General features: G+C 41.3%; 53 protein-coding genes (1 of these 53 running past the window's edge). 2 read left to right on the top strand and 51 right to left on the bottom strand.

Features of this window, described 5'->3' with window-relative positions; genetic code table 11:
• The 28 genes from purD to dapF form a co-directional block, all read right to left on the bottom strand.
• Positions 1-314: the beginning of a phosphoribosylamine--glycine ligase gene (gene purD, locus GT508_RS08040; protein WP_117598438.1), read on the bottom strand. Its footprint begins 961 nt before the window's first position; the window shows 314 of its 1,275 coding nt (coding positions 1-314); its start codon is at positions 312-314; its stop codon lies beyond the left edge, outside the window.
• Between the two features lie 21 nt (positions 315-335).
• Positions 336-962 (bottom strand): phosphoribosylglycinamide formyltransferase, encoded by a 627-nt coding sequence (purN, locus tag GT508_RS08035; protein ID WP_161143980.1) that lies wholly within the window; start codon positions 960-962, stop codon positions 336-338.
• Positions 956-1,981: a phosphoribosylformylglycinamidine cyclo-ligase gene (gene purM, locus GT508_RS08030; protein WP_117598437.1), complete on the bottom strand. Its 1,026-nt coding sequence runs from the start codon at positions 1,979-1,981 to the stop codon at positions 956-958. The genes purN and purM overlap by 7 nt, the downstream gene beginning before the upstream one ends.
• A gap of 50 nt (positions 1,982-2,031) precedes the next feature.
• Positions 2,032-2,544: a 5-(carboxyamino)imidazole ribonucleotide mutase gene (gene purE / locus GT508_RS08025; RefSeq protein ID WP_028086920.1), complete on the bottom strand. Its 513-nt coding sequence runs from the start codon at positions 2,542-2,544 to the stop codon at positions 2,032-2,034.
• A gap of 42 nt (positions 2,545-2,586) precedes the next feature.
• Positions 2,587-4,629 carry an aminopeptidase gene (locus tag GT508_RS08020; protein WP_161143979.1) on the bottom strand — a complete coding sequence of 681 codons (2,043 nt, stop codon included), beginning with the start codon at positions 4,627-4,629 and terminating at the stop codon, positions 2,587-2,589.
• A 1-nt stretch (position 4,630) separates the two neighbouring features.
• On the bottom strand, positions 4,631-5,023 hold the full coding sequence (locus GT508_RS08015; protein ID WP_055284675.1) for a DUF6142 family protein: 393 nt from the start codon (positions 5,021-5,023) through the stop codon (positions 4,631-4,633).
• Positions 4,992-5,471 (bottom strand): VanZ family protein, encoded by a 480-nt coding sequence (locus GT508_RS08010; RefSeq protein WP_028086917.1) that lies wholly within the window; start codon positions 5,469-5,471, stop codon positions 4,992-4,994. The genes GT508_RS08015 and GT508_RS08010 overlap by 32 nt, the downstream gene beginning before the upstream one ends.
• Positions 5,472-5,501: 30 nt before the next feature.
• Complete coding sequence (locus GT508_RS14430) at positions 5,502-5,654, bottom strand: hypothetical protein (RefSeq protein ID WP_006427999.1); 153 nt, start codon at positions 5,652-5,654, stop codon at positions 5,502-5,504.
• A gap of 18 nt (positions 5,655-5,672) precedes the next feature.
• Entirely contained in the window at positions 5,673-6,353 is a 681-nt protein-coding gene (pyrE, locus tag GT508_RS08005; protein ID WP_028086915.1) for an orotate phosphoribosyltransferase, read from the bottom strand.
• Positions 6,354-6,484: 131 nt separating this feature from the next.
• Positions 6,485-8,680, bottom strand: coding sequence for a YhgE/Pip domain-containing protein (locus tag GT508_RS08000; protein WP_161143978.1), 2,196 nt, complete (start codon positions 8,678-8,680; stop codon positions 6,485-6,487).
• Positions 8,677-11,229 carry a YhgE/Pip domain-containing protein gene (locus GT508_RS07995; RefSeq protein ID WP_161143977.1) on the bottom strand — a complete coding sequence of 851 codons (2,553 nt, stop codon included), beginning with the start codon at positions 11,227-11,229 and terminating at the stop codon, positions 8,677-8,679. The genes GT508_RS08000 and GT508_RS07995 overlap by 4 nt, the downstream gene beginning before the upstream one ends.
• Before the next feature lie 211 nt (positions 11,230-11,440).
• Positions 11,441-12,343: a dihydroorotate dehydrogenase gene (locus GT508_RS07990; RefSeq protein WP_028086912.1), complete on the bottom strand. Its 903-nt coding sequence runs from the start codon at positions 12,341-12,343 to the stop codon at positions 11,441-11,443.
• The gene (locus GT508_RS07985) at positions 12,343-13,125 is read right to left on the bottom strand and encodes a dihydroorotate dehydrogenase electron transfer subunit (RefSeq protein ID WP_118378430.1); all 783 of its coding nucleotides are present in this window, start codon (positions 13,123-13,125) and stop codon (positions 12,343-12,345) included. Before GT508_RS07985 ends, GT508_RS07990 begins: the two co-directional genes overlap by 1 nt.
• A gap of 69 nt (positions 13,126-13,194) precedes the next feature.
• Entirely contained in the window at positions 13,195-14,121 is a 927-nt protein-coding gene (pyrF, locus tag GT508_RS07980; protein WP_161143976.1) for an orotidine-5'-phosphate decarboxylase, read from the bottom strand.
• Positions 14,122-14,257: 136 nt separating this feature from the next.
• Positions 14,258-15,433, bottom strand: coding sequence for a S41 family peptidase (locus GT508_RS07975; RefSeq protein WP_117598430.1), 1,176 nt, complete (start codon positions 15,431-15,433; stop codon positions 14,258-14,260).
• Positions 15,434-15,464: 31 nt separating this feature from the next.
• Positions 15,465-16,625, bottom strand: coding sequence for a murein hydrolase activator EnvC family protein (locus tag GT508_RS07970; protein WP_161143975.1), 1,161 nt, complete (start codon positions 16,623-16,625; stop codon positions 15,465-15,467).
• 27 nt (positions 16,626-16,652) lie between these two features.
• Positions 16,653-17,561 (bottom strand): permease-like cell division protein FtsX, encoded by a 909-nt coding sequence (gene ftsX / locus GT508_RS07965; RefSeq protein ID WP_161143974.1) that lies wholly within the window; start codon positions 17,559-17,561, stop codon positions 16,653-16,655.
• Complete coding sequence (gene ftsE / locus GT508_RS07960; RefSeq protein WP_028086906.1) at positions 17,551-18,237, bottom strand: cell division ATP-binding protein FtsE; 687 nt, start codon at positions 18,235-18,237, stop codon at positions 17,551-17,553. The genes ftsX and ftsE overlap by 11 nt, the downstream gene beginning before the upstream one ends.
• Positions 18,238-18,253: 16 nt before the next feature.
• A complete protein-coding gene (locus tag GT508_RS07955) occupies positions 18,254-19,342 on the bottom strand; it encodes a PucR family transcriptional regulator (RefSeq protein ID WP_055284660.1) in 1,089 nt (362 codons plus the stop codon).
• 213 nt (positions 19,343-19,555) lie between these two features.
• Positions 19,556-20,230, bottom strand: a complete 675-nt coding sequence (locus GT508_RS07950) for a WecB/TagA/CpsF family glycosyltransferase (RefSeq protein ID WP_138375901.1) — start codon at positions 20,228-20,230, stop codon at positions 19,556-19,558.
• A gap of 85 nt (positions 20,231-20,315) precedes the next feature.
• Complete coding sequence (locus GT508_RS07945; RefSeq protein ID WP_330420094.1) at positions 20,316-20,573, bottom strand: small, acid-soluble spore protein, alpha/beta type; 258 nt, start codon at positions 20,571-20,573, stop codon at positions 20,316-20,318.
• Positions 20,574-20,611: 38 nt separating this feature from the next.
• Complete coding sequence (locus GT508_RS07940; RefSeq protein WP_028086903.1) at positions 20,612-20,800, bottom strand: PspC domain-containing protein; 189 nt, start codon at positions 20,798-20,800, stop codon at positions 20,612-20,614.
• 28 nt (positions 20,801-20,828) lie between these two features.
• Entirely contained in the window at positions 20,829-21,797 is a 969-nt protein-coding gene (locus tag GT508_RS07935; protein ID WP_161143973.1) for a DUF4097 family beta strand repeat-containing protein, read from the bottom strand.
• 3 nt (positions 21,798-21,800) lie between these two features.
• Positions 21,801-22,421: a DUF1700 domain-containing protein gene (locus GT508_RS07930; protein WP_161143972.1), complete on the bottom strand. Its 621-nt coding sequence runs from the start codon at positions 22,419-22,421 to the stop codon at positions 21,801-21,803.
• Positions 22,418-22,741: a PadR family transcriptional regulator gene (locus tag GT508_RS07925; RefSeq protein ID WP_118224519.1), complete on the bottom strand. Its 324-nt coding sequence runs from the start codon at positions 22,739-22,741 to the stop codon at positions 22,418-22,420. Before GT508_RS07925 ends, GT508_RS07930 begins: the two co-directional genes overlap by 4 nt.
• Before the next feature lie 175 nt (positions 22,742-22,916).
• Positions 22,917-26,549, bottom strand: coding sequence for a helicase-exonuclease AddAB subunit AddA (addA, locus tag GT508_RS07920; RefSeq protein WP_161143971.1), 3,633 nt, complete (start codon positions 26,547-26,549; stop codon positions 22,917-22,919).
• Positions 26,540-29,911 (bottom strand): PD-(D/E)XK nuclease family protein, encoded by a 3,372-nt coding sequence (locus GT508_RS07915; protein WP_161143970.1) that lies wholly within the window; start codon positions 29,909-29,911, stop codon positions 26,540-26,542. Before GT508_RS07915 ends, addA begins: the two co-directional genes overlap by 10 nt.
• Positions 29,912-30,022: 111 nt before the next feature.
• On the bottom strand, positions 30,023-30,880 hold the full coding sequence (gene dapF / locus GT508_RS07910; RefSeq protein WP_028086897.1) for a diaminopimelate epimerase: 858 nt from the start codon (positions 30,878-30,880) through the stop codon (positions 30,023-30,025).
• A gap of 312 nt (positions 30,881-31,192) precedes the next feature.
• Between dapF and GT508_RS07905 the strand changes: the two genes are divergently transcribed.
• Positions 31,193-32,032, top strand: a complete 840-nt coding sequence (locus GT508_RS07905; protein WP_161143969.1) for an AraC family transcriptional regulator — start codon at positions 31,193-31,195, stop codon at positions 32,030-32,032.
• Here the strand turns inward: GT508_RS07905 and hflX are convergent.
• The 17 genes from hflX to GT508_RS07820 all read right to left on the bottom strand — a co-directional run bounded on the left by hflX (position 31,984) and on the right by GT508_RS07820 (position 53,492).
• Positions 31,984-33,252 carry a GTPase HflX gene (gene hflX / locus GT508_RS07900; RefSeq protein WP_161143968.1) on the bottom strand — a complete coding sequence of 423 codons (1,269 nt, stop codon included), beginning with the start codon at positions 33,250-33,252 and terminating at the stop codon, positions 31,984-31,986. The two genes, GT508_RS07905 and hflX, sit on opposite strands and share 49 nt — an antisense overlap.
• A gap of 6 nt (positions 33,253-33,258) precedes the next feature.
• A complete protein-coding gene (locus GT508_RS07895; protein ID WP_118309541.1) occupies positions 33,259-33,780 on the bottom strand; it encodes a tetratricopeptide repeat protein in 522 nt (173 codons plus the stop codon).
• A gap of 22 nt (positions 33,781-33,802) precedes the next feature.
• The gene (locus tag GT508_RS07890) at positions 33,803-34,471 is read right to left on the bottom strand and encodes a uracil-DNA glycosylase (RefSeq protein WP_028086893.1); all 669 of its coding nucleotides are present in this window, start codon (positions 34,469-34,471) and stop codon (positions 33,803-33,805) included.
• 56 nt (positions 34,472-34,527) lie between these two features.
• On the bottom strand, positions 34,528-35,289 hold the full coding sequence (gene hisF / locus GT508_RS07885; RefSeq protein ID WP_118224526.1) for an imidazole glycerol phosphate synthase subunit HisF: 762 nt from the start codon (positions 35,287-35,289) through the stop codon (positions 34,528-34,530).
• Positions 35,290-35,301: 12 nt separating this feature from the next.
• Positions 35,302-35,907, bottom strand: coding sequence for an imidazole glycerol phosphate synthase subunit HisH (gene hisH, locus GT508_RS07880; protein WP_118378439.1), 606 nt, complete (start codon positions 35,905-35,907; stop codon positions 35,302-35,304).
• 66 nt (positions 35,908-35,973) lie between these two features.
• Positions 35,974-37,479: a sensor histidine kinase gene (locus tag GT508_RS07875; protein ID WP_161143967.1), complete on the bottom strand. Its 1,506-nt coding sequence runs from the start codon at positions 37,477-37,479 to the stop codon at positions 35,974-35,976.
• A complete protein-coding gene (locus GT508_RS07870; protein WP_161143966.1) occupies positions 37,476-38,159 on the bottom strand; it encodes a response regulator transcription factor in 684 nt (227 codons plus the stop codon). The genes GT508_RS07875 and GT508_RS07870 overlap by 4 nt, the downstream gene beginning before the upstream one ends.
• Positions 38,160-38,363: 204 nt before the next feature.
• A complete protein-coding gene (locus GT508_RS07865) occupies positions 38,364-43,433 on the bottom strand; it encodes a penicillin-binding Tp47 domain C-containing protein (protein ID WP_161143965.1) in 5,070 nt (1,689 codons plus the stop codon).
• A 118-nt stretch (positions 43,434-43,551) separates the two neighbouring features.
• Positions 43,552-44,400, bottom strand: a complete 849-nt coding sequence (locus GT508_RS07860; RefSeq protein ID WP_161143964.1) for a 4Fe-4S binding protein — start codon at positions 44,398-44,400, stop codon at positions 43,552-43,554.
• On the bottom strand, positions 44,401-44,835 hold the full coding sequence (locus GT508_RS07855) for an FMN-binding protein (protein ID WP_161143963.1): 435 nt from the start codon (positions 44,833-44,835) through the stop codon (positions 44,401-44,403).
• Between the two features lie 28 nt (positions 44,836-44,863).
• A complete protein-coding gene (locus tag GT508_RS07850; RefSeq protein ID WP_161143962.1) occupies positions 44,864-46,615 on the bottom strand; it encodes an FMN-binding protein in 1,752 nt (583 codons plus the stop codon).
• A gap of 11 nt (positions 46,616-46,626) precedes the next feature.
• Positions 46,627-47,709 carry an FAD:protein FMN transferase gene (locus GT508_RS07845; RefSeq protein WP_161143961.1) on the bottom strand — a complete coding sequence of 361 codons (1,083 nt, stop codon included), beginning with the start codon at positions 47,707-47,709 and terminating at the stop codon, positions 46,627-46,629.
• A 360-nt stretch (positions 47,710-48,069) separates the two neighbouring features.
• Positions 48,070-48,279, bottom strand: a complete 210-nt coding sequence (locus GT508_RS07840) for a type II toxin-antitoxin system mRNA interferase toxin, RelE/StbE family (RefSeq protein WP_161143982.1) — start codon at positions 48,277-48,279, stop codon at positions 48,070-48,072.
• Positions 48,269-50,713 (bottom strand): ABC transporter permease, encoded by a 2,445-nt coding sequence (locus tag GT508_RS07835; protein WP_161143960.1) that lies wholly within the window; start codon positions 50,711-50,713, stop codon positions 48,269-48,271. The genes GT508_RS07840 and GT508_RS07835 overlap by 11 nt, the downstream gene beginning before the upstream one ends.
• The gene (locus tag GT508_RS07830) at positions 50,710-51,384 is read right to left on the bottom strand and encodes an ABC transporter ATP-binding protein (protein ID WP_005340169.1); all 675 of its coding nucleotides are present in this window, start codon (positions 51,382-51,384) and stop codon (positions 50,710-50,712) included. The genes GT508_RS07835 and GT508_RS07830 overlap by 4 nt, the downstream gene beginning before the upstream one ends.
• A gap of 177 nt (positions 51,385-51,561) precedes the next feature.
• On the bottom strand, positions 51,562-52,827 hold the full coding sequence (locus GT508_RS07825) for a sensor histidine kinase (protein ID WP_055213724.1): 1,266 nt from the start codon (positions 52,825-52,827) through the stop codon (positions 51,562-51,564).
• A complete protein-coding gene (locus tag GT508_RS07820) occupies positions 52,803-53,492 on the bottom strand; it encodes a response regulator transcription factor (protein WP_161143959.1) in 690 nt (229 codons plus the stop codon). Before GT508_RS07820 ends, GT508_RS07825 begins: the two co-directional genes overlap by 25 nt.
• Before the next feature lie 151 nt (positions 53,493-53,643).
• On the opposite strand from GT508_RS07820, the gene GT508_RS07815 reads away from it, so the two are divergent.
• Entirely contained in the window at positions 53,644-54,099 is a 456-nt protein-coding gene (locus GT508_RS07815) for a GNAT family N-acetyltransferase (RefSeq protein WP_161143958.1), read from the top strand.
• 142 nt (positions 54,100-54,241) lie between these two features.
• On the opposite strand, the gene GT508_RS07810 is transcribed toward GT508_RS07815, so the two are convergent.
• The 6 genes from GT508_RS07810 to GT508_RS07785 all read right to left on the bottom strand — a co-directional run bounded on the left by GT508_RS07810 (position 54,242) and on the right by GT508_RS07785 (position 57,414).
• Entirely contained in the window at positions 54,242-54,574 is a 333-nt protein-coding gene (locus tag GT508_RS07810; protein WP_028087922.1) for a DUF3784 domain-containing protein, read from the bottom strand.
• Positions 54,575-54,662: 88 nt separating this feature from the next.
• A complete protein-coding gene (locus GT508_RS07805) occupies positions 54,663-55,124 on the bottom strand; it encodes a helix-turn-helix transcriptional regulator (protein WP_007887521.1) in 462 nt (153 codons plus the stop codon).
• A gap of 16 nt (positions 55,125-55,140) precedes the next feature.
• Complete coding sequence (locus tag GT508_RS07800; RefSeq protein WP_007887522.1) at positions 55,141-55,422, bottom strand: hypothetical protein; 282 nt, start codon at positions 55,420-55,422, stop codon at positions 55,141-55,143.
• Positions 55,423-55,586: 164 nt separating this feature from the next.
• The gene (locus GT508_RS07795; RefSeq protein ID WP_055247379.1) at positions 55,587-56,219 is read right to left on the bottom strand and encodes a GyrI-like domain-containing protein; all 633 of its coding nucleotides are present in this window, start codon (positions 56,217-56,219) and stop codon (positions 55,587-55,589) included.
• Between the two features lie 63 nt (positions 56,220-56,282).
• Entirely contained in the window at positions 56,283-56,912 is a 630-nt protein-coding gene (locus GT508_RS07790; protein ID WP_005608570.1) for a YczE/YyaS/YitT family protein, read from the bottom strand.
• 34 nt (positions 56,913-56,946) lie between these two features.
• Positions 56,947-57,414, bottom strand: coding sequence for a hypothetical protein (locus tag GT508_RS07785; RefSeq protein ID WP_161143957.1), 468 nt, complete (start codon positions 57,412-57,414; stop codon positions 56,947-56,949).
• Between the last annotated feature and the right edge of the window lie 257 nt (positions 57,415-57,671).

Below are 57,671 nucleotides of genomic sequence, written 5' to 3'. Positions count from 1 at the left end.
AATGCTTTTGATCCCTCAAGGATCGCTGCATTCTTTTTAGGTCCGAAAGTACGGATACCTGCGGCTTCCAGTTCATCCACCAGACCGCCAACCAGTGGATCATCCATTCCAACAATAACCAGATCAATCTCTTTTTCTTTTGCAAATGCTACGATCTTGTCAAATTCCATGGCTCCGATCGGTTCACACTCTGCAAATTCTGCAATTCCCGCATTTCCCGGAGTACAGTAAATCTTGTCTACTTTATCGCTTTTTGCAACGCTGTATGCGATTGCATGTTCTCTTCCGCCACTTCCAACGATTAATACTTTCATCTTACACTGCTCCTTTATCCTCTATGACTCGATCGTCACACGATGTCCTTCTACTTTAACTTTACCGTTTGCGATCAGATCAATGGCTCTTGGCAGAATTCTCCATTCTGCCTGCTCCATTACACGTCTCTGCAGAACTTCCGGGGTATCTTCCTGTTCCACTTCAACTGCTTTCTGCAAAATGATCGGACCGGTATCGGTTCCTTCATCTACAAAATGTACCGTTGCACCAACCACCTTCACTCCGCGTTCCAGTGCTTTTTCATGCACCTTCAATCCATAAAATCCTGTTCCGCAAAATGCCGGGATCAGGGACGGATGAATGTTGATCATACGGTTTCTGTATTTTGCGATCATCTCTGCCGGAATCACTACCAGAAATCCGGCCAGAACGATCAGATCTGGCTGCATGACATCCACAGCCTTCATAAATTCCTGATTGAAAATCTCACGGCTTTCATAATCTTTTGGAGATATACACTGATTCGGAATCCCATGTTTTTCAGCACGCTCCAGTGCATATGCATTCTTATTATTACTGATGACGCCGGCAATCTTTGTGTTTGTAATCTCGCCGGAATCTACTGCATCTATGATTGCCTGCAGATTTGTTCCGCCACCGGATACCAGAACTACGACATTTAACATAATGTCACTCCTTTTTCACCGTCTTCGATATGACCGATCACATATGGAGTATCTCCGGTCGCTTTGATTGCTTCTATTGTCTTATCTACATCAGCAGGATCAACCGCAACGATCATACCAATACCCATATTATAAGTATTGTACATTGCATGCTCGTCTACATTTCCCTCTTTTGCAAGCTTTGTGAAAATTGGCGGAACCGGATAACTGTCTTTTTCTACAACGGCTTTTACTCCGTCTTTTAACATTCTTGGAATGTTCTCATAGAATCCGCCTCCTGTGATATGGCTGCAGGCTTTCACTTTCACTCCTGCGTTCTTTATGCTCTTTAATGCTTTGACATAGATTCTTGTCGGAGCAAGCAGTGCTTCTCCGAGTGTAGTTCCCAGATCATCATAATATGTATCCAACGATTCTTTTGTCATCTCGAATACTTTACGTACCAGTGAGAATCCATTGCTGTGCACACCTGAAGATGCCATACCGATCAGTACATCTCCTGCTTTTAAGTCTTCTCCTGTAATCATATCTTTTTTATCACATACACCAACTGCAAATCCTGCAAGATCGTATTCATCTTCCGGCATAAGTCCCGGATGTTCTGCTGTCTCTCCGCCGATCAGGGCTGCTTCTGACTGCAGGCATCCTTCTGCCACACCTTTTACGATAGACGCGATCTTCTCCGGATAATTTTTTCCACATGCAATATAGTCTAAGAAGAATAACGGCTCGCCGCCTGCACATGCAATATCATTCACACACATAGCTACTGCATCGATTCCAATGGTATCGTGCTTATCCATGATCATGGCAAGTTTGACCTTTGTTCCACATCCGTCTGTTCCTGATAACAGCACCGGTTCTTCCATTTCTTTGATCTTCGCAAGAGAAAATGCTCCCGAGAATCCTCCGAGTCCTCCAAGAACTTCCGGACGCAAGGTCTTCTTTACATGCTCTTTCATAAGTTCTACTGACTTGTAACCCGCTTCAATATCCACACCAGCTTTTTTGTAATCCATAATCCGATCTCCTTTTGTACCTGTTATTTATTTTTGTACTTTTATATCTATTATTTTGATGCCAGATATGCCTCATATCCGATAGAATCAAGCTTTGCTGCTTTGGCTTTGACTGCCTCTTTCTGTTCTTCTGTATAAGCTTTCAGTTTCTTCAGAAGTTCTTCATCTGAAGCCGCAAGAATCTTTGCTGCAAGAATTGCTGCATTCTTTGCGCCATCGATCGCAACGGTTGCAACCGGAACTCCCGGCGGCATCTGCATGATTGAAAACACTGCATCCATTCCATCCAGATTCTTTCCTGAAAGAGGTACACCAATAACCGGAAGGGCAAATAATGCTGCACACATTCCCGGAAGGGCTGCTGCCATTCCTGCACCGGCGATCATAACCTTTATTCCGCGGCTTTCTGCTCCTCTGGTCCATTCAATCAGTTCATCTGGTTCACGATGTGCTGAGATGATCGTCATCTCATACTCGATTCCTAACTCTTCCAGCATTACTGCAGCCTTACTCATAACTTTAAGATCTGAGTCACTGCCCATGATAATTCCTACTTTTGGCATAATTTTCATCCTTTCTTATAAGTTTGACAAATAAATCATACCCTATTTATTAGAATTTTTCAATGGTTCATTTAAAATCTCTGTACCGGGAAGTACAAATTTTCCATTTTCCAGTAACACAATCTCTTTTTTATCCTTTGTAACAACCGTAATACTTCCAAGTTCTTCATATGGAATGGTAATATCTGTATGGCAGTGGAAATATGCTTTTGATACATCTTCTTTTCTGCGGATCGATACCGAATTGTCTCTTGCAATAATCTCTTTTCCGTTCGGATTATAGACTTTGATATCCTCGCACCAACTGTAACATGTATCTCCCACCGCAAAATGCGGTCCCATCTTCTCTGCGATCAGGATCGGCATCTTATCCTCGATTCCATACTTCCTGGCAGTTATATATGCAGTTGTATTCGTTCCGATCGCAAATTCACCAAGCGGCAGCGTCGGATGTTTGTATAATACATTATCGTGAATATACGCTTTATTTTCCAGATCGCGATCAAAGTTCGCACAGTTATACTCTGATACCATGCCATTTGAGAATGTGATCTCCAGATCACGATACTGCAGTTCATTCAGATACACTTTGCTGACATGTAAGACTCCGTTCGTTCCTTCCAGAACAGGAGAAGTAAAGACTTCCCCGACCGGAATATTCACATCTGCCACACAGTTCTCAAAGATTGTTTCTTTTGCCGGGTCATTCAACGGATGTAACTGCACATTCAGATCTGTACGATTCCCATTCGTCCCGAGAATATGCACGTATTCTCCCTGATCCAATGCATCAATCAGTGTCTGCTGTACTTTTTCATATACTTTTGCATCCAGTGTGTTTATACGGATAATCTCATCGAAAATCTCTTCATACTTCTCTCCGATCTCCGGCACCGGATAGGCAATGATCGTAAAGCTGCGCTCTTCTCCTTTGATATACCTGTTCACCATCTGGCTCTGACGGCTGTCATACTGCAGGATCATCTCTTCCTGACTCTCCGAAAGCTTTGCCACAGTCTCTTTTGCCACCGGTTCGAATGGTTCTTCACCAAACATGTCAATGCATGCCGGTCCTGCAACCCCGGCTGCCTCTTTCTTATAATGTTCATATGTTGTCTGCATCACTTCCAGTTTGCGCTCCAGGTACTTCTTATCCATGAAGATTGCCTGATCATCTTTATGATCGTATTCATACTGCTTATTTGCCACTGCTCCGCAGTATCCGATCTTGTAATGTTGTCTCTTTGTCAACACACTGACCGCTGCACGATAGATGACCGGTTTTAATCCCATTTTTTCAAAGTTCTCTATCGCTTTCTTTACTACACGTTCAAATCCAAGAATATAACGGATATTCACTACCGATTTCTTCGAAAGATCTTTTCCGGTATTTACGAATCCGATACGGTATCCTTCCGAATAGACATCTGCCATCTTCTGGATAGTCTCTTCCGGGAGACGGTTCAGATGCTCTGCTGTCTTCCATTCGTTTTCGCTGATATACTCTCCAAACTGATACAGATATCTGAGATCTTTAAGATCACTGTTCATGATCAGATCTGTTGCGAAGGATTCTTCCGGCAGGATCTGTTCTCTGATACGATCCGCAAGGAATACATCACAATAATCACTTGCATACCAGTAAAAAATATCACGGGCTGTTTTTGCATCCGGTGTATCCTCGAACTGGTTATATATTTCAATCAATAATTCATACAAAATTGCCAGATATTCCGTCTTTCCCTCAAAAACATAAACGACTGCCCCACGAAGTTCCGCATATAACATTCCAAGAATCTGTCCTGATTCTTTTCCAAACATCTTACACGCATAATCCGGATTCGCATAACTTTCTTTATACTGCTCCGGCAAAACATCCTGATACAGCCGTCTGTTCCATGTTCTTAATTCTTCCAGCGTAAGTTTCTGATACCTTCCGTCCAGAAGTTCATCTCTCAGTTCGTCCAGCATAAGCACGAACTCTGCCATCTTCTTAAAATAATCTCTGTAAGGCTCTTTCACCGTATCTTCTGTCTGCATCAGACGGATACGGTCAAGTGCCAGTTCATATCTTTCTTCTATCATTCTACATAAGCCCCCTGACGAATAATCCAACCATAACGGCGAGAAATACCGCATTTACTGTGATTCCCACCTTGCATGTTGTATAAATCTTTTCGCGTTCTCTGAATCCTTTCATGCCAAGCCAGATTCCAATCACTGCCATCGCACAGGTTCCCAGTCCGAAAAATCCGATCAATATATTGACATTTCCTTTGTTTAAAAATGAAAAAAGAATCATCACGATCACCAGAAATGCAATCACCACTGCATAAGTACAGGAATAGACACCCCTTTTGGAGTGTCTGACTGCTTTCTGTCCATATTTCGTTTTGATCATCTTTTTCCGCTTTTTTTTACGGGCTTTCGCTACCGCTTTAATTCTATCATCTTCTGTTCTTAGTTTTTTTCCCAGCATGTCTTCTCCTTATTGCCGCACATATTGCAAATAATATATATCCGCAAATTCCACCGATGGTATTCAGTAACAGATCATCTACATCAAAGCTCCCCACCTTTGTAATAAGCTGGAAGACTTCCACGCACAGGCTCAGTACAAAGCTGTAATATGCCGTTGCAATAAAACTTCTTTGTCTGCTTCCCATCGGGAGGAAAAATCCAAACGGAATAAATATAATCACATTTCCAAATAAATTGGTGAACATTGCAAAGAATCCCACCTGCTCACGATACTGCCAGAATCTTTTGATTTCTTTAAACAGTACCAGATTATAATGGTATTCCCTCATCTCACCTGTACGTCCATACCAATCAGAGAACAGCAGGAAATATACAATAAATATTACATATAATATAAATAATATCTTTCCCAGTATCCGGATTCGTTTTCTTTTCCCTGAATCCAACGTCCTACAACCTCCTGTGTCTCTTCGGTATTAGAATAAGATTCCTTTCTTTTCTTTCAGTAAACGGGCACCGCTTATAATGGAGATCACACCTGCGGCGATTCCTACTACCGTAACTACAATTCCTACCGCAATCCCTGCTGCACCGGCTAGCCCCATTGCTTTATATGCTTTTTCATTCATATCCTGATCCCCCGTTTTCTATTTTGCTCCGTACTGTTCATAATATGCATCGATTGCTTCTTTTAATGTATCATCGATCACAACTTTCCCGTCACATTCTTTGTTATACAGGCACTCTACAACTTCTTCCATTGTTACGATCGCAGCTGTATCGAATCCATACAGATCTTTGATCTCATCCAATGCACATTTCTCGCCGCCTTTTCCTACTTCCATACGGTTCAGGGATACCATCAGACCTACGATTGTTACATCTGCGGCACCTTTTACTTTTGGTACGGTCTCTTCCATAGACTTTCCTGATGTTGTCACATCTTCGATCATGATCACACGGTCTCCGTCTTTTAACTTGCTTCCGAGAAAGCTTCCTTTATCGGCACCATGATCTTTTTCTTCTTTACGGTCAGAACAATAGCGTACTTCTTTTCCGTAAAGATCACTGTAAGCAATTGCCGTGACCACTCCAAGCGGGATTCCCTTGTATGCAGGTCCGAACAACACATCGAAATCATCTCCATAGGTATCATGGATTGCCTTCGCATAATACTGACCTAATTTTTTCAGCTGTGATCCTGTTACATAAGCTCCGGCATTCATAAAGAACGGTGATTTTCTTCCGCTCTTTAATGTAAATTCTCCAAACTTGAGCACATCGCTCTCTACCATAAATTCAATAAACTCCTGTTTATAACTTTCCATTTTGATTCCCTCCATATATTTCAGACTCTGTGCGTCTTATTTATTGCATAATAATTCCATTTAATTCTATCATAAGAAAATCAGTTTTTCAATTCACGTCAGAAAAAAAGAACAGTATATACACGTAATCATTACATAATCTTTGTCTCTTCCAGCTTTTCTGCAAATGCCTCGTTCATCCGGATTACCGGTTTGCGCAGAAGCAGTCCTAGAATCAATGACAAAAGCAGGAAGATTCCCAGCTTCCCAAGTTCCGTCCAGTATGTCATACCATACATTCCGCCAATCGTCTCCCTGAATGCCGCCATACTATGAACAAATGGCAGTAACGGATATACTGCTTTGAAAAACGCCGGTGCCACTTCAATCGGGAATGTTCCTCCGGAACCTGCCACCTGCATGACCAGAAGTACAACACTGACTGCTTTTCCGATATCTCCGAATGACACCGTCAGTGTATAAATGATATTCACATATACGATGCTCGAGAACCATCCTGCCAGCATAAACAAGAACGGATGCTTACACTGGATGCCCAGATATAACAGATCTCCCAGACAGATCAGAGTGCTCTGCAGCAGACCGACGATCATGAAGAGAAGATAACGGCCCAGGTATTCCTGATGTGGTTTTACTTTCTTCAGACCTTCGGTACATTTTGTCGAAACACCTGTCTTTAACATGGCAACCAGTACGATTCCGCCGATCCAGATCGACAAGGTGGAATAGAACGGTGCCATCGAAGAACCATAATTTTCAATCTTATAGACCTGATTCGTCTTCAGACTTACCGGTGCTGCCAGGAACTCTCCGATCACACTGGAATCCCCGGAGATCAGTTCTTCCAATTGAGAAAAGTCTCCGCCCGACTGCATCTGACGGATCTTTCCTGTTGTCTCACTGATCTTTCCGGATGCTTTATCCAACAGCTTGCAGGAATGATCCAGTGCCTTATTGATCTGTGTCAGATCTGCGGAAGCCGAAGATGACAGATCATAGACTCCGTCCACACTTGCATCCAGCTGATCCATCAGACTGCCCAGACTGCTGCTGGTATCTCCCATGGATTTGGAAAGCTTATCCAAACTGTTTTTTACATTCTTTTCATAGTCGGATTTCACATTTGCAAGACTGTCCGCACTTTCTTTTACCAGTTTATCCAGCTCTGCTTTATTCTGGATTGCTGTGCCGGATGCATCTGTCAGAGAGGATGCCGTGCTCTGTAACTGATTCTTAAGCTCTGTCTGTGTTGCGATTGTCTCACCGAGCTTCCCTGAAATGTTGCCGAGCAATGCATTCAGTTTCGTATTGCCAATTCCGCTCACTTTATCTGCCATATCATCTACCGAATTCTGCAGTGACTGATAGGCGGCTGTTACCTTTTCCACGCTGGATGCCAGAGTGTTCAATGTCGCCGCTACATCTGCCGCACTCTGTGAATTGGATGCAAATGCGGAATCAATGATCCCGGACATCTGTGAATAAAATTCCTTCCCGGAATTCAGTGCCTCATTTACGCCATCCGTTGCACCGCTGATCGTTCCTTCAATCCCATTGAATGATTTCTTCGTTGTCTTCAAGGCATCTGTTGTCTTATCCGAACGGTTCTGTGTCTCTTTCAGAAATGTGCCTGTCGTATCCAGAAGCTGCTGTGCAGATGTCGTCATTCCCGCAAAAGAACTTAATGTCGCAGATGCCACATTCAGGTCCGAACCGATCTGGTCCAGATTATTTGCCAGATTCCCTGCAATGGATTCTACTCCATTCTGATCTGCCACATTGGTAACTGCTTTGAAAGAAGTAATAACCGTATCACTGATCGTTTCAATAAATACTTCATTGACCTGTCTCTGGATCGCGCTTGCTCCTTTATCTGTAACCTTCGGTGCGATCGCATTTTCTTTTGCATTCGAATAGTATGTGATACTTGGTTTACTGATATTTTCAGAGAACAGACTCATCATATCTGTACTGAAGTTTTCCGGTATCACGATCGCCGCATAGTATTTTCCGGATTTTACTCCGGATACTGCTTTTTTCTTGCTGGTAAATACCCAGTCAAGCTGCGAATTACTGCGAAGCGATGTCAGCACCTGATCTCCCATATTCAGTTCGAGCGGAATCAGACTGCCTTCATACCCCTTATCCACGCTTGCCACCGCAACTTTTAAGTTTCCTGTATTTTTATATGGATCCCAGCTTGCTGCAATATTAAACCAGGCATAAAGGCAGGGAACAACGGTGATCCCCATAATGACGATCATAGCGATCACATTATTTTTAATCCGTTTTATATCCCTCCGGAAAATTTCCCATATATTTCTCATACGCCTTTTTCCTCCTTTATTCCCCGTATCAGATCTTCTGTTGTCATTCCTGTGGCAGCAAGCTGTTTTAACATCTTATCGTGTATATATTCTACACAGATCAGATACAGTGCAAGCGCGATCAGCGATACGATCCATAACACCAGAAATACCAGTTTGGATTCCAGGCTGAACATCAGTATCAGGAAAATGAGCGGGATAATGATCATTCCAAGGAATCCAAAGCGGATCATCTTCGGATAACGCTTCTCGAATTTTTCTGATCTTTCCAGGAATTCCTGTTTCCACTCATCATCTTCCATTAACGTCTTCATCATCATGGTCAGTTCCGGCCGTTTCCGCTCTGCTGTTTCCGTCTCTCCCAGCATCAGTTCTGTCTCTGACAGCCGCTTATCGAACAAATGATTCAGATTCATAAGCAGCGGACGAAGTACCAGACCGATGAAAATCGATATCGGGAAGAAGATTGCCAGTATTCCCAGATATTTCCAGATATTCGCTCCATACATACCGGCAATGCATTCACGCATTGCACTGATTCCATATGTGAAAGGAAGCAGCGGATGAAGTTTCTGGAAAAATGCAGGTGTCATCTCGATCGGATATGTTCCTGCCGATCCCGGGATCTGTAAAATAACCAGTACAACTCCCAGTGCTTTTCCAATATGCTTGAATGTAAGCGCCAGCGCATAGATCAGATTTACATAGATAAAGGAACAGAAGATGCCTACACATACGAATGCGACCGGGTGTACGCATTGTACTTTCAGAAGTACAATATCGCCCAGACACACGATCAGACCCTGTACCAGGCCTACCGCCATGAATAACATCCATCTGCCAAAATAAGCCTGTGATGCCGTAAATCTGTGAATCTTCCCGTCTCTATCCACTTCCTGTTTCAGAATGGATACCAGGATCAGTCCGCCTACCCACAATGCCAGATTGGTATAAAACGGTGTCATACCGGATCCATAATTTTCCACATCATACAATACTTTCGACTGAACACTTACCGGCGAAGACATAAAACCGGCAATGGAATCCGCATCAATCCCCTCCAGAGAGGTCAGTTTCTGATACATCTGTGAACTTTGCAGTGCTCCCAGATCGTCCTGAACCGAAGCCAGTGATTCATCTACCCGCTTCAGCACCTCTTTTGTCTGTCCCAGTGCCGAGGCACTGTCTTTCAAGCTGCTGTTGAGCTGATTCAGGATACTCTTCATCTGTTCAACCGTTGGTTCTACACCATCCAGTGTTGAGGCCAGGCTTCCGCTTAATGAAGCCAGACTGTCCAGTGACTGGTTCAATTGCGGCATTAATGTCTGTGCAAAATTACTGCGGTAATCCTGCAGACTTTCCTTGCTGTCTTTTGCAAGCTTTTCCAGAGATGTCCGCGTACTCTGCACTGTTGTCACTGCATTCTGAATTCCTTTATTGCCATTCTTCAATGAAGCCACCAGCCCCTGAAGGGACGCATTCTGGCTCTCCAATTCGGAAATCTTTTGTGCGATCAATGCCGAAAACTGCTGTGATAATTCTGTATTTCCCTGAATCTGTTCATTCAGCGCTTTTAACTGACTCAGTAATTCCTGATTCCTGGTAAGGAGAGTGGATGCTGTTGTCAGGCTTCCGTCTACTGCTGTCAGAGCTTGTCCTGCCTTCGTCTCGAATATGCCCAGTTTTGCCGATGCAGACACATAGGTATTATTCAGAAGCGTCTCGCCGTTCGACATACTATCCGAGAACTGTGTCGAAAATATTCCTACTGCTGTTCTTGTGTCTGAAAGTACCGTTCCGCTATCTGAAAGTGTCTGCACTCCCGATTTTGCCGATGCATTGACCTGATCCAGTGTTTTCACCGCATTCTGGATCACTTCATCTGACTTATCCACCGTTTTCTGAAAATTTTCCAGCACTTTGTTATATTCTTCCAGATTCTTCCTTGTCTCGGCAACCGCCCGGATCAGACTCGAATTTCCCTCTGTCACTCTTCCTGCGATATCTCCTACTTTTTCACTCAGCAGCTTTGAAATGGATTCTGCCGCCACCGAAGAAAAGGTGTCATTGATCTCCTGCTGGATCGTGCCTGCACCTGTATCTGTGATCTTCGGGGCGATCGCATTTTTCTTTTCATTAATATAATAATCCAGCTCCGGCTGTTTGATATCTCCCGATAAAATGCTCAGAAGCGATTCGCTGAAATTATCCGGTATCACGATCGCCGCATAATATTTTCCGGATCTTACTCCCTTTTTTGCTTCTTTTGCATCTACAAACTTCCAGCCAAGCTGGTCATTTTTCTTCAGATTGTCTACAATATTTTGTCCTGCGTCCAGTGACATCTGCTCACTGTCGGCACCTTTATCCTCATTGGCAATCGCTACCTGAATTCCTTTGGTATTCCCGTACGGGTCCATATTGGCAGCGATATTAAACCATGCATAAAGAGACGGCAGTACACTGATTCCAACCAGGATCAGTACCGCCGCACGGTTACGGAATAACCGGCCGAGATCTCTTTTGAAAATCTGAAATGATTTCTTCATCCACACATCCTCCTTTGGTATCGTCATATACATATCAGTATAACAAAAACATTTCTGAAAATCTACTCAAAAAACTGACTGCCAGTCATGTTTTTATTATAGCATTTGCCATACAGGCACCCGTATTTTTACCGTTCACGGTTTTTCTTATATTTTCCTTACATATTTCCAAGAAAAAAGAGACATTGCCGATAGCAGTGTCTCTTTATCATTATTTTACAATACCAACCATATCTTTCACGGATTCAAATCCATTTTTCTTCATATATGCTTCGATTCCGTCAATGATCTCTATTGTTGCATTTGGATTATAGAAATTCGCGGTTCCCACAGATACTGCGGATGCTCCTGCGAGGATCATCTCGATTGCATCTTCCGGTGTAGCAATTCCTCCCATTCCGATAATCGGAATATTGACCGCCTGCGCCGTCTGGTATACCATACGGACTGCGATTGGATGTACAACCGGTCCCGATACGCCGCCGGTCTTATTAGCTACCGCAAATGTTCTGCGGTTGATATCAATCTTCATTCCCGTCAGGGTATTGATCAGAGACAATGCATCTGCACCACCGGCTTCTGCTGCCTTTGCGATCTCTGTAATATCCGTAACATTTGGTGTCAGTTTCATGATGATCGGCTGTTTTGCGATCTTTTTGATCTGAGCCGTCAGTTCTTCTACATGCTTTGCGTCCTGTCCAAATGCAAGAAATCCCGCATTGACATTCGGGCACGAAATATTGATCTCCATCATATCGATCGGCTCATCCGCCAGCCGCTCAACAACCGCAAGATATTCCTCCGGCGCATGCCCACAGACATTCACAATGATCTTTGTATCATATTTCTTCAGAAACGGAATATCTCTTTTGCAGAACAGATCGATTCCCGGATTCTGAAGTCCGATCGCATTCATCATCCCGCCGTAAACTTCAGCTACACGTGGTGTCGGATTACCCGGCCACGGGACATTTGCGACTCCCTTGGTCGTCACCGCTCCGAGACGGTTCAGATCGACAAACTCACCGAATTCTTCTCCCGAACCAAATGTACCGGAAGCCACTGTAACCGGATTCTTCCACTCTACGCCGGCAATATTTACTTTCATATCCATTATAAATCCACCTCCGTAGATAAGAATACTGGTCCGTCTTTACAGATTCTCTTGTTATTCACGTTGCTGTGTGCATCTTTTTCCTTTGTCTTGCAGACACATGCCAGACAGGCTCCGATTCCGCATGCCATTCTCTCTTCCAGAGAAATATAGCATTCGATCCCCTTCTCTTCTGCATAAGTCTTGATCGCCCGCAGCATTGGTGTCGGTCCGCATGCAAATATCATATCTGCATCCAGATTCTGCTCACGGATAGCATCCATGACATTCCCTTTTGTTCCTACACTTCCGTCTTCTGTGGAAATATATAAGGTCCCGTTCTGTTCAAATTCGTCTTTCAGGAATGTATGTGCATCTCTGTAGCCGACAACAATCTGCTTTTCTTCGCACTGCATCTGTTTGGCAAGTTCCAGGATTGGCGGAACACCGATTCCTCCACCCATCAGGAATACTTTCTTTCCTTCTGCTTTCTCATATGGAAATCCATTTCCCAGAGGTCCGATCACCGGCACAGTATCTCCTGCCTTTAATTCCGAGAACTGTTTTGTTCCGGTCTTTTCTCCGGTTACACGGTATACCAGTCTTAATTTTTTTCCCTCTTTATCAATTTCACAGATACTGATCGGACGCGGAAGTAATTTGCTTGCATCTGCCGTGTATACAGATACAAACTGTCCCGGTCTGGCAGTCCGTGCTGCTTCTGTCTCAATCCACAGACTGTAGATCCCGTCTGCCAGCATCTCCTGTGACAGAACTTTCGCCTGTTCTTTCTTTTTCTCCATCTTCCTTTATCTCCTGTTAAGATTACTCTGTCATACGTTTTTTATCTGTCTTTTTTGTCAGATCAGACCTTATCTGTTCTCAAGTGCTCCTTTGATGTCTGCTACCATAGTCTCAACTGCTGCTCTGGATGCATCACCAAAGTTCTCAGCTCCAAACTTTGCATACTGCTCCTGCTTGTATGCCGCAATGATTCCTCTTGAAGAGTTCACGATTGCTCCAAGTCCATCCTCATTAAAGAAGTGTACCAGATCTTTTCCTTTTCCCCCCTGTGCACCGTAACCAGGAACCAGGATATATGCCTTCGGCATTACTTTTCTAAGTACTTTTCCCATCTCCGGATAAGTTGCTCCAACTACTGCTCCTACATAACTGTACTCATCACCCATGACTTCTGATCCCCATGTAGCCACTTTCTCTCCGACCAGTTCATACAGCGGACGCCCATCGATCTTCTGATCCTGGAATTCTCCGCTGGATGGATTGGAAGTCTTAACAAGGACAAAGATTCCCTTCTTTTCTTCTTTGCATACATCCAGGAATGGATTGACTCCGTCTGAACCAAGGTATGGATTGACTGTTACAAAGTCTTCGTCAAATGGTGCATATGTCTTGCTTCCTACTTTCACTTTTCCAATATGACCAACCGCATAAGCTGCAGATGTAGAACCAATATCTCCTCTTTTTATATCTCCGATGACAACCAGTCCTTTTTCCTTACAGTAATCTACCGTCTTCTTAAATGCCGCAAGTCCCGGAAGACCGAATTGTTCATACATCGCGATCTGTGGTTTTACTGCAGGGATCAGATCATACGTCTTATCTACGATTTCTTTATTGAACTGCCAGATTGCTTCAGCGGCACCTTCCAGTGTCTCACCATACTCTGCAAACGCTTTCTGCTGAACCTGTTCCGGAATGTAGTTTAACATTGGATCCAAACCTACTACGATCGGTGCTCCTGTCTTCTTTATGTTGGCTACTAACTGATTAATCAATGTCTTTTCCTCCTATTTTACATGTATCATCTTAATTTTACATTATTTATATTTTACCATAAGGCATACTAAAAGGGAATGCCTAACTGCATTCCCTTCCAAACTCTTCTTCTGCCATGTCATTGCCGGCACACCATTACTTCATCTGTGCCTTTACTGTCTCTACTGCTTTTTCAAGCTGGTTATCTGCATCCGGATTTTCTTCATCGCTCTGGTACTTGATTTTTACATCCGGTGTAATTCCTTTTCCATTAATGCTTCTTCCCTTTGGAGTAAAATACTCTGCAATCGTAAGTTTTACAGCTGTTCCGTCATCCAGATCAAAAATCTGCTGTACAACACCCTTTCCATATGTCTGGGTTCCTACAATCTTACCGATTCCATAATCCTGGATTGCACCGGAGTAGATTTCTGATGCACTGGCACTGTTACCATTTACCAGAACTGCCAGCGGCTTGGTAAACTGATGCTCTTCATCAGATTTCATCTCTGTCTTTTTGCCATCTTTGTCTTCTGTATAGACGATCAGTCCCTTTGGCAGCATCAGATCCAGCATATCACATACCGTACTAAGTGAACCTCCCGGATTATTACGCAGATCCACCACTAATCCTGTCATTCCCTGCTTCTCAAGATCATCCAGTGCTTCTTCGTACTGATCATAGGTTACCGTATCGAATTCAGACACTCTGATATAACCGATCTTGTCATCCATCAGCTTATACTCTATCGTCTGTGCCTGCACAGTGTCTCTTGTAGCAGTCACAGTTACCTCCTTCGCATTTTCTCCTCTTAATACGGTAAGTTCTACTGTTGTTCCTTTTTCGCCTTTTATTTTACTTACAACTTTCGAAAGATCTTTTCCTGTTACTTCTTTTCCTTCTACCTTATATAGGATATCATTGTCCTTAAGTCCAGCTTTTTCAGCCGGAGAATCCTTATATATCTGAACCAGAGTAATCACTCCTGTCTCCGTGTTCTGAGACATCACAGCACCGATTCCGGAATATTCCCCACCGGTCGATTCATATAATTCTTTCGTCTCTTTCTTGTTGTAATATACCGAGTATGGATCATTCAGACCATTGATATAACCTTTATAGATTCCATCTTCCAGATTCTTCTCTTTTACGTCCCCCATATAATGCTTCTTGACCAGGTTCTGTAATTCCGATATCTTATCCTCTGTTTTTGATGTGATATCACTGCTTCCACTATTTACTTTTAATCCGCAGGACACAAGTCCCGCTGCCAATAACATAGCAAGGGCGCCACAAAGCGCCCCTTTCAAAAAACTTTTTCTGTTTTTCATTTATCTGCCTCTTACTATGATCTGTCTTTTATTACAGATAGTTTGCCGGATTGACCGGTGTTCCATTCAACATTACCTGAAAATGAAGATGCGGTCCGGTTGAATTACCGGTTGTTCCCACTGCCGCAACATTCTGTCCTTTGCTGACTTTCTGCCCTGCACTTACATAAATCTTACTGCAATGCATATAATATGTCAGCAGACCATTACCATGATTGATTACCAGCAGATTTCCTGCATTCCCTGCATATCCTGCTGAAATTACAGTTCCCGCTGTCGCTGCATAGATTGGTGTTCCTGTTGCAGCGGCAAAATCAATTCCTTTATGATTCGTACTTGCTCCTGCAATCGGCTGTGTTCTATAGCCAAATGTACTTGAGATATACCCGGCCGGACAAGGATGGGTAAATGTTCCATTCCCTGATACAACCGGCGAACCGGCAGAACTTGAAGATGAACCTGTATTCTTAGATGCCGCTGCTGCCTGCACTTTTTTCGCTGCTGCCGCTGCTTCGGCTGCCTCTTTTTGTTTTTTCTCAGCTGCCGCTGCCGCTGCTTCTAACTGAGCCAGCTTATTCTTTGTATCGCCAAGTTCACTGTCCAGCTTCTGTATCTCGCTTTGTTTGCTCGTCAGCAGCTGATTGACATTATCCTGTTTTGCGATCAGATCATCCTGCATTGTCTGCAGTTGTTTGTATTCTTTCTGAAGCTCTGCTTCCTGATTCTCCACATCTGTTACAACCTTCTGAAACTCCACCAGCATATTTCTGTCATAACCAGATATCGTACTGATATATTCTGCATTATTCAGAAATTCTCCGATTGATTTAGAAGAGCATAAGATTTCAATAAATCCGGTATTTCCGTTCTCATACATAAAACGGATTCTCTTTTTCATGCTTTCATACTGGTCATTTTCTTTTGCTTTTGCAAGAATCAGCTCGTCTTCTTTATTCGAGATTTCACTTTCCTTATCCGAGATTTTTTTCTTTGTCTTTTCCATCTCATTTACCAGATTACTCAGTTGATTGGCAAGAGATGTCTTCTCACTCTCGGCAGTTTTTTTCTTGTTCTCCAGCTCTTCTGCTTTTTTCTTTGTATCATCTATCTCAGTTGCATACGCCGGCATGAACATTCCACATGTAAATGCCATTGTCAGCAGAAGACTTATCATCTTCTTTCTATTTATCATATGTCGTTCCTTTCCGGATCAGAAACATTATACCTTCAAATGCTTGCGGATTGTAAAGAAACTTCCAACAAAACCGATTCCCACACCTAAGGCGATTCCGATTGGAAGCAATGTTCTGTAAACATTTGCTACTGGAAGGAATTCTATAATGTTATTCAGCAGGCTGAATTTTGTCATAATATATGTAATTACTTTATCATACATAAAGTACAGAAGTACCAGCGGAATAACCGCTCCTACAGCTCCAATGATCAGACCTTCGATTACAAACGGAGCACGGACGAATCCGTCTTTTGCGCCGATATACTTCATGATCGCAATCTCTTCACGTCTTACTGTAATACCCATAGTAACTGTATTACTGATCAGGAAAACAGATACTGCAAGCAGAATTGCAATAATTGCTACGGACACATAGCCCACCAGCTTATTCACGCTCGTCAACGTCTTTGCTACCACATCTGATTTCTTGACTTTACGTACGCCTTCCAGTGATTTTGCAAAAGATACAACGCTCTCCTGCTTTGACACATCCGAAAGATAAACTTCATAGTTGTCAGAATTTGCAAGCGGGTTATCACTCTTAAATCCTTCCGCCAGATCGCTGGACTCTCCAAAGTACTGACCTTTGAACTTGTTCCATGCTTCGTCTGCACTTACATAATTCACTTTCAGTACGCCGTCCTCTTTCTTAAGCTGGGCACCAATCGAATCTTTCTGCTCCTGTGTTGTATCTTTGTTGAAAAATACTGTGATCGCCACACCTTCTTCTGCTTTTTCCACGATATAATTAAAGTTCATTACCATGGAATAGAACAGTCCAAACAGGAAGATGCATGCCGCCATCGTTGCAATCGAAGCAATGGAAAACATCTTATTTCTGCGGATGTTCTTAACTCCTTGTTTCATCGAATATCCTATTGTACTAATTCTCATGCTTGTACCCACCTTTTTTCTCGTCGCTTACAATGACACCTTTTTTCATTGTAACAACCCGCTTCTGCATTTCGTTCACGATTTCCTGGTTATGCGTAACGACCAGAACCGTAGTTCCTCTGTCATTTGCCTCTTCCAACAGCTTCATAATCTCCCATGAATTTGTCGGATCCAGGTTACCGGTAGGCTCATCTGCAAGCAGAATTGCAGGTTCATTCACGATTGCTCTTGCGATTGCAACTCTCTGTTGCTCACCACCGGATAATTCCTTTGGAAATGCCTTGTATTTTTGGGCAAGCCCTACCAGTGACAATGCCGCCGGTACTTTTTTCTTAATAATTCTTGTAGATGTCTCTGTTACTCTCTGTGCAAACGCAATATTTTCATAGATATTGCGATCCTTTAACAGACGGAAATCCTGGAATACAACACCGATATTTCTTCTGTACATCGGCACTCTCCGATGTTTCATACGGCTTAAGTTATTACCATTTACGATAATTGTTCCAGATGTAGGCTCCAGCTCTTTCATGATAAGTTTAATCAACGTAGACTTACCAGATCCGCTGTCTCCCACGATAAACACAAATTCACCCTGTTCAATCTTCAGATTGATTCCATTCAGGGCTGCAACCCCTTTTGAGTACTCTTTCGTTACTTCTCTTAGTTCAATCATAAGTTCCTCCTGATTATTAATACTCCAGCGACTCCATATACTTCATATACTTCACTACCATAAGTGCGATTTTAAATGTAATGGCGTCTTCAAACACACGCAGATCCAGACCGGTACTCTTCTGCAGTTTATCCAGTCTGTATACCAGTGTATTACGGTGTATATATAATTGTCTGGATGTTTCTGATACGTTCAGATTATTCTCAAAGAATTTATTGATCGTTATCAATGTCTCCTCATCAAAATCATCCGGCGATTTTCCCTCAAAAATCTCACGTATGAACATCTTACAAAGTGGAATCGGCAGCTGATAGATCAGACGTCCAATTCCCAAAGCACTGTATGCAATAACGCTGCGTTCACTGAAGAATATCTTACCGACATCAAGAGCTAATTTGGCTTCTTTATATGATTTTGAAACTTCTTTGATATCACCGACAACTGTTCCGTATGCTATCAGAATATCTTCTTCTCCATCTTCTTTCAGGAGCGTATACATATTCTCCGCAATCTTCTCCAGTTCCGCATGGCCATCATTCGGTTCCAGTTCCTTTACCACGATAATATTCTTCTCATCAACAGCTGTCACAAAATCCCTGGTACGGTTACCAAGAAGTGTTCTCACGTTGTCGAGCGCATTCGTATCTTTTTCATGCTTTGTTTCAATAATAAAGATAACACGTCTTACTTCTGTGTCAATATGTAATTTCTTAGCACGGTTGTAAATATCTACCAGCAGCAGATTATCCAGCAACAGGTTTTTAACAAAATTGTCCTTATCAAATCTTTCTTTATATGCGATAAGAAGATTCTGAATCTGAAAGGCCGCGATCTTGCCTACCATGTAAACATCATCACTTCCCCCATTGGCAAGAAGTATGTATTCCAGCTGATGTTCATCAAAAATCTTAAAAAACTGATATCCCTGCACGACCTGACTGTCTGCCGGGGATTCAACAAAGGAAAGTACCTCCTCTACGTAGTTCTCCTGTTCTGAGAATGTGCTTGCAAGAGATTTACCGTCTGTGTCCATCACGCAAAAGTCAATTCGTGTAATCCCTTTCAATCCTTCAATTGTGTTTTGAAGTATTTGATTAGATATCATATTCCATCTCCTCCACTCTTTTCAATATGCATTTTACACAACAAATTCACTACAATAATCTACAAAATACATATCGTCAAATCTTATCTTAATATATATAACCAAAAAAATAAAGAGGAAATCACACTTTTTTGGTGATTTCCTCAGTTTTTTTACATTTTGTACATATTTATTGCATAGACATAGTGACGAAATAACTTTCTTATATTTTTCTTAGGATTTCATTTTCAGCTTATTTTTTTCCATTTCACGTCTGAAAATGTGATTCAAGAGATACTTTGCAATTTTCCCCTGACCGAATCCCGGCTTACGTGGCGAGAATATCTTCTTTCCAACTCCGATCCAAACTCTTGCATCCAGAAGATTTCTGTTTTTTGCAATAAAATCTTCCTGTAATGGAACCGATAATGCCGAAAGGACACAATCCACTTCACTTCCGTTGATCGCATTCACCAACATATCATCCGCTCTGCCTTCTGCAGATACCTTCGCCAACCCAACTAACTGAACCCCACTATATGCCTTCTGCAGATACCGGAATGCCTCCTGCCCTTCTTCTTCTGACTCTACCAGCAGATAGAGTCTTTTATGGTTCTTATGCAGATAGCGCATAAACATCTTCAGATACAATTCCATATTAATCTCTTCCGGCAGTTCCGGTTCTTCCGCTGCTTCAAGGATTAGCTTTTCCCCCGGCAATATCATATCAAATTCATTCATCTTTTCTTTCAGTTCCGGGAGATCGTTCATCTGCATCAGCGCATCTACCGATACAACATCTATCACACTCACAGGTTCAGATTCCAGAAATGCAATTGTTTCCTTCATGGCTTCTTTCGCTGTAAAACTGTCTATATTTACACCTAAAACATTAATCTTCTCGTTCATATCCTCACCTGCTAACTCTTTTACCAGTTGTTCGATTATAGCAAATGGATATTTCCTTTTCAACCTTTATTACATAATATTCATACTAATTAACATTCGTAATATTTTTGTCATTTTTTTTATTGTTTCCAGTCTGACGCTTCTTTTTCGTAATCAGACCGCCGATTTTTCCTGTTTCTTTTGATGTAAGCGATTTCCATCCGTCCTGCATCACTCTGTCTAGCAGACCAAGTTCTTCAGCAATTTCATATTTTACTTTTTCATCCGGAGTAAGTTCTTCCAAACGGACGGGATGTTTCTTTTTTGCCGGCATAATGATTGATTCCTTTCGTTTTTCTTTCATTATGCCCTGATTTCCTTTACCTATACATTTCTGCTGCTTTAATCTTCATCCGGTATAATGATCGCCGCTATTATATATGCAAGAATCCCCGAACCTGCTCCCATTGCAATCAACACAAATGCCAGTCTTACCAGTGTCGGATCAATATTAAAATAATTTGCAATTCCGCCACACACACCGCATATCATTCTGTCTTTTTTTGACCGGTATAATCTTTTTCCATCCATTTTGTTACCTCCTGTATCTCTTTCTTTTTTACATCTGATTCATATATTTCACAGTAATCTGTCCAATGCCACATTCGATTTCCATATTTTTTGCCGCATGATTGTCTATCGTATAGTCTTTTCCAAATCCAGAATAGCTCTCATCTGCACATCTGATTTCTCCGATACCACATTCCAGATCGTAATTATAATCTTCTTTTACACCTTTTAAATTCAGCAAAAGTTCTCCCACACCACAGTCTGCTTCTAATTTCTTTCCGGCATCTCCTGATGCTGTGACGGATCCGGCACCACATACAAATTCTGCCTCCTCTGCCTGAAACTCAAGGATATTCACTTCTCCTGCTCCGGCATTTACCTCCAGATTTTTCGTTCTGATCTGATCCGCTTTTAATTTTCCGGCTTTCATATTCAGTTCTATTTCGTTAAATGCCATGTTTTCCGGGATCGTCACGGTAATTGTGCCTTTTCCAATGTTATTACTTTTTTTAATCTTTTTATTTGAAGTCAAATATAAGATTCCATCTTTTTCAAATGCACGAAAGCCCAGTTTTTCATTAATATCTATGCTTTCTACCGTAATTACATCCGTATCCGTCCCCTTTTTCAAATGGATACTTCCTGTATAAACATTACTCTTAATCGAATTGATATCTTTATATGAAGCCTTTCCGTTGTTTTCAAGTATATTTGCTATACCATTCATATTATCACGTCTTTCGTCATCATCATCCCAGTCATCCTGCTCATCATACCGGTCATCATCATCCCAGTCATCATCATCCCAATCATCATTGTCCCAGTCATCATCATCCTGGTCCCACTTATCTGTGACGATATATTTTGTAACTTTTGATCCCCATTTCATTTCTTCCGGGAATCCATGCATAATATCATCCAGTGTTGTTCCAATTCCCCACGCTGCACCACAGCATATGATCCCAACCAGGAAACATATACCACATACGATCCAAAATATTTTCCATCTTTTTTTCATATCTTACGCCATCGCCTTCCTGTGAAATGGTTTTCTGAGAATCCATACAATTCCTCTGATCATCCCCGGAAATACAATGATACAGAGTCTTATCCCTGCCACGGTTCCGATCGCACCAACAGCAATCAGTATCATACCGGCTCCGAATAGTGCAAGACCGGCTCCTATATTCACAAACATACTTCCAATACCTGCTGCTGTCAGAACGATTGCCACGATCACAATTGCCGCAAAACCTATTACAATTGCGATAAAGAATGCAAATGCTGCAATGAGGATTCCTGCAATTGCTGCCAGCAGGCCGATTGCTACAGGAACGATAACCGGGCATCCAACCAAAATGATTGCCACAATCAGAATCATTTTTAACCATTTATTCGTCCATGGTTTATTGTCCTGCTCCATCGGCATTCCGGCTTTTCCATCTTCCGGATCCTCTCTGTCTGCCTTGATCTTTGCAGCCACTTTTTCAGGACTTTCCAGTTCATCTATTACATTCTTTTCATTCTCTGCTCCTGCATCATCAAAGTAATCGTTGTAATAATTTAATGCATCCATTCTGTCCTCTTCCGGAATATCCTGCAAAAGTCCGGATAGTTCTTCCATAAACTCTATTCGATTCATTCTAATATCCCTCCCTCAAATAATTCATTAATCTTTCCGGAATATTCTTTCCACTCTTTCCGGTACATGATAAGCTGGGTTCTTCCGGTTTCTGTAACTTTATAATAACGTCTGTTTCTTCCATCAAACTGCCTGTCATAGACTTCCAGATATTCCCCTTTCTGCAGCCTTCGAAGTACCGGATACAATGTAGATTCTGACACATCGATCGCTTTTCTTACATCCTGCGTAATCTTGTATCCATACGTTCCTTCATCTTCCCGTGATACTACCGCCAGCACAATTGCATCCAGAAGAGCTGCACCTGTATTAAAAACCATGCCCTCACTCCTTTTCGCATTATGATTTAATATTATTTTGTTACACATATTATACGATGTATAATATAGTGTGTCAACATATATTATGTATGTTACAAAATTGTAAGATATCGCAAAAAAAGTACACCCGTGACTTCGGATGTACTTCCCTGTTTCTGATATATTCCCCAATATACTATTCTATATAAATCTCTTTTTTTAAAGTAAATGAATAGATGATCTTTTCTTTTACTTTTTTCCCAGACATCTGTTCCAGTGCCTTCGCATAATAACGTAACTGCTCCTGATATTTCTCTGCCAGTTCTTTTCCGTTATTCACCTTATCCGTCTTATAATCCAGCACAACCAATCCATCCGGTTCTTCAAAATAAGCATCTATGATTCCCTGTATCAGGATCAGTTCCCCGTCTTCTTCCTCCGGATACAGCTCTTTTGCATCCACACCGAGTACAAATGGCTGTTCTCTGTAAAGTTTCTGCTTTCGGGCTGCTTCCTGCATCCGCTTTCCCGAATTACATTGCAGAAATTCCAAGATATCTGCCTGCCGGATACATCCTGCTGCTTCTTCTTCCAGCCTTCCATGCCGCACCTGTTCTTCCAGCCAACCGCCGAACCACTGCATATTCCCGTATTTCTGCATGCCTGCAAAATCTAACAGCTCCATCACCCGGTGGTATGCCGTACCTCTCGGTGCCCCTGTCAGACCTTCTTCCTGCTGCATAAACCGGGGCAAAAGCGGCACCACTTCCGGTTCTTCATAGAAACATTCTCCCTGCTCTTCCTCCCTTTCGTCTGATGCAATCTCATAGGCTCTTTTTTTCAGTTCCGTGACAGTGAATTTCAGCTTCCTTTCACTGCTCTTTTCATAGGGATAGGAAAATGCAAACTGTTCCTGCATCATCTCATGCAAGCCAGGCTCATAGATTTCTTCTACGTTCCAGTTTTCAAGAACAGTTCTTGAAAGACCACTCTTTTCTTCTTCCTCTATGCTTTCTTTTACCACATCCTCTATATGCAGGATCTGTATTCTGAACAGATCCTCCCTGCACTTTAACACTGCTGGCAATATCCAGTCCCAGTATGTGGAGGCATGACTAAGCTGAGAAAATGATAATGTCCCTTCTGTATCTTTCCCAAACATCTGATACCCGGCAATCTTATCCTCTGGTTTTGAAAGCGTTCCTGTAATGATCAGTTTCTCTTTCGCACGCGTCAGGGCTACATATAATACACGCAATTCTTCCCCGAGACTCTCTAATGCTTCCTCCTTTTGTATCACTTTTTTGATGATACTTGGAATCTTCGTACGATATTCCAGATCCACTGCATCCAGCCCGACTCCCATACCGGCATGGAGTGCCACCGCACTTCTTGCATCCTGCATATTGAAACGCTTTCCCATTCCGGCTGTGATCACGACAGGAAATTCCAATCCTTTGCTTTTGTGAATCGTCATTACCCTCACTGTATCCGCATATTCATCTTCTATGCTCGCCTCACCATAATCCACGTCATACTTTTGTAGTTGTTCGATGTATCTCACAAAATGAAACAATCCTTTATAACTGGTTGCTTCATATGCTCTGGCTTTTTCAATCAGCATATCCAGATTCGCTCTGCGCTGTGCTCCACCAGGCATTGCTGCCACATAATCCCCATATCCCGTTCTGTCCAGTATCTTCCATAAAAGTTCATGCATCGGTGTATATGGTACGATCAGGCGTAATTCGTCCATCTGTCCCAGGCACTTTTCCAGCTTTTCCCAGATCTTTTGTTCACGCCCATGTACTCTGTACTCTGCCACACTCTCAAAGAACGGCTTATCCGGATACATACACCGTATCTCTGCCATCTCTTCATCCGACATTTCTGCAAATGCAGAACGCAGCACTGCTGCCAGCGGAATATCCTGTCTCCGATTATCCAGAACCCTCAGATAATCCAGAAGTACACCTACCTCCTGTGTCTGAAAATACCCTTCACTGGTTCCCGCATAAGCAGGGATACCTTCACGGTTCAACACTTCTGTAAATACATCGGCAAATCCTTTGACACTTCTTGTCAGGATCACAATATCCGAATAACGCACATTTCTGAGTTTGCCGGTCTCCTTATCCACGACTTTCTGCGAACGCAATAGTTCGCGGATACGCATGGCAATCATACGGGCCTCCAGTTCCCTTTCTGAGACAATTCCTTTTGATGTATCCCCATCCGTTTTCTGATATTCATCCAGGTCACTGTCCATTAACAGAATCTCTGTCTTAAGATTCTCTGTCTCCGGATATTCTGCCCCCGGATACAATGCCGCCTGCTCATCATAGACGATCCCGCCCAGTTTCTCCGTCATGATCTGCCGGAATATCGCGTTGGCACTCTCCAGCACTTCCTTCCGGCTTCGGAAGTTTCTGTGCAGATCAATTCTCTGAGTCTGACTTTCTTCTATATTATATGTATAAAACTTTTCCAGAAATAATTCCGGTCTCGACAGACGGAATCTGTAAATACTCTGCTTTACATCTCCTACCATAAAGATATTATACCTGCCGCTTCTGCAGGTTGATACACTGTTAAGGATTGCTTCCTGAATCAGATTGCTGTCCTGATACTCATCGATCATAACTTCATGAAACTGGTTCTGATATTCTTGCGCTATTTTTGATGGTACAAACCCATCTTCTGATTTTTCTGTCAGGATACGCAGTGCATATTGTTCCATATCCGAAAAATCAATGATGTTCTGTGCCCGCTTCTGCTCTTCAAACTTTTCTCCAAACAACCGCACAAGATTCCCCAGCTCTTCCATCGCCGGAGCACACATTTTCAAATCCTCCACCAGTTCCTGCGGACTTTCATAAAAATACTGCCCGCTGATATTCTTTACAATCCCCTTTACAAGTTCCCGGATCTTCTTGACTTGTTCGATCTTTTCTTCTAATACTGTCTGATCTTTGTTTGCCGCAATCCTCGCCCATTTTACATTCGTAAATGCTTCCGCCATCTTCTCATAAGACCGGATAGCTGACAATTCTTCAATCACCTGCATATCCTTATCCAACGTTGCTTCATACACCGCCGGACCATCCGGACTTAACGCAATCATCTCTGCCTGAGCCAGCAATTCTCTGGCATCCTCCAGATTCTTCCTTATATCTGCCATTACTTTTTGCATGAAGCTGCTTTTTTCCAGTGTCTCGACATCCGGTATCCTGTACGCTTCCACACAAGACTCCAACCACGCTTCACTGTCCGGATAGCTTCTGGAAAACTCATAGATCTTCAAGATCAGATCTTCAATCTTTTTATCATCTCTCCCGGTACTGTAAGCTGCTGCAAAATCAAGGAAGCTCTTACTTCCTTCCTGATATTTTTCCTCCAGCATTTCTTCCAGTACATCATGTCTTAGCAGTTTCAGTTCCCCTTCTTCACCGATCCGGAATCCCGGATCGATATCAATCGCATGAAAATGATCACGGATCACTGAAAGGCAGAAGCTGTGAATGGTTGTGATCTGTGCATTATGGATCAGTGTTGCCTGTTGTTTCAGATGCTCATCTTCCGGGTATTCCAGTAGTTTCTTCTCAATCGCCAGACGTATTCTTTCTTTCATCTCTGAGGCCGCCGCCTCGGTAAATGTCACGATCAGAAGTTTATCTACATCCACCGGAGGGTCATCTTCTGTCAGCATCGTGATGATACGTTCTACCAGAACAGCTGTCTTTCCGGAACCTGCTGCTGCCGACACCAGAATATTACGATTTCTCAGTTGTATGACCTTCTGCTGTTCTTCTGTCCATTTCACACCCATTCCTGGTTTCCTCCTTTCCTGTCATTTTCAGATTCACGCTGTTCTATCCGCATTGCCGCCATGGCCTCTTCTTTTCCCATTGTTCCGATATCACGGTATTCATATCCCGGAATTTTAACATCGAATCCACAGACATGCCTGTATGGACAGTAATCGCATCCACTTTCCTGCCCACGCTTATAAGGAAGGGCTCCTGCTTCACCATTCAATATCTTCGTTCTTGCATCTTCCATCTGCTTTTTGGCATGAGTCATCATTGCAGAAAAATCCTCTCCCGCAACCACTTTGGAATACCCCGATACGCTGCCGTTCTTATTATATTTTACCGGAACTGCCAGAGATTCGCCCGAAGTATTATGATCCAGATGTTTTAATATCTCTGTCCCAAGCGGAATGATACCATCCGGCTTCAACTGCTTTAGAACCGCACGCTCTGCTTTTTCTTTGTCTTCTGTCTTATCTACCAGAGGATCCTGAATGCGGTAATAGAACACACCAGCCGGGATTACCTCCTTATCCGGATGGCGCTTTTTCTGAAATTCGACTGCTGCATCCATATAGATCATAAGCTGTAATTGTAAGCCATGATACAATGCAACCACGTCAAATGCCTTACTTCCGGTCTTGTAATCCATAACTTTGACATATATCTGCTCTTCCGTCTCACATATATCAATGCGGTCAATCTTTCCTCCGAAGAAACGCAGTTCATATGCCTCCGGTACAAAGTCCCCGGCTTTCAGCTGGTTCGTAAGTGCCCATACTGTTCTCTCCAGCATCTGCTTCATACGCACGATCATCTGTTCATTTCTTGCCGTACTGTATAATACAGAATTGCCATAATCTGTAATCGCTTCTTCTACACTTGCATCGATCAGCTTTTTTCTTTCTTCTTCCGGCAATACTGTCCATCCGCCCGCCTCCGACGCCTTTTTCGAAAACAGTTCCAGAGCCCTGTGACAGACATTTCCCAGATCGACTGCTTTAAATTCATACAGCGGCCGTTCCTTCAGGCGGAGCCCGTAAGCAAGGAAATGTGCACACGCACAGGTCGCATACCGTTCCATTCTCGTGATGCTTCCTTCGAAATTCTCTCCATAAAGTTCTCTTGCTACACGTTCCGATAATGGATCTTCCGGACGTCTGTAGTACCATGCGCGCAAAATCCGGTCCACCACAGCTTTCCATTCCGGAGATTTCTGATACCAGGTATATAATTCCTGCCAGGTGAGGTCCAGATTCTTCTCCTGCAGTCCACGGATCAGATAAGCAACTCCACTTTTCTCCGTCAGTTCTTTTTCCTTTAGTTTTCTTGCTTCTTCATCCTGAACCTTTAACTCCGGATATAATCTTGATAATTCCTGTATCAGATAAGACGGACGCTGTGCTTTCCCTCCTGCAGACACTTTACTATAATAAATCTTCAGTTTCTCCGACGGCTTAGTCAGGTTCATATACAGGTAAAACTTTTGGACATATGCTTTTTCCTTTCCGCCTGCCGCCAGCGCATAATCCGCCTGCCGGAACTTCTCTCTGTCCTGTTCCGTTAACAGACCGGTTCTCATAAGTGCTCCGGGAAGGAAACTGTCATTGGCTCCAAGAAAAAAGAGTGCCCTGATGTCTTTTAATCTTGTTCTCTGCATATCTCCTGCCACTACCTGATCCACACTTGGAGGAATCACACCGACTCTTGCCTCTTCCAGTCCTGCATCCAGAAGCTTACAATATTCGTTCAGTCCCACCGGTTCCTCACCCAGAAGTTCTACAAATTTATCAAATAATTCTATGATGATCCGGTAGACCTGTGAATATTCCTTCGCCAGTGCCAGCTCACCTGCTTTCTGAAATTCTTCTTCTGTTCTTTGCAGGCGTTCCTGGATATTTTCCTTCACCATGAACTCATATACTGCCATCGTGATATCTCGCACCGTTTTCCTCTTTTGTTTTAATACAAACATCAGGTTATCCACTTTTTCTACCAGTTGTACACGGTAATGATTCAGCCGGTCCAGTTCCTCTTCTTCCATCCCCTTCAATCTGCGGATCCAACGGTTCTGCCAGCCTTTATATCCCCTGATTCCCAGTCCGAGCACATAGTTTTCCAGTTCATCTACTTCCTCGCAGGCGAATCCTGCAAGATTCGTTCTTAAGAAGCGGAATACACTTTCATAAGAGAAATTCTTTTCCGCCATATTCAGAAGACTCCTTATATATTCTACAAATGAATTCAACAGGATGCTTCTCTTATGATCCATAAACACCGGAATCCCGTAATTCTCAAATGCCTGTTCTAGATAGTCTCCATATACATTCATATCACTGACGATCACACCGATATCTCTGTATCTGTACTGCTCTTTACGTACCAGTCTGCGGATTCCCTCTGCCACTGCATCTGCTTCCTGTCTTGGGTTCCCTGCTGCATGGATTTCCAGATTCTCCACAGCTTTATCATACCTTCCAGACCCGTACCGGAAGATATTTCTCTCCAAAAATGCAAGTTCCTTGTTCTTTTCAAATCGTTTCACCGGATATCCATACAGGCAGACTGGTTCTTCTACCTCTATATGATCTTCCCCCGCCATTCTGACCAGTGTCGTTACCATCTTCTTACTCAGTCCAAACAGCTGATATGGATGTTTATAAGCATACGGATTCTCCCGTTCATCCATCGTAACTGTCACCCAGACTTCCTTACAGCACCGCATAAGTTCCAGTATCAGCCGGTTCTGCACCGGTGTAAATCCGGTAAATCCATCAAGAACTACAACACTGTTTTTCAAAAGTTCTGATTCTTTTACCTGACTGTTCAATACATCCAGCAATTCTTCCTTCGTGATATACCGCTCTCTTAAGTAATCCTGAAAACCTTCATACAAAAGCCTGATATCTTTTAACTTGTAATACAATCTGGAGTCTTCATCCAGATGATCCAGCATCTCATCCATCTCTTCTTCCCCGATATCATACTGTGTAAATTCGGATATCACGGATTTTACCTCACTGATATAGCCAAGTTTCTTAATATTCCCTTTCAATACCGTCAGTTTGTTCTCATAATCCCCTGCAATCTTTCTGAGGATCAGGTTTTTTCCCTCATCATCCAGAACCTGCATCTGCTTTGTACCGGTCTCTTCAAATACCCGGTAAGCAAGTCTTGCAAAACTCAGTACATCGATATTCATGATACCGTGTCTCGGATGCATACTGACCAGATCCTTCTGCGTCTGCATTGTGAACTGTTCCGGTACGAGCACTATGAAATTCTTCAGTGGGTATTTTTCTGATTCTTCTATGACATGCTGATATAAATAAGTTGATTTTCCTGAGCCGGATGGCCCGAATACAAATTTTAAAGGCATAAGGTTTCCTCCTTATGCCCTAGTATAACACGAATATATGTTTGTGTATAGCCGTAAAACCTGCTTTTATACTGTCATTCACGACAGCTTTTGCAAGATTTCCCCGATATCTTATAATGCACGCAGTCTCTCTGCAAATTCATTACTAAGTGTCATTTTCGCAACGTAGAATACATCTCCTGTCATGTATACATTCCAGTCATCTTCTACTTCTACCTGAAGTTCTCCTCCCGGCATATGAACGATCACTTTACTGTTCGTAAGTCCCAGTTTGTACGCTACACCTGCTGCCGCACATGCTCCGGTTCCGGATGCTCTGGTGTATCCTGCACCACGCTCAAAGATCTCGATCGCAATATTCTCTTTATCCATCACCTGCATGATCTGTGTATTGATTCTGTTCGGGAAATATCTTGCGATCTCGGAATAATCACCGATCTTGCATACCAACGGTTTGGAAATCTCACGCATAGGGATCACGCAGTGTGGATTACCGATGGATACACAGGTAACCGGATACAACGTCCTTCCGAATACCATGTCCTCGTTGATCACTTCACGCCTCTCGCCGATGACCGGGATCTCATCACTCCAAAATGATAATTTTCCCATAGATACACGCAGCCGGCTTCCATCTTCATTTAAGAATGTCACTTCCACCGGACCGTTTCCTGTATATAATTTGAAATTCTTTTTCTGTACGTAACCGGCATCTTTCAGATATTTTGCAAAAATACGGACACCGTTTCCACTGGTCTCTGATTCACTTCCGTCCGGATTCCATACTTTTACATGCATACCGTCTTCTTTCAGGATCGGTCCTTCCAGAACTCCGTCAGCGCCAAGCCCCTCATTACGATCACAGATCATTTTTACATTTGCCTGATCCAGTTCTAATTCATTATGATTCGGATCAAATACAAGATAATCATTCCCCAATCCATGATAACGTTCCAATACTACTTTCATCTTTCTTCCTCCTGATTTTTAATCCCCGTCTTTAATTACATTTAAAAATTTCTTCTGTTGTGTTTTTATTTCTTTTGACTGTATATAGTTCACACAGAGTATTCGCCGCTTACTGCATCTGTTAGCTGCATCTTTCTCTTTATCCATATCATAACAGGCATTATTTCCATAATCTACACAAATAATGCCATGTTTCTTGCAAATAATGCCATTTTCCTATAAACTGATTACAGATACTATTTGCAGCTTTTTATCTGTCTCGAATCACTCTGATTTTGATATTGTATTTTTAATAATATATGGAGGATATATATGGAACAATACGAGAAAAAAGGATATCTGAACAGTGAATTCAGACTTTTTCACCTGACTGATCAGGATACCAAAGAAATAGATTACCATTATCACGATTTTGATAAGATTACAATCTTTATTCGGGGAAAGGTCAATTATATGATCGAAGGACGCTCTTACGACTTAAAGCCTTATGATATCGTTCTGGTAAAACAGGGAGATATTCATAAGCTGACAGTAGACAATTCCTGCCCTTATGAGAGAATTATTGTCTACATCTCTCCGAATTTTATGAACGCATATCAGACCGAAAGCTACGATCTGAGTTATTGTTTCCAAAAAGCTGATCAGGAGCACTCCAATGTTCTGCGCATCCCCTCGCCGGAAAAGAGTTCCCTGTTCCGTTCTATCTCTAATCTGGAACACTCTTTCACTGACGGCGGCTATGCTTCCGAACTCTACCGGCAGGTAATGTTCCTGGAATTCATGATCCATCTGAACCGTGCGGTAAGAAAAAACCGGCTGGAATACATTGACACTGATAATTGTAACGAAAAGGTGCTCGCTATCCTTGATTACGTCAGCGAACATCTCTGTGAGAACTTATCGATCGACCTGATCGCCAGACATTTTTATATCAGCAAATATTATATGATGAGATTATTTAAGCAGGAAACCGGTTATACACTAGGACAATATATCTCCCAGAAACGGCTCCTGCTTGCAAAAGAACTATTATCTTCCGGTGTGCCTGGCACACAGGTTTGTTACGATTGTGGATTTAAAGATTATTCTACGTTTTCCAGAGCTTATAAGCAATTGTTCGGTGTAACGCCTTCCGGACGTACCTGCCCATAAAGTTCTGACGGAACGAATGCCCTCACGAAGATACCATCTTCCCGGTACTCTTCCTCCTGAAGTTCTCCGTACTTCCGGATCTTTTGGATCTTTCCGGCTTCTTTATATGGATACAATGCCTCAATCTCCACTTTCCGCTCCCTCAATACAGCTTCTATGGACTGAAGGAATCCTGTAATTCCTTCTCCCGTCTTTGCCGAGATTTTTACATGATAATCTGCACGCAGGTCTCTCGGAACCCAGGTATCTTCCATTTGATCAATCTTATTAAATACCGTGATCACCGGCTTATCTTTCACTCCGAGATTCTGCAGTGTCTCATATACGGTATACATCTGTTCATCCATCTGTGGATTCGAAGCATCCACTACATGCAGGATGATGTCCGCATATTTTGCTTCTTCCAGCGTACTCCGAAAAGCTTCGATCAGATGATGTGGAAGCTTTCTGATAAATCCTACCGTATCCGTCATGAGAATTTCCTGACCGCTTGGCAGTTTCAGATCCCTGGTAGTGGGATCCAGAGTTGCAAATAATTTATCTTCTGCAAGAATTCCTGCACCGGTCAGAGCATTTAACAATGTAGATTTCCCCGCATTCGTGTATCCTACGATTGCTGCTACCGGAATATGGCTTCTGCTTCTCTGCTCTCTGGTCACTTCCCGGTGTTTTTTGACATCCTTTAATTCACGGTTCAGTTGTGCGATCCGGCTTTTGATCAGGCGGCGATCCATCTCCAGCTTCTTCTCTCCCGGTCCTCTGGTTCCAATTCCGCCTCCCAGTCTGGACATCGCTCTTCCCCAGCCGGTCAGTCTGGTCTGCTGATACTTAAGCTGCGCCAGTTCTACCTGTATCTTACCTTCACTGGTCGATGCTCTTGCCGCAAAGATATCCAGAATGATCAGGGTTCTGTCCATGACTTTCACATCCAGCTCATCCTGCAGGTTCTTCATCTGCGCCGGAGACAATTCATCATCACACACAATCCCAGTCGCACGCAATTCCCAGATCATATTTTTTAATTCTTCTATCTTTCCCTTCCCGACATAAGTTGCCGGATGCTGCTGCTCCCGGTTCTGGATCAGCATTCCTGCCGTCTCCGCCCCGGCTGTCGATACCAGATCTTTTAATTCTTCCAGTGATTCTTTTGTATCATCCTGATCCGAGAGTGCAACTCCGACCAGAATCACTTTTTCTGTTTCATCTTTTATTTCTATCATATTCTATTAACGCGTCTCCAGGAATTCTGCTTCTTTTTTAGCTGCCTTGTCATTTGGGTAACTATCCAGATATTCTTCCAGTTTTACTTCCGCACTCTCCCAGTCTTCCATCTTCTCATAAGCAACGATGATGTTATATTTCATTTCTTTCTTCATCTTCTTGCTGACGTCATCCTGTTCCAGTCCGAGATTATAATAGTTCAACGCTTCTTTTGCTTTTCCCAATTTCAGATCACAGTTTCCAATGAGATTATAAATGGTTCCTGTCTTCTCAGCATTATTATCCAGAGCCTTCCTGAATGCATTTCTTGCCCCTTTATAATCTTTCTGTTCCCATTTCACAATGCCGATTCCTCTCCAGGCATCTCCGGTATTCTTATTCTTTTCTATTGCCTGTTCAAACTGTTCAACCGCCTGATCGTATTCTCCTTTTTCAAGATACTCAACTCCCTTTTTCGAAGGATTTCCACAGGCAGTCAGTAACAGACCTGCACTGAATATTGCAAGTAGTGCTTTTCCTCTTTTCATACTTTTTCTATATACTCCTCATTTACTCAATCTGCCAGTCAATCGGTTCTATTCCGTGCGCTCTCAGATAATCGTTCGTCTGACTGAATGGCTTACTTCCAAAAAATCCGCGGTATGCAGACAGCGGACTCGGATGCGGTGCTTTCAGGATCAGATGCTTCGGATTATTCAGCATCCTCGCCTTCCTCTGCGCCGGCGCTCCCCATAAGATGAACACGATTGGACGGTCCTGACTGTTAAGTGCCATGATCGCCGCATCGGTAAATTCTTCCCATCCGATATCCTTATGGGAATTCGCCTGATGTGCCCTTACGGTTAATACCGTATTCAACATCAGCACGCCCTGCTCTGCCCATTTTGTCAGACAGCCGTGATTCGGGATCGTACATCCCAGATCATCATGCAGTTCTTTATAAATATTCACAAGCGAAGGCGGCACATCCACACCTTTTTTTACCGAAAAGCAGAGTCCATGCGCCTGTCCTACATTATGATATGGATCCTGTCCCAGAATTACTGCCTTTACATTATGAAGCGGTGTCAGATGAAATGCATTGAAGATATCGTCTGCCGGCGGAAAGATCTGTCTTGTTCTGTATTCCTCATTTACTGTCTCAAATAATTTCTTATAATATGGCTTTTTGAACTCTTCTTTCAGAGCGTCCAGCCAGTCATTATTGATTGCTGCCATTGTCTTTTACACTATCCTTTTTATTTTTTTATCCTCGCTGTCATACAGACTGCAAACTACAGACGGACAGATACACCTTTTCCTCTTAAATATTCTTTTACTTCTCTGATTTCCAGTTCTTTGTAATGGAATAAAGATGCCGCCAACGCTGCATCTGCTTTTCCCTCTGTCAGTGCATCGTAGAAATGTTCCAGATTGCCGGCTCCACCGGATGCGATCACCGGAATACTTACTTCTTCTGCGATTGCTCTTGTAAGTTCCAGATCATATCCCGCTTTCGTTCCGTCGCAGTCCATACTGGTCAGAAGAATCTCTCCCGCACCAAGTTTCTCCACTTTTGCTGCCCATTCCACAGCATCAATTCCCACATCGATACGTCCGCCATTCTTATAGATATTCCATCCGCTTCCATCTTCTCGTTTCTTTGCATCAATCGCCACAACCACACACTGGCTTCCGAACTTTTCCGCCGCTTCCGAAATTAAATTTGGTGTATTGATCGCGGATGAATTGATAGAAATCTTATCCGCACCCTCTCTCAGGAGAGCTTTAAAATCATCCACTGTACGGATTCCTCCACCCACCGTAAACGGAATAAACACATTTTCCGCTACTTTGCGGACCATATCGACAACTGTACCCCGCGCATCCGAAGATGCTGTAATGTCCAGAAATACCAGTTCATCCGCCCCTGCTTTATCATATGCCTTTGCAATCTCGACAGGATCTCCCGCATCCCTTAAGGATACAAAATTAACTCCTTTTACCACTCTTCCGTTATTTACGTCCAGACATGGGATAATTCTTTTTGTATGCATTGCCTTGTCCCCCTATAATTCCACAAAGTTTTTTAAAATCTGAATTCCTATATCACTGCTCTTTTCCGGATGGAACTGGCACGCAAACACATTTCCCTGTTCTACCGAAGCATGGATATGTGTACTATACTCTGTTGTTGCAGTCACAATATCTTCATTCTCTGCTTTCAGATAATACGAATGTACAAAATATACATAGGAATCTTCCGGAATATCTTTAAATAATCTTCCGTTATTTTGGAATTTTAGTGAGTTCCATCCCATGTGAGGGATCTTAAGTCCTTCCTGATCCGGGATTCTTAATATCTCTCCCTTCAAGATCCCAAGGCCTTCCACACCCGGAGTCTCATCACTTCGTTCAAATAATAACTGCAGTCCGAGGCAGATTCCAAGAAATGGCGTTCCTTTGGCTGTTACGTCTCTGATTACTTCATCAAGTCCATACTGTCTGAGTTTTCCCATCGCATCTCCGAATGCTCCGACTCCCGGAAGGATTACCTTATCTGCATTCATGATCGTCTCTCTGTCTCTTGTGATTGTTACTTCCTGTCCCAGAAGTTGCATGGCTTTTTCCACACTCTTTATATTTCCTGCATCGTAATCGATAATCGCTATCATCTCGTCGTCCTGCCTTTCGTATGTGATCTGGAACTCTCCGGCCATTCATTCCGTGCCCATTATTCTTTATTGTACATCAAGTTCAAACCAGAATTCAACTCCATTATCATAATTCTTTACTCCATATTCCTGATGGAACGATTTCATAATCGCTTTTACAATAGAAAGACCGATTCCATTGCCACCATATTCGCGTGTATGTGCTTTATCGACTTTATAGAATTTATCCCAGATATGTGCAATATCTGCTTCTGGTATCGGAGTTCCGGTATTAAATACGGATACCCGCACTTTACCGTCTTTTTGAACCATTTTTACCTCTATCACCATATCCCCGCTGACATGATGACATGCATTGCTGACATAATTTTTCACGACCTGCTCTACTTTAAATTCATCTGCCCATGCATAGATATCTTCTTCTGTATGCAGGAGAATTTTTGCCCCTGCCTGATCTGCCATGATTTCCATACTCTGGAGCACACCTCTTACAAGTGCTGTAAGATTAAATCTGTCAAACACAATATCCTCATCGCCGAATTCCAACTGGTTTAATGTCAGAAGATTCTTAACCATCTGATTCATCTTGGAAGCTTCATCCATGATCACCTCACAGTAGAATTCCCGGCTCTCCGCATCTTCATTCACACCCTCTTTTAATCCTTCGGCATATCCCTGGATCAGTGCGATCGGTGTCTTTAATTCATGCGATACATTTCCCAGAAACTCATTTCTCATCTTCTCCAGCTTGTCCTTCTGTTCGATATCTTTCTGCAGGCTGTTATTCGCCTTCTTGAGCTCCGAAATTGTGCTTTCCAGTTTTTCCGACATCCGGTTAAAGTTCTCACCAAGTTCACCAATCTCATTACTTCCACCACTGGTATATTTCGCATCAAAATCAAGATCTGCCATACGGTCTGATAATCTTGCCAGTTCGCGGATCGGTTCTGTGATCCGTTTTGCAAAATACCAGATCAGGAAGATAGATATAACGATCAGAATACTCCCTATATACAATAAGAAACGATTCGATATTGCTGCGCTCTCCCGCATACTTTCTACCGGACTTCTGAGCAGGAACTGACTGCCATCATCCAGGCTTCCCCACATATCTACATAATAGTTCTGATTCCATGGATCCCATGACTGATTGATCTGGTAAACTTCAGTAGAATCCAGGATTCTGCTTTCTTTCTGTGCCTGATTCAGGAAATATCCCATCATCTGATTCTTCAACATATTCTTATCATGCACATTTGTATGTACATCATTATCTTTTCCTATGACCAGATAGGAAATATTATTCTTTTCAGCGAAATGAATAAGTGAACCGTTTTTCTTTGTACTGTTCCACTTGTTTTCATTAGATACATCATTCAGCTTTTCATAAAGTTCTATAAAACGTGATTCCTTCTTACTGATATAATATGGTTCCAGAAATTTGCCATTGATGAACATTAATGTCGCTACCAGGCAGATCAGCAGTCCTACAAACGCCATGATCATCTGCGTCTTGATCGAATGATGCCTGTTTTTGATCTTTGCTTTTTTTTCTTCACTTATGATTTTCATTCTTCATCAACCTCAAATTTGTAACCCATCCCCCAGATTGTCTTGATATAATTTCCTTTTTCTCCGAGTTTGCTTCTCAACTTCTTAACATGTGTATCAATGGTTCTTGCATCTCCAAAATAATCGTAATCCCATACGTTATTCAATATTTTCTCTCTTGATAATGCAATGCCCTGATTCTCAACAAAATATGTCAGAAGTTCAAATTCTTTAAAGCTTAATTCAATCTCCTTATCATCAATCTTCACCTGATGTGCTGCTTTGTCAATCACAATTCCGCCGGCATTGATCTCATCACTCTCTCCTATTACATTAGCTCTTCTTAAGATTGCATTCACTCTGGCTACCAGGATCTTCGGACTGAATGGTTTTGAGATATATTCGTCAACGCCAAGATCAAATCCCTGTAATTCGTCTCTCTCTTCTGATCTTGCAGTCAGCATGATAATCGGAACTTTGGATGACTGGCGCACTTCGCGGCATACCTGCCAGCCGTCCATTCTTGGCATCATCACATCCAGGATGATCAGCGCAATATCTTTTTCATCGTAAAACTGTTCCATTGCTTCCATACCATCTCCGGCTTCGATCACCTGATATCCTTCTCTTTCCAGGAAATCCTTCACCAGTTTCCGCATCCTGCTTTCATCATCTACTACTAATATTTTGATCTTATCCATAAGACCCGGCCCTCCTCTTAAATCTATATTTTCATGATATATTTTTCTTCTATCTTCATTATTATAGCAGAGAACTATGTAGTCTTTGTGAATTTTCCGGTATATAGAATAAAAAGTACCCGCGATATCATATTACTTATGTTATCACGGGTACTTTTTCTTAAGTTACTCTAATCTGTAATTTGTTGTTTTATACAACTCATACTATTCTTCATCTTCTCTTTTCTTTCTCTTAAGTGAGAATCCTCCGATTCCGGCTCCGAGAGATGTTACTGCAAGTCCTAACCACGCAAACATGCCGGACGGATCTCCAGTCTTCGCAGCTTTTCCACTCTTCGTATTCGATGCGGATCCTGTCTTACCAGATTTGCCTGATGTACCGTTTGTACCGGCTGCTCCACTTGTGCCGTTAGCTTTCTGTCCTGCATCCTTTTTCACAAGTGTACTGATTGCTTTATTCAGTTGCTCAGTTGCTTTATCAACTGTATCCTGATTTTTCTTTTCTTTCAGTGCTGTGTCAGCCTCAGCCAGTGCTGACTGAAGTGCTTTCCAGCTGTCTGCTGTATAATCTGATTCGTTTAAAGCACCTGCTACTTTAATTGCTTTTTCAAGTGCATCTGTTGATACCTGTTTCGTTGTGTCTTCAGATGGCGCCGGAGTTTTTCCCGGAACTTTGTATGTAAATGTAAGAGGTGTTGTATAACCAGTTGATGTAACCGTGATCTGGAATTCTGTTCCGGCCGCCACATCTTTAAATGGCGCTGCATCTGTCACCAGCGTTCCGTCTTTATCAATAATCTTTACAGAACCTTTTCCTCTTGCTGCATAATCGGTGCCGTTCACATTTACAGATGTAATATTTCCGATATAAGTATTGAATGCTTCCTTATTACTGTTTTCTGCCACTGTAAGCTTTTTGTTATCTGCATCATATGTTGCCGGCATATCTGTTGTTGACAGAATGAATGTTGTTTTCAAATCTGCATATTTTCCATTTTTATCTTTTACTGTAAGTGTATATTTCCCCGGATTAATTGAAGAATCTGCTTTAAATGTTAATACATTGCCTTCCACTTTCACATTCAATCCTTCAACGGTGTATTCCGGATCAAAATCATCCCTAAGATTCAGCTCTATCGCCGTCTTACCAGCAGAAATATCTGCATCTGCAACCTTAACAGCATCCTCTGTTTTTGCAAATTTTACAGGGACATAAAGATCATTAACATCAATTGTATATAGACCATTTGTTGTATAATATTCAATACTGTCAATCGTCTTGCCCATCATAGATGCATAATGCGCTGAAGATGTCGGGCAACCATGTACTGACTCTGTATATCCGGTACTCCAAGCGAGCTTTTTCCCTTTCCAGATGTTCTCCAGATGACGCAGACCATAGGCAGTTCCATCTGTTGTCTTTACAACGACTGCATTTACATTAGAAGATGCAATCTTATCTTCCGGAAGTCCGTCCAGATTGAGCTGGTAATCTCCATAAGAAGACTGTGTTAACAATTCTGCCGTAACACCTGTCAGAGCTTCTGCTTTCTGTCCTTTAACCTCGCTGAATACAAGTTTTCCATCCTTGTCCATAGAAACTTCTTTGTAATTTGCAGGAGCCTCTGTCAATGGATAGTATGCATATGTCTCGTTTTCAAAAAGTGTATCTTTTCCTTCTAATGTTGTGGTAGATGTCTGTCCACGGTTCGTCACTGTAATATCAACTTTATCCGTATCTTTTACTTCTTTGTATTTTGTAAGATCTACGGAAGGATCTACTTTCACAGCAAATCTAATACCATCAATCTGTGATCCATCTGCATTTTCATGATAAGAACCACCTGCAAGTCCTGTGGTACGTGTCTTGTTCTTTGTTGCAGAAGTAAATACGTCAACATCTACGTCATTCTTTGTTGTCTCAGATTTGTAGAATGCTGCGTATGGGATGTTCATAAGAACATAAGTCTCTTTTTTCTCTGCTTTTACAAGTGCGTCGATTGCTGCATTCAGATGACTGGTTGCTTCATCAACTGTTGCCTGTGTATGTGGAGTTTTTATTTCATCTTTTGCTTCCTGAAGCTCTGTCTGCATTGCCGCCCAGCTGTCTGCTGTATAATCTGATTCCGTCAGACTTTCGGCTTTCTTAATTGCTGCTTCCAGATTTGTTGTACTGATCTCTTCTTTTGCATCTTTTACGATGTTTTCATCTTTTGCCTGGAAATTATATGTTACATCTTTATAACCCAGTGCTGAAATTGTAATTGTCCAGTATCCCGTTCCATCCGTTCCTTCCGGTAATGTACAACGAAGAGATTTCGTAAGACCAAGCTGGATTCCCATTGATTTGTGCATCCAGTTATCTGCTGCAAATTTTGTTCCATATGCTGCTTTTGCATTTGTGTATGTACTGTCGTCTCCATAGTATGTCCATTTTACACTCTGCATATTGGCTCCAAGATCTCCATAATTACCTGTCAGATCTACCCTTAAGAATTCTCCATAAGAACCCTTTGCTTCTTTTACTTTAAGTCCTGCTTCTTCTGCGGATGGTGCTGTTTTTAATTCCTGTCCTTCAATACCGGAACCTGTTCCAGCTTCCTTTGCAGAGAGACTAAATGTTCCATCTACATTCCTGGTTGCTGTCTTAAGTCCGTTTGTATCTGCTGTAACTTTTGCTTTCAGACCGCTATATGACTGCAATTTATTTTCTGCATATCCTCCTGCAAGTTCTCCACCATTTTCTACAACTTTGTATGCTTTGCAGAATGCTTCATAATCTTCTGTCGCTACTTTTACCGGTACATATTTCAGTCCTGTAACATCATATTTTTTCATCTTCGTTGTTGTTCCGTCTTCTTCGGTGATTGCTCCACGGTCAAATGTAATCGTTTTTCCATCTGTCAGAACAGCTTTCTTTGAATCTGTCCAATATGACACTTCATAAGATTTTCCATTTTCTGCCTCTATGGTTGCCGCACACTGATAACTTCCTCTGTGAAGTCCATGGTTCACCGTTGCACGTGTTACAACATCAAATGCACCTTTATCTGACTCTCCTTTTGTATCCAATTCACTTGATGATGAACTGTCTCCTGCTGCCTGTACTCCTTCTGCTGCCCAGTATTCCGCCCAGCTAAGTCCTGCATAGACATATTTATACTCGTCTGTTACTGCTTCTTCTGCAACTACACTCGTCTTAATATCCTGATAGTTATCACTTGTAATCGTCAGTGTGTAGTTTGTACCCACTGTCGGCTCTTTATCCAGTGCAACTTTTAAATATTTCAGATCACCGCTTGTCAGAGTATCTTCTCTGCGTCCTGCTCTGTAAGTCAGTTTATATGTTGGATTTTCCAGCTCTTTTAATTCTACTCCATTTAACTGAACTTCAAGTTCTGATCCCTTTAATGTTGCAGTTGCTTCTGCTGTTGGATATGTAGCTTTGATCTTTTCTTCTAATTCATTGATCAGTTCTGCTGCATCTGCCGATAACGCTTCCTTATTTGCAATCATGGCCTGAGCTTCTTTCACATGCTCTTTCAGATCTGCATTTTCAGAATAACCTGTTGTCTCCTCTGCTTTTTCAATCAGTTTCTGTAATTTATCTTTCTGTTTATCTGTAATTGGTGTCGATGTCTTTCTTGTGATATCCGGATAATTACTGCTGCTAATTGTAATTGTATACTGAGTACCAGCTGTCGGTGCCTTTGTTAAAGTAACCTTTCCATCTTTAACACTTGCTTTATCCGCCAGACCGCCAGATACTGATACGGTTACATCTTTCAGGTCCTCTGGGATTCCACTGATTTTAAGTTCTTCTGAACCATTTTCCAGAGAGTATTTTAAACCGCTGAGATCTCCATCGTAATATTTGTCTAATGTTACATTACACGGAACATTGATCACTCCAAGATCTGTAATCAGTGTAACACTGTTTAAAGCAGCTCCATTCATGTCTGCAAACTGATAGAATGCATCTCCCTGTCCATGTGCTCTCTTTAATCCCTGGCCTTCTTTAATTGACCACGCAATTTCTACATTTGGTGTCTTTGTACCAACCCAGAGATTTTCCAGACTGGTCATTCCGTAGCTCTTTCCGGAAGTTGTATTTAAAATCGCACCATAAAGAGTATATTCTTTTGTTTCATTTTCTCCCACTTTTAAACCTGTTTTTGTTCCAAGTCCGTCAACAGTGATCTGATAATCTCCATATCCTCCGTTTAACTCTAATTCATCTGCAGGAACAGAAAGATATTTATTCGTTACCGTTGCATCTGACATTTTAGAGAAGCTGTATGTTCCGTCTTCTTTTACCGTTAATTTGCTGTATGCTTCCGGCGCTTTGTCTAATGTTGTAAAATAATAATCATCATTTTCCGTCAGATTTGTCTTTAATTTTGCATAATCTTCTGCACTTACTTCTACTGGGATTGTTACACCCATGATATATTTTCCATTGTTGTAAGTACCTTTTGCAAGTCCAGTTGTGCCTTTGAATTTATTTGTAGTTGCTGTAGATACCGCATCTACTCCGCTTTCTACTTCCCATACTGCTTTATCTGTCAGATTGTAAGCCTTATAGAACTGATTGTATGGCACGTTCATGACAAGATATTTAGTTTCTTTAACCGCAGGCTTTAAATTGCTGATTGCTGTCTCCAACTCTTTTCTAGCAGAATCCACATCCGTCTGTGAGGTTGCTGTCAATGCTTTTTTAGCTGTTGTCAGTTTTTCCTGTAATGCTTTCCATGTATCATCTGTATAATCGCCCTCTTTTAAAGCCTCTGCTTTACTAATAACGTTCTGTAATTCCGTTGTATTTACCGTTTCCTTTTTTGGGGCTTTAGATAATGCATCATCTACTGCCTGCCAGATTGCTGTTGACGAATAAGTTGCACGGCTCACAGCATCAATGGCATCCGTACTATTTTTACTCAAAATCTGAGCAACAACACCAGTACTCTTCTTGGTTCCATTTGCAGCGTTCGATATGTATGTTTCATTATCACTACCACCATTCCCTGATATATCACTGATAGAAGTAATTGTTCCATTCGCCACAGTTACCTTTACTGTCAAATCATATGGATGAAACTCTTCATACTCATCTGGTATACACTTTGCAGTTCCTGTATAAGTTCCATCCTGAATCTTCGCAATGTCCGTACTGGAAGTAGCAGCAACCGCCGGTATCGCTGGGCAAATACTGGCTACCATTGCAGTAGACATCGCAACTGCCATTACTTTTGTCTTCATTTCTTTCTTTTTCATAAAAGCCTCCTTAATGAAAATATTTATTATCAAGTTAGTGTTTTCTAACTTATAATCAAAAAAATTTTTACTAATCAGACATGTGCATTTTCCACACATGTCTGCATATTATGTTATTTTATACTCCAAGCCAGATACATAATCCAAGTAATATCAACGCTCTTAAAATTGTAAACCAGATTTCATTGCCTCTGATCTTTTTCACTCCGCAGTGAATATTCTTCTTCGGACATGTATCTATACATTTCTGGCACTGGAAACAGTCACCTTCTACTTTCCAGGAACCATCCGTCGGAAGTCCGATATTCGCCGGACATTTTCTGGAACATGCACTGCACTTTGGAATGCAGGATTCCCGGTCTCTGTGAAGTGCAAATACCGGGAACACCGGAATCAGTGAGAATACAGCTCCCATCGGGCAGAAATTTCTGCAGAAAAATCTTTCCTCCAGACACATTCCGACAATCAAAAGCACCAGAATGACCAGCCCTATGAGATATCCATTCAGTTTGAAATTTCCTGCATGTATCATGGAAAATACATCCCACGGACTTGTTCCCTGCGCTTTACTGTATACACCGCCATAGCACATAAATACGATGATTACCAGGATCACATATTTCAGATATACAAGTCTGTCTGCAATCCGGTCCGGAATCTGCACCGGTTTCTTTTTCATCTTTTTACAGATCAGTCTGTATAATGCATTCACTCCATCGCCAAGACTTCCAAATGCACAGGCAAATCCACAAAAGAATCTGCCGAAAACAGCAGTATATACACACACCACAATAAGTACAGTAACAAATGATGTCAGCGCCACTTTTTCACCTGCACCAATCTGTGTAAATATATATTTCACACCTGCAAATGCTGCCGTGTATACCGACGGAATAAAGATAAAATACAGCAATTGGATGATTGCCCTTATCCATATATGTATCTTTTTCAATTGTTTTGCATTCATTTATTTTACCGCCTTTTCTAATGCCTGTTTTGTCGCATTCTTAATTCCTGTAGAACTGAACGTCGCACCACTGATCGTATCTACTTCTGCACTTTGCGCATCCAGAATCTTCGGTATAATATCTTTCGCCATAGTCAGATAAGAACCATCTTCTCCGTCAGCAGAGACAATATTTACTTCCTTAATCTTCTGCTTTTTTACTATTACTTCCACTTTAACAGTTCCACCAAATCCATCCGCTTCTCCGGTATATGTCCCGTCTTTATAAGAACCATTTTTTGACTCCTGATCTTCTAGACTTTCCACATTTTCGATTTTGGCATTCAGCTTTGCAATTTCCTCATCTTTTGCTCTGGCTTCCAGCGCGGAATTATATCCCAATATCAACCCGACGATCACTACAGCACTCATCAGGCGCATCCAGAATTCTCTCATTCTTCTCTTCCTTTCACTTGGTCTCTTTTTACTGTCTTTTTGCAGAAAGCAATGCGTTCTCACACGCATCCAGGATTGCTTTTGAAGTGCAGGTTGCACCCGATACTACATCAATTCCTTCTGTATTACCTTTCTCGATCAGCTGGCTTGTCACACCTTTTTTATTCGATGTTCCGTTTGCCGCACGGAGGATATATCTGTCATTTGATGAATCGCCGTCCCCTTTTACATCGGTAACAGCAACAATCTTGTCATCGCGCACTGTCACTTGTAACGTCAGATTATAGGCCGCAAAGTCTTCGTCCTCATCCGGTCTGCACAGCGCACGTCCTTCATAGATACCATTTTTATATACTGTAGCATCATCTTCGCCATCATCTTTTTTCTCCAGCAGTGCCAGTGCCTGGTTCAGATTCTCAAGAGCCTGGTCCACATCTTCCTGACTGATCTCTGTCTTATCTGCATCAAGCAGCTTCTGTGTGCCTTCCATTCTGGTCTTAAGAACCGCATAGGTTGCTTCTGTATAATCCTCTTGTTTCAGTTCTTCTGCTTCTTTCATCGCTTTTTCAAGTTCTGAAGTATCAGCTTCTTCCTTATCCGGCTCCGTTGTCTGTCCGTTTGTTACCTTTTCTGCTTCTTTTAATGCATTCTTCACTGCATTTATAAGACCATTTGAACTGTAAGTTGCTCCGGATACTACGTCCACATCCGTACTCTGTTTTTTCATAATATTTTTTACTACATCCATTGCACGGTTAAAGAATTTTTCATCATCATGATTCTTTGTTACGAGTACTGCCTTGATTGATTTATCCTGAAGAACCACCGCTACTTCTATCTCACCGTTATACCCTTCTGCCGTTCCGTAATAAATACCTTCTTTATACGGGAAATTGCCTTTGACAGTCGTATTGTCTTCTGTCTTAGAAGTATCTTCCGTCTTCGCATTCACAGACTGTGAATTACCGCTTACTGCAGCCTGACGGAGTGCATCTCTTACTGCACTCTTAATTCCGTTCGAACTGTAAGTCGCCCCGGAGATTACATCTACATTTGTACTCTGCGATGAAATAATATTGCCGATCAATGCTTCTGCGCGATTCAGATAACTGCTGTCATCATGATTCTCCACAACCTCAATAGACGTAATCTTTCCTCCGCTGATCACAACCTTAACTTTCAAAGTTCCTCCGAATCCGGTTCCTGTTCCATAATAGGTTCCATCTTTATACGCTGCCGCATCCTGCACGTCAGCCAGTGACAGTGTACTTCCCTGTACCGCTGCATTTCCGGACTGGGATTCTCCCGTCTCTCCACTGTCTTTTTCTCCTGTCAATGCATTCTTCACCGCACTGATAATACCATTAGAGCTAAATGTTGCGCCAGACACCACATCCACATCCAGCGTCTGTCCTGCAATGATCCTGTCTATCACTGCTTTTGCACGGTTAAAGAACGCTGCATCGTCCGAAGAACTTAAGATATCGATTGCCGTAATCTGTTTATCTTTGATCGTTACCGCAACAGTCACCTCGCCGGCATAACCGGTTCCTGTTCCTTTATAGATTCCGTCTGCCAGATCAAAAGAACCTTTTGCCTTGCTTTCTGTCTTCTTCGCTTCCTCGGCATCCGTTGTCTTTGTCTCTTTGGTCTGTGCCTGAGCTTTATAAACCGGTGCCTGATAGCCGCTTAACGACACCCCGATACAGGCTGCAACTACAATCGCCGAGGCGGCCGGTGCACCCTGTTTTATTTTTTTGATCACTTTTTCTTTATCCATGTCTTCCACCTCTACTTTTTCATTATGTTTACCTTATAATCCGATTGAAAATCATCCGCAATTCCTTCTGATACATATAATTGATCGTCATCCGTAAGCAGGATCACATCGAATTTATCACTATACTTCTTCCAGAATTTCTCTGCTTTCTCTTTTCCCATGATAAAAAGCGAAGTAGATAATCCATCCGCAAGTGTTCCGTCATCACTTACGATCGTCACCGAAATCAGTCCGTTCTCTGCAGGATAGCCTGTAGACGGATCAATGATATGGTGATAGTTCTTCCCATTTTTTTCAAAGTATCTCTCGTATCCGCCCGATGTGATAACTGCCTTGTCCTTTGCCTGCAGGATTCCAAGATAATTTCCATCTTCATCCGGACTTTCTACCGCAACTTTCCATGCGCTTCCATCTGGTTTTGCACCAAGAAGCTGTACATTTCCTCCAAGACTTACCAGACCGCTCGTCACACCGCACTTTTTATAAATCTGCATAATCCTTGAAGATGTATATCCCTTCGCAATGCCTCCGAAATCAATTTTCACATTCTTAGGCAGCGTGATTTTTTTTGTCTTTTTGTCGTATTGGATCTTCGATGCATCTACATTCTTCAGTAACGCACTCAGTTCATCCTCCGCAGGGATCCGGTAATTCTCCGTTGTAAATCCCCATGCATCCATGACCGGATAGATGGATATGTCAAATACTCCTTTTGTCTGTTTATATATTTTTTCAGAGCGTTCATACAAGTACGCCGTGTCATCCGAAACAACCGCTTCCCCGTTTTGATTTAATTTGTACACTTCACTGTTTTCATTTCCGGTAGACAACATTCCATCCAGTCGTTTGATCTCTGTCTCGGCTTTATCTACTGCTTCAGATGCATGCTCTCCATATGCTGTTACCGTCATATACGTATCCATTGCAAATATATCGCGACTCTGCTTTTCTTCACTGGAATTTTCACTTTTGGAATCTTCTTTTTTATCTGTCTGCGTCTGTGTTGTCTTGGCGGATGCCGTACTATTTCCACAGCCGATGGTTCCCATCGACACTACCGCACATAAAATGGCTATTACAATCTTTTTTTTCATTCTTATCCTTTACATCCATAGTTAACTTTGTCTATCAACAGTTAGCTTATGTTATTTTCAGTTTTATGCTTCTAACTCAATAAATGTACCATATGTTTTTTTCTGCTTCAATTCTTTTTTTGATATTGATATTTGTTATCATTTATTTTCACTGTTGATTTCTTGAAAAATCGAGTAGGAGGCGGTGACTAGCCGCCGTCCTCTCACAGCTCCTCTCACAGCACCGTACGTCAGACTGTCTACAATTAAGAAAAATGCTATAATAAAACTATCAAATTGGGATATATTTCCTGCACTAAAAAAACGCCACAAACTGTGACGTTTTTAGTACCATCTATATTTCAGTAAGCTTTCTTGATTCTAAAACTCACTTTTTCCATACTTTACAGTTACCACTGCAACGACTTTTTTATTTTCAAGCACTTCATAAATGATAATATAATTTTCTACAATCAACTGCCTATACCCTTTAAAAGCATAAAATCCATATTTTCTTTCCGCCCCTCGATATGGCTGTTCTTCCAAACTTAAGTTTCCACTTTCAAGAAATAAAAACTTGCTATCCCTGATACCTTATTCTTTCTACCAGCGTTTCCTTTTTCAGATTACTGCTTAAAACACAGGAAAGTACAATCTGCAACAGACCGACAAAAAAAATCATAATAAAAATTGGTACGATTGGAACATGATAAATATTCATTCCAAATATTCCATTATGCTTTGCATAGGAAAAAAGTGCATAGCCGAGCGGCAAACCAATAATCAAAGCTACGCATATGGTGCCAACCGTAAAAATCAGTCCCTGTAACTGCAGACATAAATTTAATTGTTTATTTGTCATGCCCACAGCCTGTAATACACCATATTCCTGCTTTTTTGTCGTAATATTCATGATCATGGTGTTTGCCATATTCATAAAACCGATGAGTCCTACAACCGCCATAAACAGATAACAGCCAAGCTTCATCATGCGGGTTACTGATTCTGCAGATTCTAACTGTGCATGATAGGTATCCATTTTTATATGCGAAGTATTAGAAATCAAAGTATTCAGACTCTGTTCCACAGATGCCACATCTTTTTTATCACAGTCCACCCACAGATAGCCATAGGCTGTTCCTCTCGGATTCATGGAACGGTATACACCTTCCGGAATGACAAGATAAGTGTCCGCACTTACAAAGGATCCTGCAATCTTTCCCTGATAGGTATAGGTTCCACTTCCATTTTCAAAGTTAAATGCAATTGATTCACCCGGAGCATATCCATCTTGTTCCATCCACGCCGACCAGCCAAAGAAAATATCACCATCCTTTACCGCCTGATCATAGTCCATAGAACCAATATCCCCATCTTGGCGCATAAAATCAAAATCCTTTTTACTCACAACAGCAGCCGGAAATCTTGTTCCGTTCAGATTTACAGAGACAATCTCTCTCGTCATGACATCTGTCACTCCCGGAATGCTTTTGATTTCTTCAATCAGCGAATCATTCAATGGATTATCCGTCAGAATCGTATCCAGATTATTCTCCGGATATCTTTCATCATACTCAGAAGAATAGTCAAGCTGCAGTTCAAATTGTCCATGATTAACGGAAAGACGTGCTTCATGCTCCGTGTCAATATTTCCCACATAATTAGAGATAATCACAAACAATGTGCAGGAAAGCCCCATTGTGAGGATGGTACCAATAGTTCTTTTGGGATTACCCGTTACATTTGCCATTGCCATAGAAAACACGGTGACATTTTTTCTGCCATTTCGTTTTCCTTTTTTTTGTGTTTCTGCATTTTCTAAATACCGTGTTGCTTCGATAGGTGAAATCCGTGAAACAATTTTCATTGGTTTACGCAGTGCCAAAGCAACGGTAAGAAATGATACGAAAATACATAGAAGCATAACAGGCAGGGAAAACAGAGGCACCTGCTGATTTTGGACTCCCATAGAGTCAGTTCCGGTTGATACAAGATTCCCCTGTTCTACCAGCCAGTTAAAACCGCATTTTGCAATCAGAAAGCCAAAAATCAATCCAACTGGTATTGAAAAAAATGTCAAAAAAATGCCCTCTCTGAAGATCAGTTGTTTCATCTGCTTTTTTGTCGCTCCGAGAGCCTTGATTTTTCCATACTCCTGTATCTTGTTGGCAATACCGACCTGAAAAATATTATAAATGACCACAACAGAGAAAAGTACAATTGCAAGAATCAAACCCCCGCATACCGCAATCGTTTCATAACTCGGCTGCAAGACCCATTGCAAATAGAGATCATTGACTATAACGTTTTTTTCTTCGATCCCACAAGCTGCTGCAATCTGCTTTATAACCGAATCAATATTATTCATAGATACATTTGCAGAATCATTTAAAGTAAAATAAATATTATACTGTCTGTCATTCTCTGCGACGTGCTCATCATAAAACTCCTGTGACCCGAAAGCAACATAAGATGCCTCGATGGTATACTCATCCCGATCATATAGGATTCCGCTGACAACAAATTCTTCCGGCTTATATTCTGACTGCATCCCTGCGCGGTAATCCAGTGTAACCGTATCTCCGATCTTTACATCACCATACCCCATTGCACGAAAAAATGCTCTTCCTGCGGCAATTTCCTGCATTTTTTCCGGATACTTTCCTTCCTTCAACTCATATTCTTTATTATAAGGAAGCATTTTTCTTGCAGTCTCATCCATGCAGACAAACCCGCCTTTTTCATTGCCTTTTATGATACCTTCGGTGCACATAGTGCCTGTAGCATCTATTTCCGCACGGCGGTTTACTTCTTTTAACTGCGATCCGTCTGCGGAAACAAACAGACCATAATTGCTTCCATATGATCCTGCCGCCTGACTTTTCTGTAAATGAATTACCCCATTTCCCACAGTACTGATGATAACAAGCAGCATCGTGGTCAGACAGATTGCCATCATGATCAGTATACTTCTTGTCCTGTTCCTTTTGTCATTGCTATATGCAATCCTGCTTATTGTCTTCATCTGAAATCCACCACCTGTCCGTCCTCAATCACCAGAATACGGTCAGCGACCTGTGCAATTTCGTCATCATGGGTAATCATTACAATTGTCTGTCCATATTTTTTTGCTGTCATCTTAAGCAGAGCGATTACCTCATCACTGGTCTTAGAATCAAGATTTCCTGTCGGCTCATCTGCAAATATAATTTCCGGACGATTCACCAGTGCTCTTGCAATTGCTACTCTTTGCTGCTGTCCTCCTGATAACTGATTTGGCAGATTATAAATCCGGTTTTCAATCCCCAGAGTTGCAATAATATCATTTACATACGCTTCATCCACTTTTCTTCCATCCAGCCCCAGTGGCAGTACAATATTTTCCCAGACATTAACAGATGAAACCAGATTAAATGCCTGAAAAACAAATCCGATTTTTCTTCTGCGGAAAACAGCAAGGGCATCTTCCTTCATCCTGTATAAATCTTTCCCTGCTAAAGTAACACTGCCTTTTGTCGGGGTGTCTAGCCCTCCAAGCATATGAAGTAATGTACTTTTACCGGAACCTGACTTTCCAACAATTGCGACAAATTCTCCCCGCTCAATCTGAATGTCCACCTGATTGACCGCTTTGACCTGATTCTCACCTGCGCCATAAAACTTACAAAGCTGCTTGGTTTCTAATATCACACTCATGTGTTGCCTCCTTTTCAATTCTGTAAAACGTACCTTTTCAACACGCTTTCTTTGCCTGTTTATATATTTGGTCATTTTTCAACCTACATCCAAATTGTATCAGGACAATCTTTCATTTCACTTTCAAAAAACGAGCAGAAGTCTTACAGAATTGTAAGATTTCTGCCCACTTAAAATTTAACCAACATATGGTAATTGAATCACAAACGTGCTTCCTTTTTTCTTTTTGCCGGAGGTTACCATGATTGTACCTCCGTGTTTTTCGATAATTTCTCTCGATAGAAAAAGTCCGATTCCTGTACCACTCTTTTCCATGACCTTCCTAGAACTTCCTCTGTAAAATCGTTGAAAAATTTTGTGATACTCATTCTGCGGAATACCAATTCCCTGATCCTCAATTTCCATTCTTACAAGATCGTTTCTTTTTTGTAACCGGATAAATATTTTTGAACCATCCGGGCTGTACTTGATTGCATTATCCAGAACGTTGATCACAGCTTCACCAAGCCATCTTTTATCCTGCATAACCATGCATGTTTCCAGCTCTTTTGCATAGTCAAAAACGAATTCAATTTCTTTCTCATCCGCTTTTGGATAAGTACAGTTCACAGCAGATATGACAGTATCCATAAGCGGAAGTTTTTTCTTATTAATCTGAATCAGTCCAGTTTCCATCTTGGATATTTCAAGAAGCGACTGCAATAATGTCTCCAGTCCATCCAGAGCACTCCGACAACGGATACGAAACTCCTCCTGTTCTGTGGCACTTAAGTCATTCTGCATCAGCACACTAAAACATGTATCCAAAGCTGCAACCGGTGTCTTTAACTGGTGAGAGATATCAGAAACCATTTCTTTCGTGCTCTCTTTTTCTTCCCGTGCTTCTTCCTTTAGCAACTGAATATGATGTCCGATTGCTTCAAGCTGGTCATTCAATTTTTCCAGTTCTGCTGGATTTTCCGTTTTCAGTAAAGCATCAAATTTATTTTCACGGAATCTGATCAGAATTTCTTCCAACTGGTCTAAAATTTTCTGATGACACGCATCTTCTTTTTTCTTCCAATAAAGTAAAAAAGTCAAAAGAAGCACGCATATCACAGTGCTTACAGCACCGGTCACCATAACCTGATGCCGGAATTGCATATAAAATGCATTCCCTTTATTTCCCCAGTATCCATATTGCTCCAATAATCGCCTTCCCTGTTCGTTGGTTTCAATATCCTTATCCTTAAGCAATTCCGAAACAGCATCCAGCCCGGAAAATTCTTCCTTTGCAGCAATCTCTGTCATAAGATTCATTTTATATTTATAATCTTCATAAAACACATATGTGGTAAAGCAATTTAATATTGCAAACAATACTATGACAGGCAAAACCAAGGAGAGCGCTACTGTGATCTTCTTGCGATATCTCTTTGTCACTGCCTTACCTCCTGATTCCATATATACCCAAGACCTCTGATATTCTTTATATAGACCGGTGCAGCCGGATTGTCTTCGATTTTCTCACGGAGTCTTCTGATATTGACAGCGATTGTATTTTCATCCACAAAATCCCCTTCCAGATCAAACACATTTTCCAATATTTGTGTTTTTGAAAGAATCTGTTTCGGATTCTGCAGAAAAAAAGTCAGCATTTTCAACTCCGTTTTTGTCAGACTGATTTCACGACTCTTTATCAGGACTTTCATTTCTCCTGTGATAAATACGATATCTCCCGAAATCATCTTGCCGACTTCCGTTTTCTCCTGTCTGCGGCGGAAATGTGCTTCTATTTTCAAAAGAAGTACCGAAAGACTAAACGGCTTTGTAATATAATCATCTGCCCCTGCTTCATATCCCATAACCTGATCCATCTCCTGATCTAGTGCTGTAAGGCAAATAATGTATGTATTATAATTGCATCTCATCCACCTTACAAATTCCAGTCCATTCCCATCCGGAAGATTCACATCACAAATGGTAACATCCACATTATTATCACTTGCAATTCTTTTCGCTTTTTTCACTGATTCTGCTGAAAAAACCTCATATCCGGATTTTCTCAGTGAGAATGTAATTCCTCGATTTAAATTTTCATCATCTTCAACCACGAGTATACCTGGCATAGCATATGCACCTCTCTTTATTAACTATCCAGAATAGAAATTAGCTTTTGTTCGCCTTCCGCATCCAAGACATATTAAAACAATACCGATTTATCTTTATCATTATACTACCACACCCAAAAACTTTTGTACATTTTTTCACACAGAGAACTTGCCACCGGCAACTTCTTATGATCTTAAATTTATAAAAGAAAATTACGAAAAATTATCTAAATCCAACGAAGTTTTTTACTCATCAATCACTAACAATGATGACGAACCCAAACAATTTAAACCTCTGTCAAATAAGTATTGGAAAAATCTGATTAATAAGATAAACGGATTTATTTTAATTGGTTTATATTATCAGAAAAAAAGAGGATTTATTGTTATCAAAGGAATCAGTAAACATGAATGTCGTTTAATTTATTTATATGTAGACGAATATTACCGGCAAAAGGGCATCGGAAAACATCTATTATCCGAAGCTAAAAATACTGCTAAGCAATTAGGTTATACCAAAATATCTTTATATGTATTATCTAATAACGAAATTGCACAGTCACTATATAAAAATTCAAATTTTAAAACCACAAAATTACGTATGGAATGTAGTTTGAACGAATAATATTTTCCATAAAAAATTATTCAATTTTTGTATAAACTTTCTTATCTTTCCATCAAAAAAATCTGCATCCCCTTACGCTCTTGGGTGGCGTAAGGGGTTTACAGATTTTTATTACTACTTATTCTCTACATACTGGAAGTTATTACTTTCTGCATAGTGTGTTTCCTAAAATGATAATTACCACGACATCAACCAAAATAATCCCCAATGCAATATATATAAAAAATGCAGGCAAAATATTTTCAAACAAGCTCATAGTTAATGCAAGAATTGCTATAATAGACATTCCAATTCCCATTGTTCTGCATAACTTCTTTTCATCATATTTTTCCTTTTCTTCTCTTGAAGCTGTATTATATCCAGAAATGAACCAGCTTCCATGTCCAGAAAGTAAAATAATAGAAAGTACAGCAAATATCACAAAGACAATCCACACTATCCAATCAGAGCCTGTTGCTAAATCTGCTAATTTCATTTACATACTCCTCCTTACATTTCATTTTCTTAATTCTATAAACTGGAATTTCATGAATTATCGCTTGCCTTAAACTTGCTGACACAAATCATTTAGTTTCCAATCCACTCAAATAGAATTGATATAACAAATACACCAGAGAAAATATACCAATTAACAAATACGCCACATTTTCTTTTAAAGATACTAGATACGATGAGAATACAACAAAGCCAATAACCTTGATTACCGCTTTAATTTTTCGATTTTCAATCTTATCAATTTTACAACAGATAAAACGTACTCCAATAACCATAGGAGAAAATAAGATTGCAATCAAAATTAATATAATATTTTGCTTATTAAAAATAAGCTTTGATAACTGTTTTTTCTCATTATCCTTGATGTCCAAATACTGGTATAACAATATAAGAGAGGCTTGGTCAGGAACACTTTTTCCCAATTCCCATTTCGAAATTGTCTGTCGCGTAACAAAGACAACATCAGCCAGTTGTTGTTGGGTTAAGCCCTTTTCAATTCTGGCTGATTTAATCAAATCTGATATTTCCATAGTTGTACTCCATTTATTATCTGTTTTTAATAGTGTCGCATAATGTTATTGCTAAACAAGCAACTATTACAAGAAAACTCATCTGATGTTTAATAACAACGCAAAATAGGCTAATTGCCAATAACATACCGATAAAAGCAATCATACTATACTTGTATATCCTAGGATGTTTTTGGGATAATGCATTCGATATTTTTACAATTACTGCTATCATAGGAATAATTAATACCCCCATAACACCAAATAAAATTCCAGTTGCAACAACACTCATTTTGTTTTTCTTCAATTCCTTCAACATAAAAAGAACCTCCTTTGTTTTTGATACTTTGATATTAAAATAGAATTCTTTTTATGTCACGCAACGCTTGTGAAAATAGGCGCAACGGTAACGATTTTCATTCTGGTCATCGAAAGCAAAATTCCGATTTTTCGTTCTCTGCGACTTCCCAATAAACGGGAATTTTACGCTTTCTTAATTGGATGTCTAATTACAGTTTTCCATTTTTCTGGGGCAACCTTTCTTGCATCAGACATATAAATCTCGTGGTGCAACCTATCTTTGTTAATATCATTAACATATCCATTTTGTTCTAAATAAGTATCCATAAGCGCAACAGTTGCTGGCTCATTATCAAAAGAACCTATATGCATAATTTGAACGCATAATCCCTCATCAATCGTAAGATACTCTGCTGACGAACAATCAAGTTTCTTCTTTTTCGTTGCTGTTTCTACCGCCCAGTCAAAATCAGCTTTAGAAATGAAATCAGGCAAACGGATAACAGAAATCCAGCTGAAAGCAGACTTATTTGTATAATCTACACTCTCGACATCATCCTGCCACCAAAAACCTTCCAATGGCGGAACAACATATTCAAAAAATCCTTCAATTTTATAATCAGTCTTGTAACTCATTTTTAATGTGTATGCAACAGCATATAGAACACTGATTGCTTGTTGATATGCTCCGCCTTCTTCATTTGGATTGCCTTTTCCTCTAACTGCAATATAATTTGCCTTAGGTACATTTACAATCTCTGGTTTGTTCTTCGGCATATAGAATTCTTTATACTCTTTTTTAAAATCAAAAGCCATAATAACCTCCAAAATTCCGATTTTCTCAATTCTCCAAACTTGAAGTTGTAGGTTTCTTTGCTATTATATCTTTAAAATTCGTTTTGCTTTCGCATTAACAAATTGGATAATCGGGCCTGAAATGATAACTGTAATGATTGTGCATATGCCAAACTTCCCGCCAAGCAAAACACCTATTATCACAACCAGAATATCTAATGCTATTCGAACAATTTTAACTTGCCAGTTGTTCTTTTCTGCCAAGGCAAAAGTAACTGCTTCATAAGAGCCACGACCAAGTGAGGCAGACGCATATAGTCCAGTCCCGACAGCAAACAAAATAACACCCAGCAACATGATAAAGAAGTTGAACCATCGATATGTACTGTAGACATGGCAGGTGGCAAATACATCCACACAGGTGCTGTATACAATTTGATATAGCACCGTCCCAATATGGATTTGACTTTTATCGTAAATTAATGCAAACAAAATCATCCCCACTGCTACAACAAAAGATGCCATACCGATGCTCAAATGAAACGTTTCAGCAATACCCTGCCATAGCACTGCGAGCGTGGCGCCACCAAATCCTGCATACAGTGCAAGTGTAATGCCATAGGCTGCAACAATGGAACCTATCACAATAATTATCAATTTCTTTAATAAGTCCCGCAATAGCAATGATTCCCTTTTGTGCTTATCAAACATCATAATTCCTCTATTCTACAAATTCAAATTGTTACACTTAAAAAAGCGGAATTTCACCATCATAGTTTTCTGCTTTTTCCAATAGCGGTCCTTTAGCTCCCATCGTAAACGCGATGTCGCTACTACGGATAGAGAGCAGCTCCATTCCGGGTCTCACCTTCAAAAAATCCATCATTTTCTTCGTAAGAAGAATTTGCCCCTCCTGTGAAATCTCTACCCAGCAGTAGGAACGCCCCTTGTATTTGATAAATTCGCCAGAACCTGCTGAGTAGTCAAGCAACGGTGGAGTATCGTCCAAAATGTGACCAAGTTTTGACGGATGCAAAAGGCCTTTCCGGGTGACGCAGAAGCCACCGGTAATCTTACTTCCGGTAAAAAGATATACTTTTCCTTCATCTGAAATGTGATATTCTTCCATTGCCTGCGGTGGAATCCGCAATGTTCCATCCGTCCGAATGAGTGATTTCCCGAAAATAAATTTTCCTCCCTTATTCATTTGTGGCATAAAAACACCTCCTGAAATTCCGATTTTAATGTCTCTATTATACCATAATGATACTATTATAAAAAAGGAAAAAGAGCTCCTTCGAGCTCTTTTGATTCAGTTCTGTAAACTTGAATTTATCGTCTTGTTCCATTCTTATCAAAATTCTTTTTTAATGCTATTTCTGTTGGGAGAATAGATCCAATTAAAGGAATAAGTTGAACACCACAGATAATTCCTCCTATACTCCCAACACAATCTTCATTTTTTCCAATTAC

Source organism: Dorea sp. BIOML-A1, assembly GCF_009875615.1.
Lineage (GTDB): Bacteria > Bacillota > Clostridia > Lachnospirales > Lachnospiraceae > Dorea_A > Dorea_A amylophila.
This window is presented reverse-complemented; position numbering and strand designations above follow the sequence as displayed.

Bases quoted from the DNA above. Each gene is read 5' to 3' on its own strand.
- GT508_RS07870 (WP_161143966.1), bottom strand. From the start codon at position 38,159: ATGGATAAGATCAAAATATTAGTAGTAGATGATGAAAGCAGGATGCGG.
- GT508_RS07915 (WP_161143970.1), bottom strand. From the start codon at position 29,911: ATGCCTTTAAAATTTGTATTCGGGCCATCCGGCTCAGGAAAATCAACT.
- hflX (WP_161143968.1), bottom strand. From the start codon at position 33,252: ATGATAGAAATAAAAGATGAAACAGAAAAAGTGATTCTGGTCGGAGTT.
- GT508_RS07990 (WP_028086912.1), bottom strand. From the start codon at position 12,343: ATGGATATGAAAGTAAATATTGCCGGCGTAGAGTGGAAGAATCCGGTT.
- GT508_RS08000 (WP_161143978.1), bottom strand. From the start codon at position 8,680: ATGAGAAATATATGGGAAATTTTCCGGAGGGATATAAAACGGATTAAA.
- GT508_RS07855 (WP_161143963.1), bottom strand. From the start codon at position 44,835: ATGAGAGAATTCTGGATGCGCCTGATGAGTGCTGTAGTGATCGTCGGG.
- GT508_RS07860 (WP_161143964.1), bottom strand. From the start codon at position 44,400: ATGAATGCAAAACAATTGAAAAAGATACATATATGGATAAGGGCAATC.
- purE (WP_028086920.1), bottom strand. From the start codon at position 2,544: ATGCCAAAAGTAGGAATTATCATGGGCAGTGACTCAGATCTTAAAGTT.
- GT508_RS07790 (WP_005608570.1), bottom strand. From the start codon at position 56,912: ATGATGTTTGATAAGCACAAAAGGGAATCATTGCTATTGCGGGACTTA.
- GT508_RS07785 (WP_161143957.1), bottom strand. From the start codon at position 57,414: ATGCCACAAATGAATAAGGGAGGAAAATTTATTTTCGGGAAATCACTC.
- dapF (WP_028086897.1), bottom strand. From the start codon at position 30,880: ATGAAAGTAGTATTGGAACGTTATCATGGATTGGGGAATGATTATCTT.
- GT508_RS08015 (WP_055284675.1), bottom strand. From the start codon at position 5,023: ATGCTGGGAAAAAAACTAAGAACAGAAGATGATAGAATTAAAGCGGTA.
- GT508_RS07835 (WP_161143960.1), bottom strand. From the start codon at position 50,713: ATGAAGACAATAAGCAGGATTGCATATAGCAATGACAAAAGGAACAGG.
- GT508_RS07975 (WP_117598430.1), bottom strand. From the start codon at position 15,433: ATGAAAAACAGAAAAAGTTTTTTGAAAGGGGCGCTTTGTGGCGCCCTT.
- GT508_RS07895 (WP_118309541.1), bottom strand. From the start codon at position 33,780: ATGAAAAGAGGAAAAGCACTACTTGCAATATTCAGTGCAGGTCTGTTA.
- GT508_RS07805 (WP_007887521.1), bottom strand. From the start codon at position 55,124: ATGGAAATATCAGATTTGATTAAATCAGCCAGAATTGAAAAGGGCTTA.
- GT508_RS07850 (WP_161143962.1), bottom strand. From the start codon at position 46,615: ATGGATAAAGAAAAAGTGATCAAAAAAATAAAACAGGGTGCACCGGCC.
- GT508_RS07970 (WP_161143975.1), bottom strand. From the start codon at position 16,625: ATGATAAATAGAAAGAAGATGATAAGTCTTCTGCTGACAATGGCATTT.
- GT508_RS07820 (WP_161143959.1), bottom strand. From the start codon at position 53,492: ATGCCAGGTATACTCGTGGTTGAAGATGATGAAAATTTAAATCGAGGA.
- GT508_RS07810 (WP_028087922.1), bottom strand. From the start codon at position 54,574: ATGAAATTAGCAGATTTAGCAACAGGCTCTGATTGGATAGTGTGGATT.
- GT508_RS07945 (WP_330420094.1), bottom strand. From the start codon at position 20,573: ATGAAAGAAAAACGAAAGGAATCAATCATTATGCCGGCAAAAAAGAAA.
- addA (WP_161143971.1), bottom strand. From the start codon at position 26,549: ATGGGTGTGAAATGGACAGAAGAACAGCAGAAGGTCATACAACTGAGA.
- GT508_RS07845 (WP_161143961.1), bottom strand. From the start codon at position 47,709: ATGAAAAAAAAGATTGTAATAGCCATTTTATGTGCGGTAGTGTCGATG.
- hisH (WP_118378439.1), bottom strand. From the start codon at position 35,907: ATGATAGCGATTATCGATTACGATGCAGGAAATATAAAGAGTGTGGAA.
- GT508_RS07875 (WP_161143967.1), bottom strand. From the start codon at position 37,479: ATGAAAATCATAAGTGAAGAAAAAAAAGCAAAGATCAAAAACAGGCAT.
- GT508_RS08020 (WP_161143979.1), bottom strand. From the start codon at position 4,629: ATGATAGAAGAAAGATATGAACTGGCACTTGACCGTATCCGTCTGATG.
- GT508_RS07795 (WP_055247379.1), bottom strand. From the start codon at position 56,219: ATGGCTTTTGATTTTAAAAAAGAGTATAAAGAATTCTATATGCCGAAG.
- GT508_RS07950 (WP_138375901.1), bottom strand. From the start codon at position 20,230: ATGAACGAGAAGATTAATGTTTTAGGTGTAAATATAGACAGTTTTACA.
- GT508_RS07830 (WP_005340169.1), bottom strand. From the start codon at position 51,384: ATGAGTGTGATATTAGAAACCAAGCAGCTTTGTAAGTTTTATGGCGCA.
- GT508_RS07800 (WP_007887522.1), bottom strand. From the start codon at position 55,422: ATGTTGAAGGAATTGAAGAAAAACAAAATGAGTGTTGTTGCAACTGGA.
- purM (WP_117598437.1), bottom strand. From the start codon at position 1,981: ATGGATTACAAAAAAGCTGGTGTGGATATTGAAGCGGGTTACAAGTCA.
- GT508_RS07995 (WP_161143977.1), bottom strand. From the start codon at position 11,229: ATGAAGAAATCATTTCAGATTTTCAAAAGAGATCTCGGCCGGTTATTC.
- ftsE (WP_028086906.1), bottom strand. From the start codon at position 18,237: ATGATTGAACTAAGAGAAGTAACGAAAGAGTACTCAAAAGGGGTTGCA.
- GT508_RS07825 (WP_055213724.1), bottom strand. From the start codon at position 52,827: ATGGAATCAGGAGGTAAGGCAGTGACAAAGAGATATCGCAAGAAGATC.
- GT508_RS07905 (WP_161143969.1), top strand. From the start codon at position 31,193: ATGGAACAATACGAGAAAAAAGGATATCTGAACAGTGAATTCAGACTT.
- GT508_RS07935 (WP_161143973.1), bottom strand. From the start codon at position 21,797: ATGAAAAAAAGATGGAAAATATTTTGGATCGTATGTGGTATATGTTTC.
- purN (WP_161143980.1), bottom strand. From the start codon at position 962: ATGTTAAATGTCGTAGTTCTGGTATCCGGTGGCGGAACAAATCTGCAG.
- GT508_RS14430 (WP_006427999.1), bottom strand. From the start codon at position 5,654: ATGAATGAAAAAGCATATAAAGCAATGGGGCTAGCCGGTGCAGCAGGG.
- GT508_RS07865 (WP_161143965.1), bottom strand. From the start codon at position 43,433: ATGAAAAAGAAAGAAATGAAGACAAAAGTAATGGCAGTTGCGATGTCT.
- GT508_RS07930 (WP_161143972.1), bottom strand. From the start codon at position 22,421: ATGAATCGAATAGAGTTTATGGAAGAACTATCCGGACTTTTGCAGGAT.
- ftsX (WP_161143974.1), bottom strand. From the start codon at position 17,561: ATGAGAATTAGTACAATAGGATATTCGATGAAACAAGGAGTTAAGAAC.
- GT508_RS07890 (WP_028086893.1), bottom strand. From the start codon at position 34,471: ATGGCAGCAATCAATAATGACTGGCTGGACGCTCTGAAAGAAGAGTTC.
- GT508_RS07985 (WP_118378430.1), bottom strand. From the start codon at position 13,125: ATGGAGAAAAAGAAAGAACAGGCGAAAGTTCTGTCACAGGAGATGCTG.
- GT508_RS07955 (WP_055284660.1), bottom strand. From the start codon at position 19,342: ATGATATCTAATCAAATACTTCAAAACACAATTGAAGGATTGAAAGGG.
- hisF (WP_118224526.1), bottom strand. From the start codon at position 35,289: ATGCATACAAAAAGAATTATCCCATGTCTGGACGTAAATAACGGAAGA.
- GT508_RS07940 (WP_028086903.1), bottom strand. From the start codon at position 20,800: ATGGATGGAAAAAGATTATACCGGTCAAAAAAAGACAGAATGATATGC.
- GT508_RS07925 (WP_118224519.1), bottom strand. From the start codon at position 22,741: ATGGTTTTTAATACAGGTGCAGCTCTTCTGGATGCAATTGTGCTGGCG.
- pyrE (WP_028086915.1), bottom strand. From the start codon at position 6,353: ATGGAAAGTTATAAACAGGAGTTTATTGAATTTATGGTAGAGAGCGAT.